48 protein-coding genes (2 of these 48 cut by a window edge) are annotated in these 57,671 nt (G+C 52.5%); 29 read left to right on the top strand and 19 right to left on the bottom strand.

Translation table 11 applies throughout. The features are described 5' to 3' along the window. A protein-coding gene (locus SQ11_RS09050; protein WP_041513833.1) for a sigma 54-interacting transcriptional regulator crosses the window boundary here: on the top strand, nt 1-1,261 show its 3' portion. The gene continues 113 nt to the left of window position 1, outside the view; 1,261 of the gene's 1,374 nt are visible here — the last part of the coding sequence; its start codon lies beyond the left edge, outside the window; its stop codon occupies nt 1,259-1,261. A gap of 1 nt (nt 1,262) precedes the next feature. On the opposite strand, the gene SQ11_RS09045 is transcribed toward SQ11_RS09050, so the two are convergent. Continuing rightward, on the bottom strand, nt 1,263-2,825 hold the full coding sequence (locus tag SQ11_RS09045; protein ID WP_041513832.1) for a LodA/GoxA family CTQ-dependent oxidase: 1,563 nt from the start codon (nt 2,823-2,825) through the stop codon (nt 1,263-1,265). 148 nt (nt 2,826-2,973) lie between these two features. On the opposite strand from SQ11_RS09045, the gene SQ11_RS09040 reads away from it, so the two are divergent. The 4 genes from SQ11_RS09040 (at nt 2,974) to SQ11_RS09025 (ending at nt 6,809) form a co-directional block, all read left to right on the top strand. Further along, a complete protein-coding gene (locus tag SQ11_RS09040) occupies nt 2,974-3,768 on the top strand; it encodes a dienelactone hydrolase family protein (RefSeq protein ID WP_306463971.1) in 795 nt (264 codons plus the stop codon). A gap of 15 nt (nt 3,769-3,783) precedes the next feature. Further along, entirely contained in the window at nt 3,784-4,455 is a 672-nt protein-coding gene (locus SQ11_RS09035) for a phosphoribosyltransferase (protein ID WP_041513831.1), read from the top strand. Between the two features lie 64 nt (nt 4,456-4,519). Then, entirely contained in the window at nt 4,520-5,941 is a 1,422-nt protein-coding gene (locus SQ11_RS09030; protein ID WP_041513830.1) for an erythromycin esterase family protein, read from the top strand. A gap of 427 nt (nt 5,942-6,368) precedes the next feature. Further along, a complete protein-coding gene (locus SQ11_RS09025) occupies nt 6,369-6,809 on the top strand; it encodes a hypothetical protein (RefSeq protein ID WP_041513829.1) in 441 nt (146 codons plus the stop codon). 189 nt (nt 6,810-6,998) lie between these two features. Here the strand turns inward: SQ11_RS09025 and SQ11_RS17550 are convergent, their stop codons facing one another. Continuing rightward, nucleotides 6,999-7,280 (bottom strand): hypothetical protein, encoded by a 282-nt coding sequence (locus tag SQ11_RS17550; RefSeq protein WP_198140830.1) that lies wholly within the window; start codon nt 7,278-7,280, stop codon nt 6,999-7,001. A gap of 246 nt (nt 7,281-7,526) precedes the next feature. Here SQ11_RS17550 and SQ11_RS09020 point away from each other — a divergent pair, with 246 nt between their 5' ends. From SQ11_RS09020 to cls, 7 genes are all read left to right on the top strand, one after another. Further along, nucleotides 7,527-8,306, top strand: coding sequence for a Kazal-type serine protease inhibitor family protein (locus SQ11_RS09020; RefSeq protein WP_041513828.1), 780 nt, complete (start codon nt 7,527-7,529; stop codon nt 8,304-8,306). 229 nt (nt 8,307-8,535) lie between these two features. Beyond that, the gene (locus SQ11_RS09015; protein ID WP_156972454.1) at nt 8,536-8,715 is read left to right on the top strand and encodes a hypothetical protein; all 180 of its coding nucleotides are present in this window, start codon (nt 8,536-8,538) and stop codon (nt 8,713-8,715) included. 71 nt (nt 8,716-8,786) lie between these two features. Next, on the top strand, nt 8,787-9,236 hold the full coding sequence (locus tag SQ11_RS09010; protein ID WP_041513826.1) for an Hsp20/alpha crystallin family protein: 450 nt from the start codon (nt 8,787-8,789) through the stop codon (nt 9,234-9,236). Nucleotides 9,237-9,429: 193 nt separating this feature from the next. Further along, on the top strand, nt 9,430-9,933 hold the full coding sequence (locus SQ11_RS09005) for a BCAM0308 family protein (protein WP_041513825.1): 504 nt from the start codon (nt 9,430-9,432) through the stop codon (nt 9,931-9,933). A 116-nt stretch (nt 9,934-10,049) separates the two neighbouring features. Continuing rightward, nucleotides 10,050-10,499, top strand: coding sequence for a CBS domain-containing protein (locus tag SQ11_RS09000; protein ID WP_041513824.1), 450 nt, complete (start codon nt 10,050-10,052; stop codon nt 10,497-10,499). Nucleotides 10,500-10,727: 228 nt separating this feature from the next. Beyond that, on the top strand, nt 10,728-11,201 hold the full coding sequence (locus SQ11_RS08995; RefSeq protein ID WP_041513907.1) for a YbhB/YbcL family Raf kinase inhibitor-like protein: 474 nt from the start codon (nt 10,728-10,730) through the stop codon (nt 11,199-11,201). 549 nt (nt 11,202-11,750) lie between these two features. Further along, nucleotides 11,751-13,115 (top strand): cardiolipin synthase, encoded by a 1,365-nt coding sequence (gene cls / locus SQ11_RS08990; protein WP_041513823.1) that lies wholly within the window; start codon nt 11,751-11,753, stop codon nt 13,113-13,115. A gap of 18 nt (nt 13,116-13,133) precedes the next feature. Here the strand turns inward: cls and SQ11_RS08985 are convergent, their stop codons facing one another. The 3 genes from SQ11_RS08985 to SQ11_RS08975 all read right to left on the bottom strand — a co-directional run bounded on the left by SQ11_RS08985 (nt 13,134) and on the right by SQ11_RS08975 (nt 18,431). Beyond that, on the bottom strand, nt 13,134-14,156 hold the full coding sequence (locus SQ11_RS08985) for a class I fructose-bisphosphate aldolase (protein WP_041513822.1): 1,023 nt from the start codon (nt 14,154-14,156) through the stop codon (nt 13,134-13,136). 81 nt (nt 14,157-14,237) lie between these two features. After that, a complete protein-coding gene (locus SQ11_RS08980) occupies nt 14,238-16,385 on the bottom strand; it encodes a hypothetical protein (RefSeq protein WP_041513821.1) in 2,148 nt (715 codons plus the stop codon). A gap of 126 nt (nt 16,386-16,511) precedes the next feature. Further along, nucleotides 16,512-18,431, bottom strand: coding sequence for an EAL domain-containing protein (locus tag SQ11_RS08975; RefSeq protein ID WP_041513820.1), 1,920 nt, complete (start codon nt 18,429-18,431; stop codon nt 16,512-16,514). 149 nt (nt 18,432-18,580) lie between these two features. Here SQ11_RS08975 and SQ11_RS08970 point away from each other — a divergent pair, with 149 nt between their 5' ends. From SQ11_RS08970 to SQ11_RS08955, 4 genes are all read left to right on the top strand, one after another. Beyond that, entirely contained in the window at nt 18,581-19,504 is a 924-nt protein-coding gene (locus SQ11_RS08970; RefSeq protein ID WP_041513819.1) for a histone deacetylase family protein, read from the top strand. Nucleotides 19,505-19,649: 145 nt separating this feature from the next. Continuing rightward, the gene (locus SQ11_RS08965) at nt 19,650-20,936 is read left to right on the top strand and encodes an ABC transporter substrate-binding protein (RefSeq protein ID WP_041513818.1); all 1,287 of its coding nucleotides are present in this window, start codon (nt 19,650-19,652) and stop codon (nt 20,934-20,936) included. Then, nucleotides 20,933-25,060 (top strand): PAS domain S-box protein, encoded by a 4,128-nt coding sequence (locus SQ11_RS08960; protein WP_041513817.1) that lies wholly within the window; start codon nt 20,933-20,935, stop codon nt 25,058-25,060. Before SQ11_RS08965 ends, SQ11_RS08960 begins: the two co-directional genes overlap by 4 nt. A 154-nt stretch (nt 25,061-25,214) precedes the next feature. Then, nucleotides 25,215-26,444 (top strand): EAL domain-containing protein, encoded by a 1,230-nt coding sequence (locus SQ11_RS08955; protein ID WP_041513816.1) that lies wholly within the window; start codon nt 25,215-25,217, stop codon nt 26,442-26,444. Between the two features lie 42 nt (nt 26,445-26,486). Here SQ11_RS08955 and SQ11_RS08950 read toward each other — a convergent pair whose 3' ends face one another. After that, nucleotides 26,487-26,861 carry an Mth938-like domain-containing protein gene (locus SQ11_RS08950; protein WP_041513906.1) on the bottom strand — a complete coding sequence of 125 codons (375 nt, stop codon included), beginning with the start codon at nt 26,859-26,861 and terminating at the stop codon, nt 26,487-26,489. Nucleotides 26,862-27,100: 239 nt separating this feature from the next. Between SQ11_RS08950 and SQ11_RS08945 the strand changes: the two genes are divergently transcribed. The 3 genes from SQ11_RS08945 (at nt 27,101) to thrC (ending at nt 31,246) form a co-directional block, all read left to right on the top strand. Then, a complete protein-coding gene (locus tag SQ11_RS08945) occupies nt 27,101-28,330 on the top strand; it encodes a pyridoxal phosphate-dependent aminotransferase (protein ID WP_041513815.1) in 1,230 nt (409 codons plus the stop codon). 84 nt (nt 28,331-28,414) lie between these two features. Continuing rightward, the gene (locus SQ11_RS08940) at nt 28,415-29,731 is read left to right on the top strand and encodes a homoserine dehydrogenase (protein ID WP_041513814.1); all 1,317 of its coding nucleotides are present in this window, start codon (nt 28,415-28,417) and stop codon (nt 29,729-29,731) included. Between the two features lie 96 nt (nt 29,732-29,827). Continuing rightward, complete coding sequence (thrC, locus tag SQ11_RS08935) at nt 29,828-31,246, top strand: threonine synthase (RefSeq protein ID WP_041513813.1); 1,419 nt, start codon at nt 29,828-29,830, stop codon at nt 31,244-31,246. Between the two features lie 181 nt (nt 31,247-31,427). Here the strand turns inward: thrC and SQ11_RS08930 are convergent, their stop codons facing one another. From SQ11_RS08930 to nadC, 4 genes are all read right to left on the bottom strand, one after another. Then, nucleotides 31,428-32,204 (bottom strand): gamma-glutamyl-gamma-aminobutyrate hydrolase family protein, encoded by a 777-nt coding sequence (locus SQ11_RS08930; protein ID WP_041513812.1) that lies wholly within the window; start codon nt 32,202-32,204, stop codon nt 31,428-31,430. 19 nt (nt 32,205-32,223) lie between these two features. Continuing rightward, complete coding sequence (locus tag SQ11_RS08925; protein WP_041513811.1) at nt 32,224-33,339, bottom strand: YbdK family carboxylate-amine ligase; 1,116 nt, start codon at nt 33,337-33,339, stop codon at nt 32,224-32,226. Then, entirely contained in the window at nt 33,336-34,544 is a 1,209-nt protein-coding gene (locus tag SQ11_RS08920; RefSeq protein WP_041513810.1) for a cation:proton antiporter, read from the bottom strand. Before SQ11_RS08920 ends, SQ11_RS08925 begins: the two co-directional genes overlap by 4 nt. A gap of 352 nt (nt 34,545-34,896) precedes the next feature. Then, nucleotides 34,897-35,757: a carboxylating nicotinate-nucleotide diphosphorylase gene (gene nadC, locus SQ11_RS08915; protein WP_041513809.1), complete on the bottom strand. Its 861-nt coding sequence runs from the start codon at nt 35,755-35,757 to the stop codon at nt 34,897-34,899. Nucleotides 35,758-35,830: 73 nt separating this feature from the next. On the opposite strand from nadC, the gene SQ11_RS08910 reads away from it, so the two are divergent. From SQ11_RS08910 to SQ11_RS08875, 8 genes are all read left to right on the top strand, one after another. Beyond that, entirely contained in the window at nt 35,831-37,312 is a 1,482-nt protein-coding gene (locus SQ11_RS08910; protein WP_041513808.1) for an FMN-binding glutamate synthase family protein, read from the top strand. 95 nt (nt 37,313-37,407) lie between these two features. After that, nucleotides 37,408-40,017 (top strand): ATP-dependent chaperone ClpB, encoded by a 2,610-nt coding sequence (gene clpB / locus SQ11_RS08905; RefSeq protein ID WP_041513807.1) that lies wholly within the window; start codon nt 37,408-37,410, stop codon nt 40,015-40,017. Nucleotides 40,018-40,122: 105 nt separating this feature from the next. After that, nucleotides 40,123-41,013: a 4-hydroxy-tetrahydrodipicolinate synthase gene (dapA, locus tag SQ11_RS08900; protein WP_041513806.1), complete on the top strand. Its 891-nt coding sequence runs from the start codon at nt 40,123-40,125 to the stop codon at nt 41,011-41,013. A gap of 101 nt (nt 41,014-41,114) precedes the next feature. After that, nucleotides 41,115-42,176 carry an outer membrane protein assembly factor BamC gene (gene bamC, locus SQ11_RS08895; RefSeq protein WP_084226798.1) on the top strand — a complete coding sequence of 354 codons (1,062 nt, stop codon included), beginning with the start codon at nt 41,115-41,117 and terminating at the stop codon, nt 42,174-42,176. A gap of 162 nt (nt 42,177-42,338) precedes the next feature. After that, nucleotides 42,339-43,658: a hypothetical protein gene (locus SQ11_RS08890; protein WP_041513805.1), complete on the top strand. Its 1,320-nt coding sequence runs from the start codon at nt 42,339-42,341 to the stop codon at nt 43,656-43,658. A gap of 105 nt (nt 43,659-43,763) precedes the next feature. Further along, nucleotides 43,764-44,729 (top strand): glycosyltransferase family 2 protein, encoded by a 966-nt coding sequence (locus tag SQ11_RS08885; RefSeq protein ID WP_232297948.1) that lies wholly within the window; start codon nt 43,764-43,766, stop codon nt 44,727-44,729. A gap of 56 nt (nt 44,730-44,785) precedes the next feature. Further along, nucleotides 44,786-45,691 (top strand): rhamnan synthesis F family protein, encoded by a 906-nt coding sequence (locus tag SQ11_RS08880; RefSeq protein WP_232297947.1) that lies wholly within the window; start codon nt 44,786-44,788, stop codon nt 45,689-45,691. Nucleotides 45,692-46,325: 634 nt separating this feature from the next. Beyond that, on the top strand, nt 46,326-47,081 hold the full coding sequence (locus SQ11_RS08875) for an FkbM family methyltransferase (RefSeq protein ID WP_232297946.1): 756 nt from the start codon (nt 46,326-46,328) through the stop codon (nt 47,079-47,081). Here the strand turns inward: SQ11_RS08875 and SQ11_RS18245 are convergent. Together SQ11_RS18245 and SQ11_RS08870 are read right to left on the bottom strand one after the other, a co-directional pair. Beyond that, the gene (locus tag SQ11_RS18245) at nt 47,078-47,239 is read right to left on the bottom strand and encodes a DUF2165 family protein (RefSeq protein ID WP_084226792.1); all 162 of its coding nucleotides are present in this window, start codon (nt 47,237-47,239) and stop codon (nt 47,078-47,080) included. The genes SQ11_RS08875 and SQ11_RS18245 overlap by 4 nt on opposite strands. A 169-nt stretch (nt 47,240-47,408) precedes the next feature. Beyond that, a complete protein-coding gene (locus SQ11_RS08870) occupies nt 47,409-47,645 on the bottom strand; it encodes a hypothetical protein (RefSeq protein WP_041513803.1) in 237 nt (78 codons plus the stop codon). A 467-nt stretch (nt 47,646-48,112) separates the two neighbouring features. Between SQ11_RS08870 and SQ11_RS08865 the strand changes: the two genes are divergently transcribed. Together SQ11_RS08865 and ligD are read left to right on the top strand one after the other, a co-directional pair. Then, the gene (locus SQ11_RS08865) at nt 48,113-49,030 is read left to right on the top strand and encodes a Ku protein (RefSeq protein ID WP_041513802.1); all 918 of its coding nucleotides are present in this window, start codon (nt 48,113-48,115) and stop codon (nt 49,028-49,030) included. 1 nt (nt 49,031) lies between these two features. Then, nucleotides 49,032-51,575 (top strand): DNA ligase D, encoded by a 2,544-nt coding sequence (ligD, locus tag SQ11_RS08860; RefSeq protein WP_041513801.1) that lies wholly within the window; start codon nt 49,032-49,034, stop codon nt 51,573-51,575. 15 nt (nt 51,576-51,590) lie between these two features. On the opposite strand, the gene smbP is transcribed toward ligD, so the two are convergent. From smbP to SQ11_RS08825, 7 genes are all read right to left on the bottom strand, one after another. Beyond that, nucleotides 51,591-51,989 carry a small metal-binding protein SmbP gene (gene smbP / locus SQ11_RS08855; protein ID WP_084226791.1) on the bottom strand — a complete coding sequence of 133 codons (399 nt, stop codon included), beginning with the start codon at nt 51,987-51,989 and terminating at the stop codon, nt 51,591-51,593. A gap of 142 nt (nt 51,990-52,131) precedes the next feature. Then, entirely contained in the window at nt 52,132-53,166 is a 1,035-nt protein-coding gene (locus SQ11_RS08850; protein ID WP_041513799.1) for a methyltransferase, read from the bottom strand. 86 nt (nt 53,167-53,252) lie between these two features. Next, nucleotides 53,253-53,726, bottom strand: a complete 474-nt coding sequence (locus SQ11_RS08845) for a PAS domain-containing protein (RefSeq protein ID WP_041513798.1) — start codon at nt 53,724-53,726, stop codon at nt 53,253-53,255. Between the two features lie 17 nt (nt 53,727-53,743). Next, complete coding sequence (locus SQ11_RS08840) at nt 53,744-54,247, bottom strand: SRPBCC family protein (RefSeq protein WP_041513797.1); 504 nt, start codon at nt 54,245-54,247, stop codon at nt 53,744-53,746. Nucleotides 54,248-54,516: 269 nt separating this feature from the next. Beyond that, nucleotides 54,517-55,386 carry an SDR family oxidoreductase gene (locus tag SQ11_RS08835; protein ID WP_041513796.1) on the bottom strand — a complete coding sequence of 290 codons (870 nt, stop codon included), beginning with the start codon at nt 55,384-55,386 and terminating at the stop codon, nt 54,517-54,519. Between the two features lie 119 nt (nt 55,387-55,505). Continuing rightward, nucleotides 55,506-55,691, bottom strand: a complete 186-nt coding sequence (locus tag SQ11_RS08830) for a hypothetical protein (protein WP_041513795.1) — start codon at nt 55,689-55,691, stop codon at nt 55,506-55,508. 355 nt (nt 55,692-56,046) lie between these two features. After that, nucleotides 56,047-57,671: the 3' portion of an AsmA family protein gene (locus tag SQ11_RS08825; protein WP_041513794.1), read on the bottom strand. 340 nt of this gene lie beyond the right edge of the window; only the last 1,625 of its 1,965 coding nucleotides appear in the window; the start codon falls outside the window, past its right edge; its stop codon occupies nt 56,047-56,049.

Genomic DNA, 57,671 nt, shown 5'->3' with positions numbered 1-57,671 from the left:
CGTGCCAAGCGCGGAGGCGGCCCTCAATTATCTGGATGTGTCGCGCCCGCAGCTCGTCATCAGCGATATGCAGATGAGCGGGATGGATGGAATGGCACTATTCGAACAAATTCACCGTACGCTACCCACATTGCCAGTGATAATTCTGACAGCACATGGCACTATTCCCGATGCGGTCGCGGCTGTTCAGCGAGGTGTATTCGGTTATCTCGCCAAACCTTTTGACAGTAAGACGCTGCTGGCCAATATCAGCCAGGCTCTCAGGTATGTCCCCGGCGCGGCGGGACAAAACGATATGTCAAAGGCATCCTGGTCCAAAGGTATCATTACGCAAAGCGCGGTGATGGAGGATCTCCTCACCAAGGCGGGACTGGTGGCGGAAGGGGATGCAAGTGTGCTAATTTATGGCGAGAGCGGTGTCGGCAAGGAATTGTTCGCTCACGCCATACATGAAGCCTCCAAACGTCGCCATTACCCATTTGTGGCGATAAATTGCGCGGCAATTCCGGAACAACTATTGGAATCCGAATTGTTCGGACATGTCAAGGGGGCATTCACAGGGGCGGTAAGGGATCACAAAGGCTTGTTGCAATTAGCGGAAAGGGGAACGCTGTTCCTGGATGAAATCGGGGACATGCCACTGTTGCTTCAGGTTAAATTATTGCGTGTTCTCCAGGAAAGGCAAGTGCGCCCGGTTGGATCCATGCAGACCATCCCTGTGGATGTCCGTATCATTTCCGCAACTCACCGTGATCTCAAGGCCGAAATCGCTAACGGCAGTTTTCGAGAAGATCTTTACTACAGATTGGATGTCGTAGCGTTAACCATCCCTGTCTTGTCCCAGCGGCGTGAGGATATTCCTTTGCTGGTGAATCATTTTCTTGGCATATTTTCAGCGAAATACGATAAAAGTATTAATGGGTTTTCTCCCGAGGCAATGGAAATGCTGGTTAGTGCCTCATGGCCTGGTAATGTGAGGCAGCTTATGAATGTTGTGGAGCAGTGCGTGGCCTTGAGTACCGCCCCCTTGATTTCGCCGGTATTGGTATACGATGCCATGCACAAGGAGGAGGAGCAACTCGTATCTTTCGAGGACGCGCGCAAGAGTTTCGAGAGAGATTATCTGGTTCGCGTGCTGAAAATCACGGGCGGCAATGTGACTCAGGCTGCGCGCCTCGCCAAACGCAATCGCACTGAATTCTACAAACTTCTTCAAAGATATCAGCTCGACCCCTCCGTTTTCAAACAGCCGCAGGGTTGATTCAAACTTGACCCTCGATGGGATTACGCTCGTCCTCAACAAACTTCTCGCCCTTCTTTACAATAAAGCCAAGCTCCGTCCACCATCGGACCATATCGCCGTAGTCTTGTATGCCCCGCGAGAATGACTGAATTTCTCCTGATGCGGTAACGACGTCGACAGGGCGCTGGGCGGGCCACCATAGTTCGCCGCAAGCGAGAAAGTCGGCCTGCCACGGCAACGCCATGCGCTCGGTCAGGAAACCGGGTGGGAGGGTGTGCTTGATTCGAAATGATCCTTCGTAAGTTGCAGCTTGAGCGATAACGTATGTCACTTCAATACCTGGAAAGAACGGTGCGCCAATGCAGCCTTCCAGCGACGCTCGCGTCAGGGCATCGGGTCTTTGTTCCAGCGGCAACTCATCAAGCGGAACGGGTACCGGTTCAGCCGTCCAGTCGGGATCAAAATTGCCCTGCGACCATTTTTCCATCATGGCGTATTGATATTCCGTCAGTGCGGTGTACTCGCCTTGCTCGGGGTTGTCAGGATCGAGGCCGCTATTCACTTTTGGCATGGCCGGCGGCAGTTGTGGCGGAGGCGTATTGGGATCGACGTGCGTATTAGGTTTCATCAGCCATCGGAAGACTGTTTCACGTGCGGATTTTCCGTTTTCGGTCTTGTCCGCCAATTTGCTTAGTCTTGCCACATTCAGAAAATTGCCGGTTGTGCCATGGTGACGATTTTTCTGCTCCACCACCCAATGCAGCATTACCGTTCGCTTCAGGATGGGATAGATATCGCGTGTGAATGACGGTACGTTTACTATGAGACGCGGCGAGAAATTCCTCGCCGCGACATTGAGTGCCTGGTCGTACCAGGTCGTGACATTTTCAATGCCCGGTGCATATGATGGCGGAGCTACGACAGCCCACGCACCCCCTTCCGCCGTGACGGGCGCTTCATTATTGACTTCCACCACGGCGCTTACCGGGCCATCGGAAACGCCGTCATACCAGCCATCATTGTTCGCGAAACTGTCCAGGCCCCGGCCGATGGGCGAGCCTGATTTACCGGGTCCGCCAACAACGATGAGGCGTCCTTTTTCGTCGGTCAGTAGCCGTCCCAGCGTAACTTTTTCGCTCCCCTCGATGTTGCCATTTCTTATGAAGTTAATTTCTCCACTGAGCGGCAAGGCAGTTTTGTTTTTTCCGGATATTGACTTTAATGAAGCATCCACGACTAGTCCGGCACGATCGTAATCAGCGTTCCGCAAGGAAGAAGACGGACCTCCCGGGGGGAAATTCCCTCCCGCCGCTTTGCGATTGACGAGATGAACGCTCCAAGTAATTTTTGTCTTGTTATCCGGTATAACCTCGTTGTCCAGCGTTTCCTTACCAAACTCATCCCGGGTGAATTTATAGACTCTGAAGCGGACACCTTGTGGTTTTATTTTTCCCGATGAACTATCACGATAGGGTCCGTCTGGAACGATACCCGGAGATTCCGGACCCAGGAAATAGCCGGTCTCGCTGTTTCCTATCCGGGCGACTCCTATTGCCGGGTAAATCCGGTAAATTGTTTTCATTTTTTACCTGCTCCCTATAAAAGTTGAGAAAGAAATCGGTATCGTTTTTACATAATAGTACGAGGGAATGACAATTTCCGTAATTTTTCCATACTGGGCAATCAATCGGGCGACGTAGCGCCGATCCCGCAATAGGAAACATGCAGCTATGTTCGGAATCGCACGGAAATCGCCCGAAGCTTCCATCAAAGTTATTTCGTTTGGTAAAACGCAGCCCGCTGGTGCCCGTTTCGATACTCTGTCCGGCCTGTTGCATAAAATTGGAAGTCCTATGCCCGTCCGACCGCTACACCGTCTTCCCGAGCCTACGGCTTTACGCATACCGGCGGGTGGCGTGGTGTTGAGTGCGGATTTGGCCGTGCCTGCGGGCGCGCAAGGCATTATTGCATTCGCCCATGGGAGCGGCAGCAGTCGGCATAGCACCCGGAACCGTTATGTCGCGGAAACGCTGAACGGATATGGGTTTGCAACACTCCTTGCCGATCTCCTGACGGAGGAGGAAGAGACCATCGATTTGCGGACACGGCATCTGCGCTTCGATATTCCAATGCTGGCGGACAGGTTGGTTGATGTTGCGGCATGGCTGCAAAGCCAAGCTCAGACGAACCGTTTCAAGATCGGCTGGTTTGGTGCCAGTACCGGTGCCGGCGCCGCTTTGATTGCGGCGGCGCGACGTCCACAAAATATCATGGCTGTCGTTTCACGTGGTGGCAGGCCGGATCTTGCCGCGGATTATCTGGCGAAAGTCACAGTGCCTGTGCTGCTTATCGTGGGGGGAAACGATTTCCAGGTTCTGGACCTCAATAAATGGGCGTTAGCACGGCTCAATGCCCAGTCAAGACTGGAAATTGTGCCAAACGCCACGCATCTGTTCGAAGAGCCCGGTACGCTTGAAGCAGCCGCACTCCTAGCGGCCCAGTGGTTTCGCGATCATTTGAATTAGCAGGGGACCTATCCAATGGCGGCCACTTTTCACCGTTTCGCAAACAGAACGGAAGCGGGGAAGTTCCTAGCGGATGCATTATCCGGTTATGCCGGCAGAAACGATATTTTCATTCTCGCACTGCCGCGGGGCGGCGTCCCGGTGGCTTATGAAGTGGCAAAAGCCCTGTCTGCACCACTCGATCTGTGGCTAGTCCGCAAGCTTGGTGTGCCGGGACAAGAAGAACTGGCGCTGGGTGCGCTGGCGGGAGAAAATATCCGTGTTCTCAATCAGGATATTATCGATCTTCTGAATATTGATCAGACCGTTATTGATGGCATCATCGCCAGGGAGCGGGCAGAGCTGGAAAGACGAAACGCGCTCTACCGCCAGGGGAAGCCGCCGCCCGATTTAGAGGGAAAAACCATCATTATCGTCGACGATGGCCTTGCCACAGGCGCGACCATGCGGGTTGCGATTGCGTCCCTTCGCCATTCGGGCGCTGCACGTATCATTGTGGCTGTTCCGGTTGGCGCGGTCTCCACCTGCGGCAAAATCGAGAAAGAAGCGGATGAGCTTATATGCCTGCACATGCCAGAGCCTTTTTATGGTGTCGGACAATGGTACGGCGATTTTTCCCAGACCTCGGATAATGAAGTGCTGGCTCTTTTGAACCATGCCGCCAAAAACCCCGGCAGAACCCTATAGTCCCCAGAGCCATAAGTTATCCGCTGGCACCGGTTTTTTCCCGGAATAAGTGGAGGAGGATGGTATGTCTGATTTCAATCCGGATCATAAGTTGATGGTTGCGCTGGAAAGGCAAGCTCAGTCCCTGCTAGGTATCGATAGTGATTACGACGCGATAATACAGGCCGTCCAGGGGGATGCTTCAGGAAGCACCGAGGGAAAAATATTCGTCCTCATCGGTGAAGCCACTCATGGCACGGCGGAGTTTTACCGGATTCGCGCTGAAATTACCCGGCGTCTCATCATGGAGGAAGGTTTTGACGCCATTGCCGTTGAAGCCGATTGGCCGGATGCTTACCGGGTTAACCGCTATGTGTTGGGCCAGTCGGATGATATGGACGCAGACGCGGCTTTGTCGGACTTTGAACGGTTTCCCACCTGGATGTGGCGTAACATCGAAATTCAGGCGTTTGTCGAGTGGCTGCATCATTTCAACGAAGAGAACAGAGGTCTTAAGGGCGGAGAAGGCCGGAAAGCGCAAGTGGGACAGCCGCGGCCCACGGAATACCCCGGTTTCTACGGTCTTGACTTGTATAGCATGACAACCTCCATGGAGGCAGTGCTGGGGTACCTGGACAAGATCGACCCAAAAGAAGCGGAAGCCGCACGGGGACGCTATGCGTGCTTTGGCCAGTTTATCAATGATCCTCAGGCATATGGCTATGCCATTGCCTCTGGTAGATGGGATTCATGCGAGCAGGAAGTCATCACCCAACTTATACGACTCCAACAAAAAGCGCGTGTCTATATGGAAAGGGACGGTATTTTTGCCGGAAATGAATATTTTTCGGCGCAGCAAAATGCCGAATTGGTAAAGAATGCCGAGGAATATTATCGCGCTCTGTTCAGAGGCCGGCCCAACACCTGGAATCTGAGAGACCGGCATATGTTCGAAACGCTGGAGAAGCTTGCTGCGCACCTCGGCGCCCGACTGGGACGGAAGGCGAGAATCGTTGTTTGGGCCCATAATTCTCATTTGGGTAATGCAGCGGCAACCCAGATGGGACGTCGCGGCGAGATTAACATCGGCCAACTGGTCAATGATAAATACGCGAACAAAGCGCTTCGTATCGGTTTTTCGACCAGCCGCGGTACGGTGACGGCAGCGTCGGACTGGGATGGACCAGCGGAAACCAAGGCGATCCGTGAGCCGTTGCCCGGCAGCTATGAAGAAGTTTTCTCACGGCTCGAAAAGAAGCGTTTCTACATTGACCTGAGAGGCAAAAACGAAGCAATTGGCATGCTGGCGGACGAAAGACTACAGCGGGCTATCGGCGTCATTTATCGACCCGAAACCGAGCGCATGAGTCATTATTTCCATACATCCCTGCCACGGCAATTTGATTTCATGATCCATATCGACGAAACGCAAGCACTGGAACCATTGCCCTCATTCGTTCATCCAAGGCCAGGGGAAATGGATGAAACTTATCCTTCGGGGTTCTAGCCCGGGATAGGTCCTCCGGAAGTCATCATATGCGGCATGAATGATGCCATTGGGTGGATAACGTTAAATCCCTGCATGCCTACTGGAGTGCTGGCGGTCAGTTTGCGACTATTTCGCCGCATGCGCGGCGACTTTCCCCAATCGCCAAAACAGTCGGCTCATCATCTGCGATCCGGTGAAATATCCGGGCTCGGCGGTTCCGGGCACTACTTGGGACGGCATGGCGATCCGAGGTGGTGTGCAAACAACGAGTTGTGGCGAGATTGGCATGCATCAGCCATTCCCAGACAAGGTGGCGGTTGTGCCCAGATCCCTTCAGAAATTTCTAAGGGTTTCCCTTAGCATAAAACCAGGGTTTCCCCAATATACTCATGCTGTTGACTCGGTTAGGATACAGTCACTTTCATTTTATTTGGGTACAATTATCATGAAAACGGAATTCGGAAAATTTCTTGCCGCGTTATCAATGGTGGGACTCATGGCCGCGGTAAGCCCATCCGCAATGGCAACCGAAAACCCTGCTATCCTTGCGGCGGCGCAGAAGGCTGTAACCAGCCATGATCACATCGCGGTAGCGAAATCCCTTGAGGCCGAAGCCAAGCAGATGCAGGCAAAAGTACAGGAACAAAAAGAGTTGCTTGAACAGTATGAGAACAAGAGCTATCTCTACGGAAGACAAGCACAGGACCTGCAATCTCATACCGGTGCTTTAGTACGCCAGTATGAGCAAATCATGAATGACGACATAAAAGAAGCCGCTGCCCATCGGCAAATAGCATCAAAGCTCGACGAAAACCATGCTGCATCCGATACTCAAACGCTTAGCGCAGCGAGTGGATTGCATCAAAGCAGCACCATGCTGCAATAGTATTATTCCTCTATCCGGTAAAAACGGGGCAAAGCCGGGTTAGCTACGCTAATCCGGCTTTGCTCTTTCATGCTGAATTTTTCCCATCTCCTCGAAATGCCTGCTGGCAGGTTAATTCCGTCGCAGCTCGTCGTTTTTATTGTCTGGGGGGCAACTTTTCCGCGTAACTGGCGGAGTTCAAACGATCTTTCATAGGGTCAATCCCTTGTTCCCTCGCTTCTGTTTATCGTCATCGAATCCATGCAAATCGAACGGCAACACCTGTTCAATGGGTCGCCCTGATTCACCACTGTGCTCCAGGTGGCGCGGCACTCCGTCCATCCGGTGAAGATATCGAATAAGAGTTAGATTCGAGACGAAATCACGGCCGAAATCGACGCACCGTGCCGCCGTATCGGTCCCACGAAGCCGGGATACTGGACAGCGTTCGATATCCCACCTTATTGCCCGAATCGGGATCAGTACTGCCATAGTGCTCGCATATTACCTCAAAGTCGTCCTTCCCCATGTTTGCTCATGTCGATACTCCTTTGGTTGGTTATCGACAATTTGAGATATCGTATGCTCATGATGCATTCCTCCCGATCATTGTTATTCGAATAAATCTTATTCGAATAAATCATCCAAGCTTTACTTTTCCATTTTTTTTGCTACAAAAAGAGTGCGATATATCCATAGGATAGGACAGAAGTATGGACGCCGTGATGGGAGGAAAAAATGAAAAGACTGGCCTATGCTCTCCTGATTGGAGCGTTCGTGCTCAACAACACGTCCGTCTTCGCCGAAGACCTTGCGGATCCTGCCGAACGTGCCGTGAATATCACTCTCACCAATGATGGACGAGGTCTCGATAACGCCGCCTTGCGATCAGTTCGCAAGTTGGTGGGGCAGGCAATTGCTGCCGGCGCCATCGATACATTCGCTGTTTATAGCCCAAGGGCGGATGGACCCATTCCGATCGAAGGCGGTTTATTCGCATGCGCGGAGGCCGGTTTCAACGCAACACCAAAAAAGTTTAATGCCTTTGTCAAGCAGCTGCGTTCAGTTCATCCCAAGGCAGGTACATTCCTTGATGTGGAGTTTACTGCGCAATGCAAGCCCGTCGGTTCGGGTGGTTCCGGCGGGCAATCGCTGACTTGTGGCGGAATAGCTGGAGAAATCTGTCCTGACGCGCAACAATACTGCGATTTCGGTATCGGTCGATGCAAGATGCCGGACGCGCAAGGCACATGCAAGACCAAGCCTACGATTTGCACAAGGGAATTCAGACCCGTATGCGGTTGTGATGGCAAGACGTACGGGAACGCATGCACAGCGGCTGGCGCCGGCATATCCGTTGAGTACGAGGGTGAATGCAAGAAGACCGGGCCGCAAGCCTGTGGTGGCATTGCGGGAATCCAATGTACCGGCGGTGGAACTTGCGTGGACGACCCCGCTGATGATTGCGACCCCAAGCAGGGTGGGGCGGATTGCCCGGGAATTTGCAAAGCCAAGTAGATCATTCCTAATGTTAGGAAGCGCACAGAAAACCACCAGGGATCATTGATAATTAGTAAGCTCTGCCATTAAATTAAACTAAGCAGTCAAACGACGATAAGCTATCTGGATAAACCTTCAACTCATTAAAGGTCATATTTTGTCAAGCAAACCATTAAGTCCTCCCGGTACGAAAAGCAAGAAAAGAAAGAAACATGGAAGCGAATTTGTTGAACAACCAGCAAAATTCATGTCAATCGAGTCAACGGCAGCGAAAGCCCGTGGAGCAGTCAAACGCAAGGCAGGAGAACGGAGAAATAACTATCAGACGATTTCCACTGCCCTTTATTATCGAACTGAGCGGCGTGGCGGCCAGGAAGTGGATGTCATGCCTGGCGTAGATGAGGCATCGTATGACGGTGGGGACTAGTCTTCTTGGTAATCAAAATTGGTCAGAAGGCGACGTTGAAGAAATTTTACTAATTGCAAAGGAGAATTATCATGGCGAATATCATGCGGCATTCCCCTCTTTTCGGCGAAATGACGCGTCCCGATCCATTTTACAATGTTGAAGACTGGTTCAAAAATTTTGGGATGCGTCCATTTTCCGCGGAAATGGAAAATGCTCCCACAATCAAGATGGATCTGACCGAAAACGATACGGCTTATACCGTACGCGCGGAAATGCCGGGAGTAAAGAAAGAGAATGTCAAAGTGCAAATAGATGGCAAACAGGTTTCCATCAGCGCCGAGACCAAGGAGGAAAAAGAGGAAAAGGAAGGGGAAAGAGTCATTTGCCGCGAATGCCGTCAGGGGTCGGTTTACCGGAGTTTTACTCTAGGCAGCGAGGTGGATGAAACCAAAGCTGAGGCCAAGTATGAGAATGGTACTTTGGAACTAGTACTCCCGAAGAAGGGTGGAAAAACCGCCAAGAGGATTGAGGTTAAATAAAGCGGATTTCATTGCGGGATGACAAACGGCGGCTATGCATTGATGGAGTGAATCGAGTCTCGCGGTTTGATTCGGGCATTCACTTTCTTGCCTTGAAAATGAAGCCGCGCCTCCCGGTGACTTCGGCTATGGCGGCAGGATAATCGGCGGTCGGTTGGAATATATACTTTTTCTTCATCATAGGAGTCGCACCATGAGCACAGAAGGCAAATTACCCGGCTTCCAGCGAGTTTCCCGGGATGATGGCCTCTTTCAGGAGCATGTGCACGATACCTATAAAGCAAGGCGCAAGCTGCCGGAGCCTACCGTTTGCCCCCAGTGTGGGGCAGTATTTCATGAAGGACGCTGGCAATGGGGCAAAGCCACCACCGATGCCCATCAGGAAACCTGTCCCGCCTGCCATCGCATGCACGATCATTTTCCCGCCGGATTTCTAACCTTGCAAGGGGCGTTCTTTCTCGCTCATCGCGAGGAAGTCATGCATCTTGTGCACAATGTGGAAAAACGTGAGCGGGCCGATCATCCGCTCAAGCGGATCATGGCAATTGAAGAAGAAGAGGATGCAACCCTATTGACGACGACGGATATTCATCTTGCCCGTGGCATTGGCGAAGCGCTACATCACGCTTATCAGGGTGATCTGGAGTTTCACTACAATCCGCAAGAGTATCTGTTGCGCGTAAGCTGGGCACGCTAAACAGGAGTTACAGCCTGACGAGATCGAAGTCCGCGATATTTTCCGTCGGACCTATCGGAACAGGGCGTCATGCATTTGCCATATAGTATGAAATATTTAATGAATTGGAGGGCATCATGCCTGCCGGTGAAATATGTAACCGTGATGTTGTTATCCTGAAACGTGACGATACCATTCTGGAAGCTGCCAAGCTCATGCGGCAGCATCATGTCGGCGATGTGCTGGTTGTCGAAGAGCGCGGTGACGTCCGGGTTCCGGTCGGGATTGTTACCGACCGCGATCTCGTGGTGGAAATCATGGCGCCGGATCTCGATCAGAAAGTTATCACCGTGGGCGATATCATGATGCGGGAATTGGTCACGGTGAAAGAAAACGTAGGGGTTTTCGAGGCAATTCAATACATGCGCAGCAAGACGGTAAGGCGATTGCCGGTCGTGGATGAAAACGGTGGACTGGTAGGTATTCTGACGCTCGATGACTTGTTGGAGCTATTGTCGGAAGAATTGCTCGCCATTGCCAAGCTGGTGAAATATCAACGCCAGAAAGAAACGAGACATCGTCAATAATAGCCCCTTGAAAAGGAGTATATCATGCTGCTGACTGGCAGATTGCCGAAACTGGGTGGCGAGAAGGGAAGGACTGTTCCCATATCGTAGCAAATGGAAACCGGATCTCATTTCATCGGGTGGAGGTACATTGGTGTTGTTGCCGCCTCGCTCGGAATCGCCTTGGTCTGTATCGTGGCGGGAGCGGCTGAAACGGAACCGTCCGTAAGCAAGAAGGAGAAAACTATTATGTCCATGACCATTACTTCATCATCTTTTCCCCACCAGGGAGTCATTCCCGTTCGCCATACTTGCGAGGGCCATGATACTTCCCCCGAACTTTTCTGGAATGACGTACCCGAGGGTACGAAGAGCCTGGTTTTAATCATGGATGATCCGGATGCGCCTGATCCGGCTGCGCCTAAAAGAACCTGGGTGCATTGGGTGTTATATAACATCCCGGTCAATTCCGGTGGTTTGCCCGAGGCCGTTGCGGCAAGAGATCTCCCACCAGGAACCCTGGAGGGGCTTAATGACTGGCAGCGTACCGGCTACGGCGGACCTTGCCCTCCGATAGGCAGCCATCGCTATTTTCATAAACTCTACGCTTTGGATACCGTACTGCCGGACTTGAATCAGCCCACCAAAGTAAAGCTGGAGCAAGCAATGCAAGGGCATATTCTTGCCCATTCCGAACTGATCGGGTTATACCAGAAGCATTAACTGCTCATTTGGCATCTCAAGCACGTCCAAAAGTGGCGGTAACATCACGGTACGGTCGTAAGTCCGGTTGTAATCCCGACTATGCCAATAACATGCTTCATGGACAACCTGTGGAGCGCTCGGACGTGATGCGCAGAAATTTCCCCTCTTTCCCACATTCCCCACCCGGCTAAATACTTCAGGTAGTTGCAGGCCGCCCCGCGGCCCATGGGAGACATCCATAGTCCGTCCCCTGTCAGCCGCACTTTTTTGCGGCATGTTTCGATACGATGACAGCAAATAAAGTGGTATCCAAGACTAATATTGATCAGTCATGTTTCAGGCAGGAGGGTTGAGATGCAAAAGTATGTCGAGAAATTTCACACTTGACGGTGGTTCAGTCGATAACTATTTGACTGATCTGTTTGGAATGATTCTTGCTTTCAATATTTTGTAACTTTAGATTTAATTCCGTGTAGTAAACATGGGTATTAATTCTCAAGCAGGGATGTGCAAGTGAAACGCGCCAAATGTAACCGGTAATATCAAAAACCTGAGGAAATGGAATTCATGATGATTCAGAAGTGTGCGGGGGTATTGTGCCTGATATTGCTGGCTGGCTGTGGTTCCCTACCACTGCCGGATAGAATGGCGCATACAACCCATGCGGTACGTGTAAACGGCGCGCAGGGTCCGCTTCCTCCCCAGAAAAGTGAGGCAATCCTGGCAGGACTGAAGAACGGGAGCCCAAAAACGAACATCTTTGACAGGCATCTTGCGCAAGTCGAGGAACTGATGGGAAGCCCGTTGGTGACGGGCAATAAGGTAACGTTGCTGCTTGATGGCCCTGCTACCTACAAATCGATGTTTTCCGCGATACAGGGAGCGAAGAATCACATCAACATGGAAACCTACAGTATCGAGGATGATGAGATTGGTCGTCGTTTCGTGGATGCATTGATTGAAAGGCAAAAGAAGGGTGTACAGGTGAATTTTATATACGATAGCGTTGGATCGGGTAATACGCCTAAAGAATTCTTCAAGTCAATGATGGACAGCGGCATCAACGTACTGGAATTCAACCCCATTAATCCATTGGCGCCTCGCAAGAAATGGGAGGTGGGACGCGATCATCGCAAGCTGCTCGTGGTTGACGGCCAGATTGCCTTTGTGGGCGGCGTCAATATTAGCAGCGTGTATTCCAGCGGATCCTTCACTCGATCAAAACCGCGTACACCGGATACCCCACCGTGGCGTGATACCCATCTACGTATTGAAGGGCCGGTTGTCAGCGATTTTCAGAAATTATTTCTCTCAACGTGGGAAAAGCAAAAGGGTGAATCACCGGTGTCGAAATCCTTTTTTCCGAAGATGGGCAGTAGAGGCAATGAAGTGGTGCGTGCCATTGGCAGTTCGCCCGATGAATCTTACAACACCATTTATGTCACGCTGCTATCAGCGATTAACAGCGCCGAGACCCATGCATATATTACAACCGCATATTTTGTGCCTAACCCGCAATTGCTTGCTGCATTGAAGGGCGCTGCCCAGCGCAATGTCGACGTGCGCTTGATGCTACCCGACAAAACGGATTCGAATCTGGTTTATTATGCTTCGCATTCCTACTACGATGAACTGCTGAGTGCTGGCGTGAAGATCTATGAGCGGGAGGATGCGCTGCTCCATGCGAAGACCGCGCTTATAGACGGCATTTGGTCTACCATAGGCTCGACCAACCTTGATTGGCTCAGTTTTCAACACAATCAGGAAATCAATGCTGTGATTCTCGGACAAGATTTTGGTGAGCAAATGAAAGCGATGTTCGAGAAAGATATTGAATCTTCCACGCTTGTCACCCTTGAAAAGTGGCGCGAGCGTTCCATTGGTATGCGCCTCAAAGAGCTTGGCGCACGCCTGTGGGCCCGATGGATCTGATATCGGACAAGCTATGCGTTATTTGTCCATTTCCATTGCCCGGTTATATTTTCCTTCTCGGGCCAAACCGTTTAACTGGCAACGCCTGAAAAATATCTCTTGTGCCGCGGCGACATTGCTTTCCTTTCCCTTCCAGGTGGCGAGAACCGGTGCCTGAAGTGCGCGCCCATAGGAAAAACTGAGCTGCCAGGGATACGATCCCATGGCATTCATGGCGTTCAGGTGATCGGTGGCATCCTCCGCGCTTTGGCCGCCGGATAGGAACACGATCCCGGGAACCGCGGCCGAAACGTAGCGCTTGAGGCAATGAACCGTAGCTTCGGCGACATGCCGCACGCTGGCCGGATGTGTGCACTTCATCCCGTCAATCACCATATTCGGCTTGAGCAGAATACCTTCAAGTATCACACGGTGGGCACTAAGCTCCGCGAACAAGTTCTCTAGCATTTGCGACGTGACCACTTCGCAGCGATCAATATCCTGAATGCCATCCATGAGTACTTCGGGTTCGACGATGGGCACGATATCCGCCTCCTGACAGAGGGCGGCATAGCGCGCCAGCGCGTGGGCATTTGCATGCATGGCGTATGCCGAAGGAATATCGTGCCCGTCAATCTGGATAACGCCTCGCCATTTCGCAAATTTCGCACCCAATTGTTTATACTCCGCGAGCCGTTCACGCAAGCCGTCCAGACCCTCGGTGATTGTGTCACCAGGGTACAGTGCCAGCGCTTTTGCGCCTTTGTCCACCTTGATGCCGGGAATGATCCCCCGGCTTGACAGCAGTTCGGCGAAAGGAACGCCATCGCGGGAACGTTGGCGCAGTGTTTCGTCAAAGAGAATAACGCCACTGATATAGCGCTCGATACCATCGGTGGTAAAAAGCAGTTCACGGTATCGCCGGCGGTTTTCCTCGGTCGCTTCAAGCTTGATCGAGTCAAAACGTTTCTTGATCGTGGGGTTGCTTTCATCCGCTGCAAGAATACCCTTTTGTTGCGCGACGATGGCACCTGCTACTGACTTGAGTTTATCAACGTCCATTTAGCGATTCTCCGAAAAAGGTGAATTCATTTCTTTGAGAAAATGAGAAGGTGCGCTGGGGTGCATGTCCGTCTATCTCCATTATTGAATGGAGGGGGCTCCGAAAATGCCCATATACCAGAAGCCGATCAAAGCACCGATGATACCCGCAATCACAATGTAATAAGGCCACATCGGTTTCTTATCCTCAAATGGGTCGGTCAGGGAGCGACGGGCGCCTTGGGGCAAATACGCGAGCTTGGTCAATGATGTGCCGAATGGAATATTGATGCGCGCGCGGGCGTTGATGGCCCAACCGTTCGCATCCAGCACCGGGCCGAGGTTGCGTTTCTTCAACTTGAACCAGGCTACAATCATTGCCGGTCCCGAAATCAGCAACATCAGCCCGAATATGGCCAAAGGTATTTGCCAGAATTTCAGTCCCAGTATCCCGCTGACCAGTGAAGCAAGAATGCCGCCGATCGCGCCGATTGCCAACCCTATCGCGGCAAAAATCCCCGCGAACTTGCCTACATCGAAGGGAGGCTTGGGCGGTGGAGGGGGCGTGCCAGCTACTACGGGTGTACCGGTTTCCATCGCCGCTTTGATCAGTTTCTCATCCGCCGCCGCAGCCCTCGATGAGGCCAATTTTTGCAATTGCGCGCTAATGAACTTGCTCAGTTTTTTATAGGGGGACCAGAATGCCTGCCGAATGCTGATCGGATGGTCGAGGATGCGCACGATGGTCGCATCCCAATCCTGGCCTTTCCGGTCATAGAAAATGCCATTCCGTCCAACCATGAGAAAATCAGAATCGCCGGCGGTAAATGCGGCGGCAATACTCATTTTTTCCGCGCCACCATTGCGTACACAATCGCAATATGCCAGATACAGCCCGCTCATATTGGCGAACTCCGCGTGCTTGCTTATATCCTCAACCCTAACGCATAGATCGCAACTGCGCCCGTCCAGGTACAGTGTACCCAGTTGAAATATCGCTTTGTCCCTTCCGGTATAGAAGCTGCGAAATGATACGAAATTATTTACCAGATTGAATAAATCGCGGTTATAACGCAATAATTTTTCCACCGAGCGAATTGCTTTTACTTCGGTTTCCACCGCCTTGTCCCGGCTGATCAGATTATCGATTGCTTGCTTATGCCCACTGCCGAAAATCTCACGCAAACGCTCTCCTCCCAACTCCTCCGCACAACAGGCAGGTTTGGATGTTTGCCATGCGTCAAATGCTGAAAACTTGGTGCAAAGTGCTACCCACTCCGCGGCGAAAAGGCTATCTTTATTGCCAAACAATGGCACGATGGCTTGCTCACGTAGTGCATCCACCTGTGTCTGCCAGGCGGGATTTATACCGGAGATTAATGGCAGGGGTTTATCGGGTTCCACCGTTGCCAGTGGAAAATTCGCTATATCAGTATTTTGCGCCGATAACGTTTGTGCAGCGATATTCTGATAATCCTCTGCGGAACGGCTCAATGGCACTGCTGCGCGCGCATCATAAGCGGCCAGCTGGCAACGCGTGAAGTAGTCGCTGACCTTGTTTCTGATGGCATGAAAAGCGTCGGCAGCCGCTTGCGTCTTCTCCCCTAGAAACCGGATATCTGCATCGCTGTCTCCACTGGCTTGCCAATCCGAATAAGCAGCAACTTCGGTAAAAAAAGTATCAGTTATTTCCTGGTTGATACCCGCATTCCCGCTTAAATCGGGAACAGAGCCGCGATACTTGATGATGTCTTCGACGGTCTTACGCAATTCCGCATCCGCAATCTGGCCGGAATGAATCACGCCATCGCCATTGAATTCAAGGCCCGCCACAAACTTCTCGATGTCAGCCATGTCAGCAAGCGAAATCTCTGTCGCATCGGCTTTATTCAGACATTTGAGAATGTACTGAGCTGAGATGAGCACCTGCTGTCCTTCTTCACTGCCATCATCGATATCGGCCAGGGCCACGGAATCCGAACCTTTGACCAGCAGGTCTGGATTCTTCAGTAAACCACCTGCCCATGCGATAGCCGAAAGCACTTCATTTGCATGCACATGCGCATCCGTATCATGGTCAATCAAGTCGAGTGTTCTATTGTCGAACTCTATGCCGCGTGTAGGACAACTCAGTGCCACCCATAGCTTCTGATCCAGCTCTTTCAAAGCTAGTAGATCCGCGCCGCTGTCAATTTGTACCTGATCGAAACCACCTGCCCGGAAAAAATGCCATGTGTGCGAGGAAGCCATGATCTGTCCTTATAATGGATGATTGATGGGGGGATATGAAACTGTAGAGTATGAGAAAGTTATAAGTCTAGTATGTCAGTTTATCAAGGTAAAATTCAGACCGATGATACTTGAAGCAAGGAGGCATCACTTTACACCGGGTCCGGTAAGGCCATCAAAGCCCAGTTTTATCAATGCCTTTTGCTCCGCCTCACTTTGCACGGCAACGGCGATGACAATGATGCCAATGCTGTGGGCCAAGCTGCATAAGCCTTTCAAGAACTTCTGATTATTCTTTTTCTGATTGATGCCGCGCACGAAGCTGGCGTCGATCTTGAGATAGTCAAGACCGAGATCCGTGAGTTTCTGGAATTCGCCGAAATGGTGACCGAAGTGTTCTATGCCGATACGGCAGCCGAGTTCCTTGAAAGTATGGCAGAAATCACGAAAAGCTTCGAACTCCCGGAATGCGCCGTATTCCGGCACTTCGAGCCAAAGCCGGCGACATAATTGGGGGTACTGGCGCAGTAAATGCGCGAGCTGGTTGCGGAAACCCCAATCGGTAATCGTTTCAATGGAGAGGCCAACCGCGATTTCGCCGGCTTGGGACCGCAAGGCATGACGGATGGCATTCAGATCAACCGGGCCGGTGAGATTGAGGCGAGCGGCGATGGCGATGAAATCGCTCGCGGCCAGCCAGTCTCCATCACGCTGGGCCTGGAGACGGATAACGGCTTCTTGATGCAGTTGTGCTCCGGCTGGATCAACCACAGGCTGAAGCATCAGCTTGAAGCGATCCTCATTCAGTGCATCGCTGAAGATATGTCGCCAGTCGCTGATATTGGCGGAAGACAAAAGAGAATTGCTTGCTTGCCCGGCGATGACATGCCAGGCATTGATTCCTTTCCTCTCTGCGGTGGCTAGCGCATTGTCGGCACTGGCGAGAATTTCATCCGGCTTATCGCCATGCTGATAATGGATAGCGCCGATATGGCAGAAGTCGGCGGTTTCACTATCGGCTTGTGGCAGCAGTGCAGTCAGTTCCATGGTCAACTGATTTGCGAATTTGCCCGCATCATCGATATTCGGAATGACGAGTACAAAATCCGATCCGTTCAGACGGGCGGCCAGGCGATCCGGCGCTTCGCTGGCCACGTTTGCCATGAGCGTGCCTATCTGACAAAGCAGATTGTTGGTCCCGGTATGACCAAGTTTTCGGTTGATCTCCGCTAGATCATTGAGACGTATGATGAGAAGAATACCGCTTTGTATATCTCCTGAAGCGGTCTCCCCGGTATTCAATGCATCAGGGAGATGGTTCATGAAGTAGTCTCGATTGGCGAGGCCGGTAACGGGATCATGATGGATCTGCTTATGCAAGGCTTCCAGCTGCGAAGTCTCCTCGATAAACCTGTTATGCAGGCGTCTTACCAGATCATTGATGGCTCGGGCGATGCTACGCAGTTCCGGAATGCGGGGTTCGGATATGGTGAGGAAGCGCCGCTCCGTAATAGCCTCGGCCTGGCCGACCATCGCGGCCAATGGCCGCTTGATGCTATGCAGTATCAGCATACCGATGAGTCCGCTGAGGGCACCTGCTATCAGAAACCAGACTATCAGTGTTTCAGTCTGCTCCCAAAGCGCCTGCTGGGCGAGGTGAGGGTGACTGACCACCTTGACGACGCCAAACTGCATCCAGTTATCCGAGATTTGGGCACGGCCTGCTTCGGCATGAATGGGGAAGAGATCGATAAACCATTCGGGAGCGGCATCGCTTACCCGATTCTGCACCCGTTCGGCGACAACCTTGCCATCGGGAGAGATAATCGAGATAGTCTCATACTGGCCGCTATCGAAAAGTGCCGTAATCTGCAGCCCGATCGTAATCGGATCCTTGCTCAGCTGAGATATGGAAAGAGCGAGGGAATTGGCACTATCGATGTTTTTCCGATGAAGCTGCTGCTCAAGATAGCTTCGCGTGCTTTGCATGCTTACCGCAAAGCTGCCTATGAAACTTGTCAAGGTGACCAGTATAACGGCCAGCCAGAGTTGTCGAAAAAGAGACATTGGACGCCTGATTTTTTTATTTCTTTAAGTTAAAGCGGGTACTGTCTCAATAAGCTGAGTAACATGAGGCAAAGGTTATCACGGAGTGGGCAGCGGTTTCAATTTCGAGCCGCAGCTACTTTCCTGGAACGGGAGGCTTTTAATTACATATGCGTACCGCTTTCATTTCCCATCCCGATTGCCTGCTGCATGATATGGGGCCCCATCACCCCGAACGCCCGGCGCGGCTCAAGGCTATCGAGGAAGAGTTGACCGCTTCCGGTCTGATGGATCGGCTGGAGCGTCACGTTGCGCCATTGGCGACTCTCGAACAGCTGAGGCGCGTGCACACGCCGGAATATATTGCTTCACTGGTTGCCAAAACGCCTTCCACCGGGATCGCATATCTCGATCCGGATACGACGATGAATCCGCACAGTCTGGCGGCGGCTTATCGTGCCGCGGGGGCGGTGATTCTGGCGGCTGATCTGGTGATCGGCGGGCATGCCGCAAACGCTTTTTGCAGTATTCGTCCACCGGGTCACCATGCGGAACGTGACAGGGCGATGGGTTTCTGCCTCATTAACAATATTGCGGTGGGTGTCGCTCATGCGATTCAGGCGCATGCTTTGGACCGCGTCGCGATAGTGGATTTCGATGTGCACCATGGTAACGGTACCGAGGACATTTTCCGAGATGATCCGCGCGTCATGATGGTATCCACTTTCCAGCATCCTTTTTACCCTTATAGCGGTATTGCGGGACGCTCCGCGCGCATGGTCAATATTCCGCTGACCGCCGGTGGCAACGGCAATACATTCCGCGCGGCGGTAAGTGAATTCTGGCTGCCGGCGCTCAAAAAATTCAAACCGCAGATGTTGTTTATTTCCGCCGGCTTCGATGCGCATCAGGACGACGATCTCGCTTCGTTGAATCTGCTGGAGGCTGATTACGCGTGGGTAACGGAACGAATCAAGGAGATTGCGCGGGCTTATGCCAACAATTGGATCGTATCAGCGCTAGAGGGGGGATATGCGTTACCCGCCTTGGGACGAAGCGTGGTCGCTCATTTGAAGGTTTTGAGCGAGCCCTGACCAGGGATCGCTACCCTGAAGAGCCTCGGCAAAGATATTTCCTTTAGGATTGTTTCTTACAGTGACCATTGGTCTATGATAAGAGTAGCATTGAGATTATCCGGCTATCTGGATGACGGTTGTTTTCATAAGGGGAAGATCAAGTTTGGCGACCCGCTATAAAACGCACGTTTTTCTTATTCTCTTGCCTATCCTGCTGGGCGCCGGCGTTTGGATGTGGAGGCAGCACTCGGCTGCGGAGCTGAGCATCAGGGTCGGGGTGCTGCATTCTCTCTCGGGTATCATGGCACCGAGTGAGAAACCCTTGGTGGATGCCCTCCAGCTGGCCATTGAAGAGGCCAATGCGGCGGGGGGTGTCAATGGCCGAAAGATCGAGGCCGTAGTCGTCGATTGCCGCTCCGATCCAGTTTATTGCGCCGAGCAGGCGGAGCGCCTGATTACCAAGGAGCAGGTGCAGGCGTTGTTTGGTTGCTGGACATCGGACTGTCGCAAAGCGGTGAAAACGGTCGTGGAAAAGCACCATCACCTGCTCTTTTACGCGCTGCAGTATGAGGGAATGGAGCAGTCGCACGAAGACATGAGACAGTCGCCCAATATCCTCTACGGCGGCGCCGTGCCCAATCAGGTGGTCATGCCGGCGGTGCATTGGGCGCTGAGTAATCTCGGCAAGGCGGGTAAACGCGATAAACGCGGCAAGCGAATCTATCTTGCGGGATCGGATTATGTCTTTTCCCGTGTGGTGCACCTCCTCATCAAGGACTTGCTGGCCGCGCATGGCGCGGAAGTGGTTGGAGAGCGATATCTCTCCTTGAACCAGCCCGATATGGAAGATCTAGCGGCGGATATCCTCGGTCAGCGGCCAGATATGGTATTGACCACCATCAGTGACATCCACAATGCCGCGTTCTTCCGGGCGATCGCCAAGAGCGGAATCAGTCCGGATGAAATCCCCGTATTATCGTTCAGTGTCACCGAGGTGGGACTGACGGCTCAGGATTTTAAGACGATGACCGGTCATTACGCCGCGCGAGGTTATTTTCAAAGTATTTCATCTCCGAAGAATCAAGCGTTCGTGAACCGATTCCGTGACCGCTTCGGTCGGCATGCGGTAATAGACGGGCCGATGGAGGCCTCTTATGTCAATATGCAAATATGGATCAACTCCGCACGGGAGGCGGGTTCGGGCGATGTGGTGCAGGTACAACGCACAATTTTGCGCCAGAGCTTGCCTGTTCCCGCAGGAGTGGTGGCAGTCGATCCCATCACCCATCATATCTGGAGGATGGCGCGCGTCGGTAGAGCTCGCGACGATGGCCAGTTCGAGATTGTCTGGGAGTCGGGGCGGCCGCTCGAGCCGGCGCCATTTCCCACCTATCGGTCGCGCGAAGAGTGGGATCGATTGCTTGAAGCCGTTCCCGGGTGGAAACCATGAGGTTCACTTCACTTACGCAGCGCTTCGCGGTGTGGTTCGTGGGTGTCTCGTTGCTGCCTATCCTGATAATCGGTTACAGCCTGTTGCGCACTTTCGAAATAGAGATGCAGAAAACGGCCATCCAGCAAGTTTCCGCCATCGCCGATATGAAGGCGGAGCAGATCGACAGCTATTTGCGTGAACGTCTTCTCGATGCCAGGGTTATTCAGACAGATAGCGCTATACGCACAGCCATGCGCGAATTTGCCCGGGTATATAGCCAGAGCGGGGTGAAATCCTGGGCCTATCGTCAGCTGGATGCCCAATATCGCGAGCAATTCAAACGTTTTGTCGAGGAAGCTGATTACTATGATTTGTTTCTGATTTCACCCTCGGGTGAAATAGTCTATACCGATGCTCATGAATCGGATTTCGCTACCAGCCTGATTACCGGTCCCTATCGGAACAGCGGCCTGGGTGTCGTGACTCGCGAAGCGCTGGATACCCTTCAAAACGGCGTCTCGGACTTCGAACATTATGCGCCTTCGCGCAACAGGATCGCGGCTTTCATGGCATTTCCCATCGTGGTTGAGGGGAAGCTTGAAGGTGTGCTGGCATTGCAGATCTACAGTGAACGCGTGTTCCAGGTGGTGCAGGACAATGTGGGGCTGGGGGCGAGCGGCGAAACCGTGCTGACCCGGTTTCTGAACGAGCGCACCGCGCTGGTGATGGCTCCATTGAAACATGAGCCTGATGCGGCACTGGAGCTCAAGATACCCCTCCGTAACGCGCCGTTTGCGGTGGTTACCCAAAGTGGCTTGCATGGCGAGCGTGGAGGCGGCCTGAAAATGGATTACCGCAGCAAGGAGGTAGTCGCGGCGTGGCGGTATTTGCCTCGCATGAACTGGGGCATCGAGGTCAAGATGGATGCGGACGAGGTATTCGCTTTCCTGGAACGCGTGCGCACGCTTAGTTTGCTGATTCTCGGTCTGACACTCGTTGCCGCCATCCTGGGTGCAATTTTATTTAGCCGGCGTGTCGTCACGACCTTGAAGAACCTCAGCCACAGCGCTCAGCACATCGCCGCAGGCAATCTGCAGCAGCGCGTACCGGTGGTGGGGTGGGACGAGATCGGGCAACTGGCCAGCACCTTCAATACCATGACGGAACGTCTGAATGCCAGCAACCGGGAGAGGGAAGGCGCTGAAAATAACCTGCGGCAGCTCAATCAGGAGCTGGAAAATAGAGTTGCGGTGCGCACCGCCGATCTGGAGCGCGCCAACGCAGCCCTGATCAGCAAGGAGGAAGAAACGCGCTCCATCGTCGAGCACATGGTGGATTGCATCATCACCATCGATGATAAAAGCATCATCCGCTCAGTCAATCCCGTCATCGAAAAACTCTTTGGTTACACCCGCGATGAAGTGATCGGCCAGAATATTTCCCTGCTCATGCCCGAACCCCATCGTAGTGGCCACGATGGCTATATCGAGAGGTATTTCCGGACCGGGCGGGGCCGCTGCGAATTCGACCATATTCTTACACTTGAAGTCGAGGGATTGCATAACATCGGCATGGGCCGTGAAGTCGTGGGACGGCACAAGAATGGAGAGCCTGTTGATGTATATGTTGCGGTCAGCGAATATTTCGTGGGAGGGAAGCGTTATTTCACCGGTGTTCTGCGAGACATCCACGAGCGCAAGCAGGTGGAGCAGGCTTTGCGCGGCAGCGAGCAGCGTCTTCGAGCCATCGTGGACAACCTGGGTGCCCTCGTCGGTGAAACGACACCAGCCGGAGTTTTCGTGGAGATCAACCGCACCGCTCTGGAGCTGGGCGGCCTGCGGAGCCAGGACGTCGTTGGCAAGCGGCTGGATGAGACATGGTGGTTCTCTTATAACCCGGAAGTGCAGAGACAACTCCGCGAGGATATTGAACGCGCTCAGGGGGGCGAGATAGTGCGTCGCGATGTCGAGGTGCGTATTGCCAATGGTAGTCTTATGACGATCGATTTCATGCTTGCGCCGGTCCGCGACGCCGAAGGTCGGGTGGTCAAGCTGATACCTTCAGGCGTTGATATCAGTGAAAGAGTCCTTATCATGAAGGACCTGGAGCAGGCCCGGCTGGATGCCGAACAAGCCAACCAGGCAAAATCGATTTTTCTTGCAGCCATGAGCCATGAAATACGCACGCCCATGAACGGCGTGATTGGCATGGCGGATGTGTTGCAGCAAACCAGCCTCAGCGGCTACCAGATGGAGATGGTCGATCTGATCCGTGAATCGGCCTTTGCCTTGCTGGAAATCATTGATGATATTCTTGATTTTTCCAAGATCGAGGCGGGCAGGCTGGAAATCGAAGAAGCACCGATGTCGGTGGTGAATGTGGTGGAGAAGGCTTGCAACATGCTCGAAAGCCTGGCCGCAAGAAAAGGAGTGGAGCTCACTTTATTTCTTGATCCCGCGATTCCTGACGAAGTTCTTGGAGATGCCCTGCGGTTGCGTCAGGTGCTGGTCAACCTCGCCAATAACGCCATCAAATTTTCCAGCGGGCAGCAGGAGCCAGGGCGGGTGTCGGTACGTGCGCTGCTGGCCGGGCACAGCCTGGATCAGGTAAAAGTAGAGTTCCAGATCTGCGATAATGGCATTGGCATGAGCGAAGAGACTCAGGGGCGGCTCTTTACCTCGTTCACTCAGGGGGATGCCTCCACTACGCGCCGGTTTGGCGGTACCGGCTTGGGGCTGGCGATCTCCCATCATCTGGTGCAGTTGATGGGTGGCGATATCTCGGTACAAAGTGCGTTGGGCAAGGGTTCCACGTTCACCGTGCGTTTATCCTTCGTGCCACTGCCAGCCAAACCCATCACCGCCAAAGTTGTGGATCTGACCGGCATTTCCTGCCTGGTGCTGGGCGACGAGAAGGGACTGAGCGACGATCTGGCTGTATATCTGAGACACAGCGGTGCAGCCGTTGAACGCGTGCTGGATCTGGCGGCAGCCCGGGAACGAATCGGTACACTGCCCCCCGGTTTATGGTTGCTTATCATCGATGCGGGGCACGATACGCCACCGGTCGAAGAATTGCGCACTGCCTGCCATTCCCGGCCCGATCTCGATCCGCATTTCGTCGTCCTGGAACATGGGCATCATCAGCCTGATATTGAGCCCCGCTTTGTCGTAATCAGGCGCGGCCGGCGCCGTCATGAGCGCTCCGAGGCGGTGGATACCGTCACGCTGGATGGGGACGTCATGCATCGCGACGCTTTCCTTCGTGCGGTGGCTATCGCGGCAGGGCGGGTCCAGGAGGAAGCGGAAGCACAGCCGGCGGACAAGGTAGAGGCAGTGGTTGCACCATCGCGCGAGAAGGCCATGCGTGAAGGGACGCTGATTCTGGTGGCTGAGGACAACGAGATCAACCAGAAAGTGATCCGCCAGCAGCTCTCGCTGCTCGGCTATGCGGCGGACATTGCCGGCGATGGCCGGGAAGCGCTGAAACGCTGGGAGAGCGGCAACTACGCGGTGCTGCTTACCGATCTGCATATGCCGGAAATGGACGGCTATCAGTTGACCGCGACCATTCGCCGCACTGAACGGGACAAAACTCGAATTCCCATCATCGCATTCACTGCCAATGCTCTCAAGGGAGAAGCCGAGCATTGCCGCTCTGTTGGCATGGATGATTACCTGAGCAAGCCGGTGCAGCTTGCCCACTTGAAAGCGGTATTGCATAAATGGCTGCCGCTTCCAAAATCAGTTACCCCGGCGCCTGCGGTGGCCGCCGTCCCTGTCACGCCAGCGATCGCGGAAAGATCAATGGATGTGAGTGTTCTCGAAGCGCTTGTGGGGAACGATCCGTCGATAATCGACGAATTCCTGCGGGACTTTCGTGCCAGTTCAGCCCGAATAGCGGCGGATTTGCGTGCGGCTTTACAGGCGGGAGAAGCGACCACGGCCGGCGCGGTGGCCCATAAACTCAAGTCATCGGCTCGTTCGGTCGGCGCACTGATACTAGGCGATCTCTGTGCCGAGATGGAAAAGGCGGGGAAGGCGGGAGACATTGAGACTGTGAAAGCGCTAATGCCCCGCTTCGAGTCGGAATTGGCTGTCGTGAATAGGTATATTGATTCGTCACACCCAACCTCTGAATGAACCTTCGGGATACTCCCATTCGGGTTGCTGGTAAAATCGGATGTTCACCGTGTTGCGCTCCTTGGCATCTCAGTCGAGCCAAGGCCGGTGCTGTGCCATGTGGAGAAAGTACGCGGTTGTTTTTCCGTATAACGATCGGAAGGGAAAGAATACCATGGTCGAAAGATCCGCAGTCAAGATTCTAGTGCTTGACGATGAATCCTTTATGCTCAAGCTGTTGAACCGTATTCTGTCAAATCTGGGATTTACTTCGGTCACACTTTGCGATAGCGGACGAGTTGCCCTGGATCGGATAGGCGATTTGGATTCGCAGCCAAACCTGATTTTGCTGGATCTCAACATGCCGGAAATGGATGGCATAGAGTTCGTGCGGCATCTGGTCGGCCGGCACTATACCGGCAGTCTCATTCTGGTGAGCGGCGACGACGAACGCATATTGCAGACCGCGGAAAAACTGGTGCAGGCGCATAAAATCCAGATACTTGGGCACCTGCATAAGCCCGTCAAGCCGGAGACGTTATCCGCACTGCTGGAGAAGTGGACACCTCCGTCCACCGGTGGACCCGGAATAACGAAGAAAGCCTATGGCGCGGACGAGTTGCGGACCGCTATCGACAATGGAGAGCTTGTCAATTACTACCAGCCCAAAGTGGCGGTAGCGAATGGAGAAGTGGTAGGCGTGGAAACACTGGTTCGGTGGCGTCATCCCGTCGACGGCATCGTATTCCCCGATCAATTCATCGGAGTGGCCGAAGCCTTTGGGCTGATTGACGATCTGACGCAAATGGTATTCGCCAGCGCGGTGACACAGGCCAAAGCCTGGCAACAAGCGGGACTGACATTGCGGGTGGCGGTCAACGTATCGATGGACAATCTGGCATCGCTGAGTTTTTTGAATTTCGTTACCGAGCTTACGGCCAAAACCGGTGTGGCGCCGCAGGATATGGTCCTGGAAGTGACGGAGAGCCGGTTGATGCTGGATACGCGAGCTCCACTTGAGATACTGACTCGATTGCGTTTAAAGCGTTTCCGGCTCTCAATCGATGATTTCGGCACTGGACACTCATCTTTGGCCCAGTTGCGCGATATTCCGTTCGATGAACTCAAGATCGATCAGGGTTTTGTGCACCGCGCCTGGGCCGACGAGACGTTGCGGGCAATGTATGATGCCAGCCTATCTCTGGCGAGACAGCTCGGCATGGAGGTCGTGGCCGAAGGTGTCGAGGACCGGAATGATTGGGACCTTCTATACCGCACGGGATGCGATCTCGCTCAAGGGACTTTTATGTCACGGCCCATGCTGGCTGCGGATCTGCCCGCCTGGATCGAGAGCTGGCGGGCGCGGGTACGCGACGAACTGTCCGTCCCCGCAGTCCAGGAATAAACCGGCACACCGAGAGCCGGCGGACACCAAGGAAGGATGAGCTTATTCAGAGATGAGCAGCGCTGCCGCCACACGCCTTCCTTCCGCTGTCAGTATGTTGTAAGTACGGCAGACCGCATTGGTATCCATGACTTCCACGCCGACTTTTGATGCAATCAGCTTTTTTGTGAGGGAGGTGTGAGGAAAGCGCAGGGTTGCCCCCGTCCCGAATAACACCATTTCAGGCTGCAATGGGAGCAGAAGCTCGAAGTGCTCTGCTGTAAGCTGCTCAAAGGTTGCAGCCCCCCAGTTTTCAATGATGCGGTCGGGTAAAAGAATCAGATTGCGCTCGTAGCGTGTCTGATTGACCAAGACATATCCGGCCCCATAACCGGTGAACATGTTTTGTTCGGAAAATCCCGAAAGATGCAGTTTCAAGCAAGGCTCCATTTGCGACAGATTCGCGTGTCGGGTAACATTACATGTTTTTCGCGTTGCAATAAAGCGGAAAAAACCGGCGATGCTGCGGGTTTTTTCAAGTTCCACCGAATTGGCTGCGTAACATACTGGATAAAATGCAGAAACCCCGACGCTGAAACCTTGTCATAGCGACGATTTTTCCCGGCGCATGATCGGATCATTTCGCAGACCGTTTTGCGGATCAACCCTCTCAATTCATGCAACCTATACTGAAATCCAGCAAACTGGCGAATGTATGTTATGACATACGCGGGCCGGTGCTTGACCACGCCAAGCAAATGGAGGAGGAAGGGCATCACATAATCAAGCTCAATATCGGCAATCCGGCATTATTTGGTTTTGATGCGCCCGCGGAAATTCTGCAGGATGTCATCTACAATTTGTCCGCCGCTTCCGGCTATTGCGACTCCAAAGGTTTGTTCGCTGCGCGCAAGGCGATTATGCACTATACGCAGGAGAAGCAAATTCGTGACGTGCGGATGGAGGACATCTACATCGGCAATGGTGTTTCCGAATTGATCGTGATGGCCATGCAGGCATTGCTGAATAGCGGCGATGAAGTGCTGATTCCGTCGCCAGATTATCCGCTATGGACCGCTGCGGTCGTGCTTGCAGGAGGCACAGCGCGGCACTATGTGTGCGATGAGCAATCCGGCTGGTTGCCTAACCTGGACGATATTCGCGCCAAGATTACCTCGAATACCCGCGCCATTGTCATCATTAATCCCAACAATCCTACCGGCGCGCTTTATCCGGACGATTTATTGCATGAAATCATCGAGATTGCCCGCCAGCATCACCTTATCATCTATGCGGACGAAATTTACGATAAAGTGCTGTACGATGATGCGACGCATACTTCGATTGCTTCCTTGGCGGATGATGTGCTGTTCATCACCTTGAATGGGTTATCCAAGAACTATCGGGCAGCTGGATTTCGTTCCGGTTGGGCAGTGGTTTCAGGAAAAAAACAGTTTGCCCGTGATTATATTGCGGGACTGACCATGCTGGCCTCGATGCGGCTGTGCGCAAATGTACCCTCGCAGTTCGGAATTCAGACCGCGCTCGGCGGCTATCAGAGCATTAATGATCTGGTCATGCCCACCGGGCGGCTTATGCGCCAGCGCGATCTCGCCTGGAAATTGCTGACGGATATTCCCGGCGTTACCTGTTTCAAGCCGAAGGCCGCGATGTATTTATTTCCGCGTCTGGATCCAGAAATGTACCCAATTGAAAACGATCAGCAGTTTGTGCTGGATCTGTTGATTGAAGAGAAGGTCCTGCTGGTCCAGGGTAGTGGTTTCAATTGGCCATATCCGGATCACTTTCGCGTGGTATTTTTACCGAATAGTGACGATCTTAGCGAGGCGATAGGCCGCATCGCGAATTTTCTTGGGCGATATCGCAAGCGTGCCGGACGTGAGTGAATCTAAAAATAAACCGCAGGAAAGTGCAAGATTTCCCGCCGCATATCCGCTTATCAACTCATCCGTTAATTTAATTCATCCATTATGAAACCCATCAATGTAGGCCTGTTAGGTATCGGCACCGTCGGCGGTGGCACCTTTACGGTACTCAAACGTAATCAGGAAGAAATTACCCGCCGTGCCGGGCGAGGCATCGTCATCAGGATGATTGCCGATCGCGATGTGGAAAAAGCACGCAGGATGGTGAGTGACGATGTCATAATCACAGCCGATGCGAACGAAGTCGTGACAAACCCCGACATTGACATCGTGGTTGAGCTGATTGGTGGTTATACCGTTGCGAAGGAGTTGACGCTGAAGGCTATCGAGAATGGCAAGCATGTCATTACCGCCAATAAGGCATTGCTCGCTTCGCATGGTACGGAAATTTTTGCTGCCGCGCAGAAAAAGGGCGTGATGGTTGCGTTCGAGGCGGCGGTGGCGGGCGGCATCCCCATCATCAAGGCATTGCGTGAGGGATTGACCGCTAACCGCATTGAATGGATTGCCGGAATCATTAATGGCACAAGTAATTTCATCCTGTCCGAAATGCGCGATAAAGGGCTGACGTTCGATACCGTGCTGAAACAGGCGCAAAAACTGGGGTATGCCGAAGCCGATCCAACTTTTGACGTCGAAGGGATCGATGCCGCACACAAGCTAACCATCATGGCCGCCATCTCCTTTGGAATTCCCATGCAGTTCAACAAAGTTTATACCGAAGGCATCACAAAATTAACCCGTGAGGATATCCGGTATGCTGAAGAACTGGGCTACCGTATCAAGCTGCTGGGTATTACGCGGCGTACGGCCAAGGGTATAGAGTTGCGTGTCCATCCCACGCTGATACCCGCGCGGCGGTTGATTGCCAATGTGGAAGGGGTGATGAACGCCATTGTGGTAAAAGGCGATGCGGTGGGCGCTACTTTATATTATGGCGCGGGGGCGGGTGCCGAACCTACCGCCAGTTCGGTAGTGGCGGATCTTGTGGATGTAACCCGCATGCATACCTCCGATCCGAAGCACCGTGTTCCCCACCTCGCTTTTCAGCCCGACCTGCTGTCGGACACACCCATCCTGGCAATGGAGGACGTGGAAACTTCATATTATCTGCGGTTGCGAGTAATGGATAAACCGGGGGCGCTGGCCGATATCACCCGCGTCCTTGCCGATCTGGGCATTTCCATTGACGCAATGGTGCAGAAGGAGCCCAGCGAGGGAGAAGATCAGGTGGATATCATCATGCTTACCCATTTGGCAGTTGAAAAAAATATAAATGCTGCGATTGCCAAAATCCAGAAACTTCCGTTGATGACCGGTAAAGTCACACGCATCCGGCTTGAAGAACTGAATAGTAAATAATATACGGCGCTTTCGGCATTCGCTTCCAGGCGGGCGCGAACAAGGAATGTCAGCGCGGAAAAACATTCTCTGTTCTTTTCTTTTGTGGTGAAAAAAATGCATTACATTTCGACCCGCGGCGGCATGCCGCCAAAAAAGTTTTCCAAAATTCTCCTGGCCGGCCTGGCTCCCGACGGAGGGTTGGCGATGCCCGAAACATATCCGGCAATCAGCCCGGGCGGATTGGACAAGTTGCGCGGCCTGAGTTATCAGGAGCTTGCGTTTGAAATCATTTCCCGTTTTGCGGATGATATCCCCGCTGCCGATTTGCGCAGCATAATCGCGGATACTTACACTGCCGGATTATTCCAGAGCAAGGAAATTGCCCCACTTAAAACGCTGGAGCCAGGGTTGCACATTCTGGGATTGTCCAATGGGCCTACGCTGGCATTCAAGGATATCGCCATGCAATTGCTGGGTAATCTGTTCGAATATGCGCTGGCTAAAACAGGCGACGATCTCAATATCCTCGGGGCCACCTCCGGCGATACCGGGCCCAGCGCAGAATATGCCATGCGCGGCAAGCGCGGCATTCGTGTGTTCATGCTGTCGCCCCAAGGGAAAATGAGTCATTTCCAGACCGCGCAAATGTTTTCCCTGCAAGATCCGAATATTTTCAATATCGCCATTCGCGGCGTATTCGACGACTGTCAGGATATTGTCAAGGCGGTCAGCAATGATTATGCGTTCAAGCAGAAATACCATATCGGTACGGTCAACTCGATAAACTGGGCGCGCATCCTGGCGCAGACCGTCTATTATTTCAAGGGCTATTTTGCCGCCACCCGTTCCAACACCGAGCAGGTGTCGTTTGCAGTGCCGTCCGGTAATTTTGGCAATATTTGTGCGGGCCACGTGGCGCGTATGATGGGATTGCCGATCAAAAAATTGATACTTGCCACGAATGAAAATGAAGTGCTGGATGAATTTTTCCAGACCGGTTGCTACCGTCCACGGGCCACGGCGGAAACGGTGCATACCAGCAGCCCGTCGATGGATATTTCCAAGGCATCCAACTTCGAGCGTTTCATTTTTGACCTGACCGGGCGAGACACGGCCAAGGTGAAAGAACTGTGGCGGTTGGTGGATAAGGGGGGCGCCTTCGATATCGCCGGTACGCCGTTATGGGAAAAGGTAAAGGACTTTGGCTTCGTGTCAGGAACCAGCAACCATGCGGCGCGTATCGCCACGATACGCAATATCCGGGACCGATACGGCGTACTGGTGGATCCGCATACCGCGGACGGTTTGAAAGTGGGGTTGGAGCATCGCGAAGACGGGGTACCTCTAATTTGCCTGGAAACCGCGTTGCCGGTTAAATTTTCCGAGAGCATTGTCGAGGCCATTGGGCATGAACCGGGGCGTCCGGCCGGATATGAGAATCTCGAAAGCCTGCCGCAGCGGTATGTGGTGATGAATGCCGATGCGGATGCAGTCAAGGCATTTATGGTTGAGCAGACTTCAGGAATCTCCTAATAAATCCGTTGTCGGCATAAACCAGCTCTAAATTCGGCAGTTGGAGGGGGGCGTGCGATTGTGATGTGCAGGCAGGCACAATGTCGTGGAACACTCTACGCAACATTTTGAATCTTCCCCTTGCTGGTTCTTGTGGGCTTAGCCAGGAAGGGGGCTTAGTCAGAAAGTTTTTTAGGTTTCTTTATACGCGCTGTTTTTTGGCGGCAGCAAGGAAATCATCCAATATGGGTCCAGAGTCAAGGAGTTCGCTGGCGCCGGCGTGAAACTCGGGATGCCACTGAAATGCGACGACATAGGATTCCCCGCGCATGCGTATGGCTTCGATAATACCATCGCTGTCCGATACCGCCTCAACCAGCGAGTCCCGTCCCAGCCGCTTGATTGCCTGATGGTGAATGCTGTTGACAAGGTGGATATCCGTGCCCTCATACAGTTTCGCCAGTGTGGAATTCTCTTCAATATGAATAGCATGCCGGTGCTGGTCGTAGAGCACAGGGTCCACATGCAAAATGGCATTGGGGCGTTCAGTGGCGATATCCTGATAGAGATTTCCACCCAGCGCGACATTGATAAGCTGCAGCCCGCGGCATATACCCAGCACGGGTTTACGCTGTACGACACATTCCCAAAATAACTCTATTTCGTAGAGATCGCGCACCCGATCACCTGACCATTCTGGCCGCGATGGGGTTTCTCCATAAGAAATGGGGCTGACATCCGCACCGCCTTGCATCACCAGGCCATCTATTTCCTTTACATAATCGCTCACACGCACACTGGAACGTTCCACGCCCCCCGACTCGATGGCAGGCAGCATGAAAACCAGCGCTCCACGACGCATGATCCAGTGGGCGACAGTCTGTTCAAGGTACTGTAGAGTTTTATTGCGAAAACCTAGTTCCGCGGGCGGATGATGCAGGATACGTGGCGACAGGCCGATACGTAGCGGGCGTGTCATGTGAGGTGGCTATGGATCCTCAGTTGCTCATCCACAAATCGGCTTGCAGCTGCATGACGTCGCCGAGATTGTGTTCACGCGCGTAAGTCTGGCGCAACCAGCTTGTGCCGTTGCCCGCGATAAGTATTTCGCGAATGCGTTCCATGGCTTCCACCGCTCGTAATTCCGAAGCGTGGCCGGCGATGCGTGTCAGCATGTCGGCTATATCATCGCGAATGCTGCGTTGCTCATGGGTGCGCGGATCGATAAAAATTCCTTCAAGCCCAAAACGGCAGGCCTGAAAACGGTTGAACGTGTAAACCAGATAATCGTCCTCTTCCGGGGCGATGCGCTGCTCCACCATGATATAGCGCGCCATTGCCTGAATATAACAGGCAATGGCAGCGGCGATTTCAACGGTGAGCGGGGTATCGCATACTCTTACTTCAATAGTGCCGAACTCCGGTTTCGGACGAATATCCCAGTAAAAATCTTTCATTGATTCGACCACGCCGGTCGTGGTCATTTTACCGAAGAACTGCTCGAAATCATCCCAGCGCAGCACGAAGGGCGCGCGGCCGCTCAATGGAAAGGAAAACACCGAATTGAGACGTGCGGAGGCAAAGCCCGTGTCATGGCCCTGCACGAACGGAGAACTGGCCGATAGCGCAATAAAGTGGGGAATATAGCGCGAGAGCATGTGCATGAGATGGAGCGCCTCATCCGGGCCGGTGCACCCGATATGGACATGCTGGCCGAATATGGTGAATTGCTTGGCCAGATAACCGTAGAGTTCGGACAGATGATGAAAGCGAGGTGCATCAAAAATCTTCTGTTCGCTCCAGTGCTGGAATGGGTGGGTGCCGCCGCCGGCCACCGCTACATTGAGAAAGCGTCCCGCATCGGATACCACGTTACGCAATGAACGCAACTCTTCGACCAGCGCACCATATTCCTGCTGCACTGAAGTATTGATTTCGATCATGCTGCGGGTCATTTCCGGTTTGACGTCTCCGGGATGCGGATATCTTTCAATCCGCCGCAGCATATCGGGGGCCGAGGAAACCAGATTGTAGTCATTACAACTGAGCAACTGAAGTTCCAACTCAACGCCGATGCTTAAGGGCCGGGAAGGTGCAAAGGACATCAGGCTCATGTTTGCTTCTCCGGTGTTTCACCCGCTGACCTGAGCGCCTTTTGCACCAGAATGGGCCCCGACAACTCGAGTATGACGATGCAACTCATTAGCACCAGCCCCATTCCTGAGCCAAAGGCGGGAAACATGGCACTGGTATCCAGCGTCAGCAGAAGTGCAACACTGGACATGGGTGCAAGTGCAATACCCAAAGCCATGGTTTGACGCAGGCCAATACCACTGTAATGTCCCAGTATGAGCACGGACAACAACTTTGCGGCTGAGCGTACGATAATGAGCAGCAAGACGAGCAGCAGACCCGAGCGCAGGCCCCCGAGGTCAGCCGCCAGGCCATTGGCAATGAACATCAGTACCACCAGGACGGCGCCAGCGGAGCCAAAATGGGGCGGAAAAGTTCGTGGACGCTGGCGTTGGTAGCGTGTGATCAGACCGGCTGCGAGCAACACAAGGATAGGGCTGAGCTTGAGTGTCGACGCCATGATAGTCGCGAATGCGATCATGCCAAACAAGATAAAGGAAAAAGTTTCCTCATGTTGGCCCACATAATGATGGATTCGTTCAAACGTGACACCGAATAGCCAGGCCAGCAGGGCCGATCCACTGATGAGATAAAGTGGGGGCAGCACGGAGTGAACAAAGCCCGTGCCGGTTTCGCCATGCATGAAAGCAACGGCCAGCTTATGAAAGATAACGGCATAGATACAATTGAGCGCCGTCATGAGCAGAAGCCGGTCAGTCACCTGACCTTGAGCGCGCGATTCGGTCACGGTTCGCACCACGATGGCGGGTGAAGTGGCAATCGCAATGGTGGCGGCCACCGCGGCAGTGATGCCAGGAATATCGAACCACGACAGCAGTAAGAATACAGCAAAAAAAGTGGCGACCGCTTCCAGCAGACTGGTGGCGGCAATCCACGGGTTGGCTTTAAGCCAGCGCAAATTTACCTTGCTTCCCAGCTCGAACAGCAGAATGCCGAGCGCAAGATCAACTACCAGACGCCATTCGACCTCCGGTAGCTGCGGGATCAGACCCAGTCCGCCGGGGCCCAGCAATAGGCCAATTCCTATATAGCCTACAATACGCGGCAATTTCGCGTAGCGTACCAGTGCTTCGCCCACAAGTACTGCGACCACCAGCGAAAGCGCAAGCCAGAGCGCTGGACTGACAGATAACGGCCAGAGTGGAAGATAACTGGACCAGGTCATGGGAGAGTACGGAAGAACAGCAGCAAGGTGCCTGTTCCAATAATGTCGAACGTTATTTTCAGATGCATCCGGCCTCCTTTGGGATAATGCGGATGTTCGGTCTGTACCCTGAGAACTTTACGGAATCTCCAGATTAGACCCCAGCTTTTATTAATCCGGTGAGGCTGATTGGTGAGGTATTGACTCGATATCGAATGAGATGCTGGGATTATAAACCATGAACGGGAAGAGGGATAACCCTGCGGCGATTTGGAGTAAGCAGCAGGGCGATGGTGGAGTTTCCCTCTCATCGGTATCGCAGTGTACCAGACTGCAGCCCTGCTTAAACAGTCGATAGAAGAAACAGTCTATTTTATTGTCCTGCAAGACCAGTGGAAAATCGCATCGATAAATCCACTGCATTGATATCCTTTGTAAGGCTGCCGATCGAAATTCGATCCATCCCCGTTTCTGCTACAGCCCGAACGTTTTCCAGCGTGATCCCTCCCGACGCTTCCAGTATCGCTTTTCTACTAGCCAATTGTGCGTTCAATGCGACCGCCTTGCGCAATTCGTCGAGATCAAAATTATCCAGGAGAATCATTCTTGCCCCGGCAGCGAGAGCGTTGCGCAAGTCATCCAGCGTTTCCACTTCAATCTGAATAAATAGTCCTGGGGGGGCTATTCTTTCCGCTTCACGCAGGGCTCGCTCGATGCTGCCTGCCGCGATAATATGATTTTCCTTGATGAGTATGCCGTCATATAAACCCAAACGGTGATTCGTGCCGCCGCCGCATCTGACCGCATATTTTTGTGCCAGCCGCAATCCGGGCAAGGTCTTGCGAGTGTCCACGATTTTTGCTCCGGTTCCGGACACCGCTTCCATGTAATATCGCGTTTGTGTTGCGACCGCGGACAGCAATTGCAGAAAATTCAGCGCAGGACGCTCGGCCGTGAGTAGTATGCGAGCATTCCCAGTTATCTGACACAGTTCTTGTCCGGCGTTAATTGCTACGCCGTCTTGTGCCGACCAGCACAATTCGATTTCCGGAGCCAGGTGCCGGAAACATGCTTCGAACCATTTTGTCCCGCACAATATCGCGTTTTCACGGCTGATAACGCTGGCAGTGGCAATTTCCCCGGCAGGAATCAGAAGCGCCGTGAGATCGCCCGTGCCGATGTCTTCGATCAGCGCCTGGTTGACGTTGTTTTTGATTTCTGTTTCCAGATCCATGAAATTATCCTGAAACCTTCTTATTATGGTTGCGGGAATGGAGTATTTTAGCGGAAGCAATGGGGGAGAGTTCATGTCTGAGATACTAAAGATAGTTTCCTACAGTTTTGGCACGATTCTTGGCTTGATCCTGATCGGGATTATCGTATTCTGGTTTATTTGGGATGTAACCCAGAAGAAGCATTCCATCCTGCGTAACTATCCGGTCATCGGGCATCTGCGATTCCTCTTCGAGAAACAAGGAGAATATTTCCGCCAGTACTTCTTTTCCGGAGACCGGGATGAAATGCCTTTTAATCGCGCTACCCGGACGTGGGTATACAAGAATGCAAAGAACGAGGGCGGTATCGTCGGTTTCGGTTCCACCAACGATCTGCGCGAGCCTGGCTCGATCATTTTCGTCAACGTCGCTTTTCCGGTACTGGAGCGTGAACGGCTGCCGACCCCATCACTCACAATCGGGGATGCCTATTGCGAGCATCCTTTCCATGCGAAATCCATAATCAATATCAGCGGTATGAGCTATGGCGCGATCTCGGCACCCGCGGTGCGCGCGCTGTCGCTCGGTGCGGCGGAGGCCGGATGCTGGCTGAATACAGGGGAGGGCGGACTCGCGCCTTATCATCTGGAAGGGGGGTGCGACATCGTTATGCAAATCGGTACTGCCAAGTATGGAATTCGTAATCACGACGGCAGTTTCTCGCCGGCACGGGCGAAGGAACTCGCGAGGGTAGTCAAGGCATTTGAAATAAAACTTTCCCAGGGCGCAAAACCCGGCAAGGGCGGGATGCTGCTGGGCGTCAAGGTAACCGATGAAATCGCTACTATCCGGGGTATTCCCGCCCACCATGATTCAATTAGCCCCAATCGTCATATCGATATCAGTAACGTGGATGAGCTACTCGACAAGATTGCCTACATTCGCGAACTCACTGGGCGTCCCGTAGGCGTAAAGGCCGCCATTGGCGGTTGGCACTTTATCAATGAATTATGTGATGCGGTAAATCGCCGGGGTCTCGAGTATGCTCCGGATTTTCTTTCCATCGATGGTGGCGAAGGCGGCAGTGGCGCCGCGCCCCAGACCCTGTTCGATCACATGAGCCTGCCCATTGCCGAAGCATTACCGCGAGTGGTGGATGCGTTGCTGCAATCGGGCTTGAGAAACCGCGTACGTGTGATCGCGGCCGGCAAGCTGGTGACTGCGGCGCGGGCGGCGTGGGCGTTATGCGCAGGTGCGGATTTCATCAATAACGCCCGCGGCTTCATGTTCTCATTGGGCTGCATCCAGGCGATGCGCTGCCATACCAATACCTGCCCTACCGGTGTTACCACCCATAACAGGCGTTTGCAGCGCGGCCTCGTCGTGGCGGAGAAATACCTGCGTGTCGCCAATTACGCCAGAAACATGAATAAGGAAATCGATATGATCGCCTACTCCTGTGGCTTGCATCATGCCCGCCAATTGAAGCGGGAGCATGTACGTATCGTGGAAACCGCAGGTAAAAGTGTGGCACTCAACATTTTGTATCCTTATCCGGAAGAACCTCAGCATTGAACCGGGAAAAAGCAGGGATTGCTCCACTGTACTATCTTGAAATTGTGGTCAGATCCCACATATAGCTGTCATCCATAATTCACCGGGGAAATCTCATGCGTTTCGACAAGTTGACCACCAAATTCCAGCAGGCGCTGGCTGATGCGCAGAGCATCGCTGTAGGCCAGGATAATCCTTATATTGAACCCCAACATCTGTTGCTTGCGCTCTTGCAGCAGGAGGATGGCGCTACGACTTCGCTCTTGCAACGGGCCGGCACAAATGTTCCACCCCTGCGTGAGGCATTGAAGAAGACCATAGAACGCTTACCCAAGGTGGAGGGAACTGGCGGAGAAATCAATGCTTCACGCGAGCTTGGCAATCTGCTCAATGTTGCCGACAAGGAGGCGCAAAAACGGAGTGATCAGTTCGTCGCATCAGAAATGTTTTTGCTGGCTGTGTGTCAGGACAAAGGTGAAACGGGCAATCTATTGAGACAGCACGGCGCCAATCGGGCGGCGCTGGAACAAGCTATCAGCGCAGTGAGGGGAGGCGAGAACGTAGGCAGCGCGGAAGCCGAGGGCAGCCGTGAGGCCTTGAAAAAATACACCCTTGATCTTACCGAGCGCGCACGCATGGGTAAGCTCGATCCAGTGATCGGGCGTGATGATGAAATCCGCCGCACCATTCAGGTATTGCAGCGGCGCACCAAGAATAATCCGGTTCTGATTGGGGAGCCGGGCGTGGGCAAGACTGCCATTGTTGAGGGCCTGGCGCAGCGCATTATCAATGGTGAAGTGCCGGAAACTTTGAAGGACAAGCGGGTGCTTTCGCTCGATATGGCTGCATTATTGGCTGGAGCTAAGTACCGTGGCGAATTTGAGGAACGCTTGAAATCTGTTTTGAAGGAGATTGCGCAGGCTGGAGGCAGCGTTATTGTGTTTATTGATGAGCTTCATACCATGGTGGGCGCAGGCAAGGCGGAAGGCGCCATCGATGCGGGAAATATGCTCAAGCCCGCGCTGGCCCGTGGCGAGTTGCATTGCGTAGGCGCCACCACCCTGGACGAATATCGTAAATACGTCGAAAAGGATGCCGCACTGGAACGGCGCTTCCAGAAAGTGCTGGTGGATGAACCTACAGTGGAAGCAACTATCGCCATCTTGCGCGGATTGCAGGAAAAATATGAGGTGCATCATGGGGTCGATATCACTGATCCGGCCATCGTTGCCGCTGCTGAATTGTCTCATCGTTATATCACCGACCGTTTCCTGCCGGATAAGGCCATTGATTTAATCGATGAGGCGGCGGCGCGTATTCGCATGGAAATCGATTCCAAGCCGGAGGCGATGGACAGACTCGATCGCCGGCTTATCCAGCTCAAGATCGAACGCGAGGCGATCCGGAAGGAAAAAGACGAGGCCTCACAGAGGCGTTTGAGTTTACTGGAAGACGAGATAACGAAACTGGAGCGTGAGGTTGCCGATCTGGAAGAAGTCTGGAAGGCTGAGAAATCGCAAGTGCAAGGTTCTCAGCACATTAAAGAGGAGATGGAGAAGGTCAAGCTGGAAATAGAGGCGGCCACCCGTAAAGGCGACTGGCAGAAAGTTTCGGAACTCCAATACGGGCGTATTCCGCAGCTGGAGGCTCAATTGCAGTCGCAACTCAACAACCAGGAGCGCCAGGGCGAAACGCCTGGGCAAAGCGGCGCGGAAAACAAGCCGAAGTTGCTTCGCACTCAGGTGGGTGCGGAAGAAATCGCCGAAGTGGTTTCGCGCGCGACGGGTATTCCTGTTTCCAAAATGATGCAGGGTGAGCGTGAAAAACTTCTGCACATGGAGCAGAAATTGCACGACAGAGTGGTCGGACAGGATGAAGCGGTCCGCCTGGTGTCCGATGCCATCCGCCGCTCACGCGCTGGACTTTCCGATCCCGACCGGCCTTATGGTTCATTTTTGTTTCTTGGACCCACCGGTGTGGGTAAAACGGAGTTGTGCAAGGCGCTGGCTGGTTTTCTATTTGATGCCGAGGATCATCTCATCCGCATCGACATGTCGGAATTCATGGAAAAGCATTCGGTTGCCCGATTGATCGGAGCGCCCCCCGGGTATGTGGGTTATGAGGAAGGAGGCTATCTCACCGAAGCGGTGCGCAGAAAACCTTATTCCGTGATTCTACTGGATGAGGTCGAAAAGGCGCATCCCGATGTATTCAACGTTTTGCTGCAGGTGCTCGATGATGGACGCATGACCGACGGTCAAGGCCGCACGGTGGATTTCAAGAATACGGTTGTCGTCATGACTTCCAATCTCGGTTCGCAAATGATCCAGCAAATGGCGGGCGATGATTACCAAGTCATCAAGCTTGCGGTGATGGGTGAGGTGAAGGCTTATTTTCGTCCCGAGTTCATCAATCGCATCGATGAGGTGGTGGTATTTCACGCGCTGGACGAGAAGCATATTCAATCCATTGCGCGAATACAGTTGCAATATCTGGAGGCGCGATTGACAAAACTCCAGATGACTTTGAATGTGACCGATGCTGCTCTGGGAGAGCTCGCTCAAGCGGGTTTCGACCCGATTTTTGGGGCGCGGCCGTTGAAGCGCGCAATTCAGGCGCAAATCGAAAATCCATTGGCGAAAGAGATACTTGAAGGCCGCTTTGGTGCCAAGGACACTATCACTGTGGATTGCAGAAACGGTTCAATGGTTTTTTCGAAGACATGATTCGCTGAGAATCCCGGCATTACCCGATGCGCAGCGCGATATCGCGAATATTCTTGGGAGTTGCAAGATTCAGGTAAAATACCGTTTTTTTGCCGGATAGATGTCATGCGTAGTGTGGTAATGAAAGGCAGTCTGGTCGCTATTGTGACACCCATGCACGAAGATGGCGGGCTGGATCTGGAGCATTTTCGCACCCTGATTGATTATCACGTAGGGGAGGGAACCGACGGCATCGTGGTGGTGGGTACGACGGGCGAGTCTCCAACAGTCGATTTTGACGAACATCGACTGCTCATTAGCACCGCGGTAGAGCGCGCTGCCGGGCGCGTGCCGGTGATTGCCGGCACGGGTGCGAATTCCACGCGGGAAGCTATTGATCTGTCAGTCTACGCAAAAGATGCCGGCGCGGATGCGAGCTTATCTGTAGTTCCTTATTATAATAAACCGACCCAGGAAGGTTTATATCAGCACTTCCGGGCAGTGGCGGAAGCGGTGGATATTCCGCAGATTCTGTACAATGTGCCTGGCAGGACGGTGGCGGATCTGGCCAATGATACGGTGCTGCGGCTTGCCGAGATTCCCAATATTATCGGCATCAAGGATGCAACCGGTGATATGGGGCGTGGCTTCGATCTATTATGCAGGGCTCCGCGGGATTTTTTTGTTTATAGCGGAGACGATGCAAGTGCCTTGGCACTGCTGTTATTGGGCAGCCACGGCGTGATTTCAGTCACCGCCAATGTCGCGCCAAGACTGATGCATGAAATATGTATTGCGGCGTTCGCGGGGGATCTTGCCGCGGCTCGTGCCGCCAACGCCAAGCTGTTGAGGCTGCACCAGGATTTGTTCATTGAGGCCAACCCGATCCCGGTAAAGTGGGCAGTCGCCCAAATGGGGTTGATAGGCTCTGGTCTGCGTCTGCCTTTGACGCCATTGTCGGATCAATATCATCCAATTGTCCGGGAAGCGATGGATCAGGCTGGGGTAGCCATATAGATGGGTGGGCGGAATTTGCGATCCAGAGGAGTTGAGTGCTACACATAAGATGGAGGATAGCGGCTGCGCTATGCCTGGTGGCAATGATGGCAGGCTGCCATATGCTGCCGGAAGCAAAAAAAATCAATTACAAGTCGGCAGGTAAACTTCCACCATTGGAAGTGCCGCCTGATTTGACTGCGCCCGGTACGGATGAACGTTATGTTGTGCCCGATATCAATCCGTCGGGAAGCGCAACCTTTTCCGCGTATAACAAAGAGCGTAAAAACAAGCATCCTGCCAGTGGCGGGGAAACTTCTGTTTTACCCACCGCTCCGGATGAGGGCGTTGTGCGCATGGAACGTTCGGGGACCCAGCGCTGGCTGGTGGTGAAGGGTGAACCGGAGGCGATATGGCCGGTCGTAAAGGAGTTTTGGCATGAATTGGGTTTTATCATCAAGGTGGAAATGCCCCAAGCTGGCGTGATGGAAACTGACTGGGCGGAAAATCGCGCCAAGATCCCAGAAGATCTTATTCGTAATGCCCTTTCCAAAATCCTGGATACCTTATATTCGACCGCCGAGCGTGATAAATTCCGGACTCGCCTAGAGCGGGGGGAAGGGGGTACCACCGAAATTTACATTAGCCATCGTGGCATGGACGAAGTGATGGAGGGCAATGTCCGCACGGTATGGCAGCCTCGTCCCCCCGATCCGGAGCTGGAAGCCGAGATGCTCGCCCGCTTGATGATGCGCTTTGGCGTTGAGGAAGAGCGTGCCAGAACAGTATTGGCCAATTCCGGCACCGCCCAGGAGCGTGCACGTATTGACCGTGAAAAGGGAGGAATACTTACCCTGAACGAGCCGTTCGACCGCTCCTGGCGCCGCGTTGGATTAGCGCTGGACCGCATCGGCTTTACCGTCGAAGATCGTGATCGTTCCCAAGGTATTTATTTCGTGCGCTATATCAATCCTGATGTGGATAATCGTGCTGCTGGCGGCGGTTTGCTTTCGAAACTTTTCTTCTGGCGCGACGATGCAACCGACAAGCCGGATCAATACCGCATCCAACTTAGCGCGGCGGAAGCAGGCAGCGAAGTCAAGGTGCTTAACAAGGATGGCGAACCGGAGAAATCCGATATTGCGGGCCGGATACTGAATCTGCTGTATGAGCAGTTGAAGTGACCGAGAGCAAATTTCATTGCGTGCCGCATGGTCTGCCAACAGGCATGGATATTTTTCGCGAAAGCGTTTACTCCCAAAATCCGACATGAGTCTACACGGCAACATGGTCCGCATCCCAAGAACCACGCGTCGCAGCCTCATGTCCAACCCACCCGATATAGGATGAAAGCCCTTTTTTTTCTTCGTCATTATAATGACATTGATCATGTTACCCCGGTGATCTACAAGTGGGTCAACTCGGGTCACACCTGCGATATCGTGCTAATAGGCAACTCGCGGTTCCGTAATGACTACCGCATTGAATTTCTGCGCAAGCTCAACGGCGTGCGTATGGCCTATATCAGTGACCTGTTGCCGCCAATTGAATTTGCCCGCTGGTTTTTGCAAACGCTGATACTGATCCGAAGTTTGCGTCGCCCTTTCATAGGCCCGATCATGGCGGCCATAGCGAAGTCATACGATGCCAGACGGCGGGCACCGGTGTGGCACAGCACCGCCCAACGGCTGCTGGCCCGCAGCTTCGGGGACGCGCATGAGGGCGTGGTGGTATTTGACTGGATCGAAAGAAACTCCTCCATCTGCGTGGAATGGGTAGGGGTCATGCTATCGACGGCCCGCGCCATGGGGCTTGGCACCGTATCGCTGCCGCATGGAGACAGCCCGCATGCAAGCCAGTTGATCCGGCGGCGTGAGTTGCGCCTGGAGCCCGACACCACCTTTGCCAATGCAGGGATATTCGATAAAGTGGTGGTTCCGAATGAACTCTGCTCCGTGCGTTTTCGGCCCTTCATGGACAACCAGAAGCTTGCCGTGCTGGGGTCGCCGCGCTACTGTGACGAATGGCTCGCCAAGCTGGCCACGCTGATGCCGCCTTCGCCGCTGACGCGCTCCGGCAGCCGGCTCAAAGTCGTCCTCTTTCTGAGGAAGAGCAACTTTTCCACCTTCTGGGAAGAAGTGGGTGAAGTGGTGCGCGTTGTTGCCGGCTTTCCGGGGGTGGAGCTGATCATCAAGCCGCATACCCGTGGTGGCTGGCAGCAATCCCTGACCAGGGATGCCTCGCTGCGGCGCCTGCCGAACGTGAGCGTGGCTGGAGACATTCATTCCATCCATCTCATGAACTGGGCGGACGTGATCATTGACCTGGCCACCTCGGTGGTATTTGAAGCGGTCAAGGCGAAGAAGCCGGTACTGGCGGGCGATTATCTGCATGCGGGCCGCTCCGCCCTGGCGGAATATCTGCCCGAGACGGAACTGCGCTGCCGGGATGACGTTTATCGGCAGATTGAAGGATTCCTGACTCACGGCTGTGATAATTTTTATATTGAAGCGCACCACCAGCGTTTCGTGAAGGAAATGATCAATGTGGGGGATGCGGACGTACTTTCCCGCTACGTAGCGTTGCTGGAGGAGCAAGGACGGGCTCGGACCAGCCAAGGCCAGCCTTATCCGGACGAACGCGCTGTGAATCTCGCTTTTGGATGATTTTGCTGATGCGGCCGGAGGCCCGTTGCTCCGCAATGAGCAGGGGTGTAATGGCTCTTGGAGCAAGATTCAAGAGAGGAAATCTGCTAATAAACTGCCGAAGAGATGATGAATACACAGCTATCGCTGTCTATTGCCTTAGCTACTTACAACGGTGAACGTTACATCGCAGAGCAACTCGACAGTATCGTGCGCCAGACCCGGTTGCCAGAGGAGCTGGTGATATCCGATGATGCCTCGGTTGATTCGACAAAAGCTATCGTACTGGATTTTACCAGGCGTGCGCCCTTTCCCGTAAGGTTGCTGACGAACAGGGAGCGTCTTGGCTCGACGCGTAATTTCGAAGTTGCCATGCGTGCCTGCAGCGGCGACATCATTTTTCTTTGTGATCAGGACGACGTCTGGTATCCGAATAAAATGGCTCTTATTGAAGAGCGCTTCACGACTGATTCTGGGGTGAGCGTGGTATTTACCGATGCCGATGTGGTCGACCAAGATTTGCATCCATTGGGACTGCATCTATGGGAAGCAGTGCGGTTCCGCCGGCCAGAGCAGGCTCAGGTCGATGCCGGTGACGCATTCTCGGTACTGCTCAAACGTTACATGGTAACCGGCGCGACGATGGCTTTTCGCTCCCGTTATCGGGATCTCCTGCTGCCTATCCCTGACATATGGGTGCATGATGCCTGGATCGCAATGCTGATGGGTGCCACATCGCAGCTGTCCGCACTACCAACGCCGCTGATCGCCTATCGTCAACACGGCGCAAATCAGATTGGCATACCGCGCCGTGGCAGGAGACGCGGCATGACCTGTGCCGCCATTCATGGCCTGCAGGCTCTCCGCTTTGAAGAAGCGCTGAAGCGCTTGCGGGAATTTGGCGACCGCTTTCCCGATAGTGGACATAATATTCGCCGTCTTGAAGAAACACTCAATTTTTTGCGTGCGGTCGCCGCGCTGCCTGACGCGCGCTGGCGCCGGCTACCTGGTGCGCTGCGCGAGCTGGTCGCACTGCGCTATCATCGCTATGCCAAAGGATTCAGGAGTTTTCGCCAGGATTTGCTGCGTTAATGCGTCTCGTCTTGTAGAAGCTTATGAGGATATCCACCTATTGGCGTCTTAAAACGATGATCAGAGATTTAAAATATCTGTCCGTTTTATCGTTTGATTTTCTCATAAAAAATGAAACGCCCAGGCAGCCCCGGCTTGAGTACTCCGGGAAGGGAAGCCTGAAGCCGGATTATGCTAAACCTGTATGTTTCTTTTGCAGCTACGATAAGGAAAGCACGGTCAGGAGAAATGTGTTTCACTACCTGAATGAGCTTGTTCAGGCGGGATTCAATGTCGTATTCATTAGCTCAAGCGATACTATTTCGGATGCGGATCTGAAGAAGCTGTCGAAATTTTGTGTAAGGATAATAATCCGGGAGAATAAGGGGCACGATTTTTATGGATGGAAAACAGGGCTCCGGGAATACCCCCAATATCGTGCGCACAGTGCCCTTCTTTTAGCCAATGACAGCGTTCTGGGACCGCTTTTCAGCATTAGAGATATAATCGCGAAATTGGAAGATAAAGATGCCGATATCGTTGGAATGACGGATTGCCTTCGCTTCCATCCGCATCTGCAATCGTATTTTCTTTATTGTAAAAAATCTGTGGTTGCCTCTGAGGAATTCGCCGGTTTTTTCGAGCGGGTTGAGGTCTTAGAATTTAAGATGGCAATAATAAGGAGATATGAAGTCGGCTTTTCCCGATTGCTCAGTCACCGATTCAAACTCTCGGCTCTCTATAATCTGGAAGACATCCTGGATCGAGTGCAGTATCTTGAAAGGCCGAAGAACCAGGTAGATACGACTTTTCATTTATGGAAGCCCCTTATTACCGAGTTTCAATTTCCGTTTCTCAAAAAAAGTATCTTGACGAGGAGAGGCATAAGCATTGAAGAAGTTGCGGCTGCGCTTGCGGATAGCAACTCTAGTTATACTGCCGATATTCTATCGGACTGTATTGTCTCGCCTATATCGCATTAACAGGGTGGGATTCGGCGCTTGCCGGCCCTGCTGACAGGGCAATCACAAAGCGGTATCCGGTTCTTTGGAGAAATGACTCCTCGTGCAAATGAATCATCAGCATAATCAGCCGTGTATAAAAGAATCGCTTTAGCTGCTATCGACTGAAAAGATTTGGGTTACACCTAAACCCCGCAGTCGACCGCCTATTCTTCAATTTAGTGTTATGATCCAAAAAGATTTTGTGCCTCACTTTACCTTCATCTTTATGTTGAGTTTGCTACGGAGCGGATTGCACGGTTTTTACAGCACATGGCTGCGTTGTTCGCAACGCCCTGGAATGGGGCCACTCCGGAGCGTGGCACAGAGGCCCCGCGAAACGGGAATCGGGCAGCGTAGGGAATGCCGCGACCACGCTTTCCTACCACGGGAGGCCCGCACCCTGCTTCGGGGTCACCCTTTCCTGCGAAAGGCGCTGCTCCCCCTTGCACGGTCGCACTATTCCGCGTCGTTGCGGCTTGCCTTGCACCGAAAAACCGCTTATTCCATCCCGTCCAACTGCCGGATTTAGGTTAGAAGGAATAAACCAATTCTCCGGGCATTCATTCGCCTTTCCACTAGCAAATCTACGGTTGCCAACATGAGCTCATTCTTCATGAACATTTTATCAGGATTTTTCGCGGCACTTTATGGTGTGAAAGGCGGCTACACACAAGTAAACGTCAGAGGTCAATCCATACGTATCGCGGTGGATAACATGCGGACACTTCAACGAGCAAAAACATATTCCATCAAGGAGCCGGATACGCTGGATTGGCTGGACAGCTTCGAACCCAATTCGGTTTTTTTTGATTTGGGCGCGAATATCGGTCAATACTCATTATACCCCGCCAAGAAGTTTGGGGATGCTATCCAGGTATATGCCTTTGAGCCCCAGTGCATCAATTATTATCTGCTCAACAAGAACGTATATTTAAATAAACTTGAGAAGAATATTACCGCATATGGCGTCGCCATATCAGGGGTTAGCGGGTTTTCCAAATTGTATATTCCGAGATTTATTGCCGGCGGAAACCGTTCGCAGTTTGGGAAAGAAGATCTGAAGACCATGAAACGACCGGCTAGCCATATCCAGGGCATGCTCGGTGTAACGCTGGATGATTTATGCGGTAAATGGGGATTGCCCTGTCCCAACTACATCAAGATAGATGTCGACGGCATCGAGATTCCTATTATAAAAGGCGCGGAAAATACTCTCAAGAATCCGGATGTCAGGTCGGTGATCATTGAACTGGGGACCAGTGAAGAGCAGGAGGAGGCGGTAAAGCTGTTGGAACAGGCGGGCTTCAAAGTGAAGTTCAAAACTACCAAAAATTGGGGTGAAACCTGCTTTATATTCGAAAGAGCTTAACTCGAATGTTCCATAAATTGAGCTGACATCACGTGCTGTACGAACAATAAGTTCGACTGATAGTCCAGAGCGTTATTAGCAGCGACCATCAGCGACGGACATCCTATTCCGGCTATCATAAGAATCCTGCTTATCCGGATCAGCAGGGATTTTTCCATTATTCAGGTTGGGTTCTCATGAATACTCGGCCATGGAAAATCCGGCCTTTCTTCTCTCTATTCAGCCAACATTCCACGTTAGAAAAGACCAGCCTCTATATGACTTTCCGAGTGTGTCAGTAGCGCTTCACGGAGATTTATTAACGCCTACCTAGTTGATGGAACGCGCTTACGCATTACTTTCGGTTTTACGCACGCCGCGGAAATTAAGGGCGGCCAGTGCAACTTGAAGACCAAGAACGGCGAAGGCTTGCGCGTGCCATCCCCAGATTACCCATAAGACGTTGCTAAGGAGGGAAAGCAAGAATCCGGCATGGCGCTTACCCTTGGACTGAGATGTCAGCAGCCAGACCGACAGTATGTTAACCACCATGGCGGGCCATTGTAAGAGGGAAAAATAATCCATATCAATTTACCTTTCTCATGGAAATCTGTTTGTTATTCAAGATGACGTGCAAAACTTCGCGGTCGGCTAATTTTTTTTATAAATGACACAATGACTTGCTGAGTAGTCGGAATAATCTCCCGCCGACAGTTGATCGCCGGATTGATGCCCATAATAAAGGGTCCGTGTGCAATCGCACATACAATAAACAGAATGTGGGGAAAAATATGTCCGGGTCCACATCGATGGGCGGGTAGATTTTGCACGTTTCACTATCCAGTCCCATTCCAGAATGGGGGACAGTGTAGCTTTGCATTATTCTGAATCCGGCGGTTGACTGCTCGTTTGTCAGTTCAGAGACTATGATTCGTACTCATTCGACATGGAATTACATTTACGTGGCGTGTGCCTGGCCCCGCGCCCATAAAATCTCTCCCTTCATCCCGTCCAACTACTTGAATCAGGATTATTTTTTAATGGCGTAACTCATGGCTGCCTCAAGTAATCGAATCTTATGGAAAGGCGCTATCAGCTTCGGGCTGGTGCATATACCCGTGGCGCTTCATTCCGCAACGTCGGAAGAAGGGCTTGATTTTGATTGGCTGGACAAGCGCAGCATGGATCCGGTGGGTTATAAGCGCATTAATAAAAAAACCGGCAAAGAGGTGGGCAGGGAAAACATCGTCAAGGGAATTGAGTATGAAGAGGGTCAATATGTCATTCTGAGTCAGGAAGAGATATCGGCCGCTTACCCAAAGGCCACACAAACAATTGAGATCGAAACATTTGTCTCTCATACGGATGTCCCATTTCTGTACCTGGAGCGGCCCTATTTTGTCGTACCGATCAATAAGGGCGCAAAAGTCTATGCGCTTTTACGTGAAGCGCTTCGCAAGACTCAACGTATTGGCATTGCCCGGGTGGTCATCCAAACCAAACAGCATCTGGCTGCGCTCATACCATCAGGTCCGGTGCTGGTGTTGAATTTGCTGCGCTGGGGTAATGAAATTCGCGGGTGGGAAAATTTGGATCTTCCCGCTGAAGGGATGAAAGCATCCGCTATTACAGAAAAAGAATTGAAAATGGCCGAACAATTGGTAAACGATATGAGCTCGACATGGAATCCCGAAGAATATCGGGATTCCTTCAAGGATGAGATCATGAAGCTTGTGCACCAAAAGGCGGAAACGGGTGACATCCAGTCCGTGATTCAGCCTGAACAGGTGGAAACCTCCAGTGGCGGGGCGCAGATTCTCGACCTTACCGAACTGCTCCAACGCAGTTTGAAGAAAGGCGGAGGCAAAGACGATAATCACGCCGCAACGTCGGTCAGAAAGCCTGCGAAGGCAGATACGCGCAACGTATCAAGCCGAACCGGCGGGGCACCCAAGCGCCGCGCGATGTGATATGGCACCGCGGGATTCGCTCAAAATCTATCGGGAAAAACGTAATTTTTCCGTAACGCCCGAACCGGACGAAATGGCTAAAAATGCCGAGGAGGACGAAGCGGCGTTGTCGTTTGTCGTGCAGAAACATTGGGCAAGCCGGCTGCATTATGATTTTAGACTGGAGCTCGATGGAACAATGAAAAGTTGGGCCATTCCCAAGGGACCCAGCTTCGATTCGAACGATAAACGAATGGCAATCCACGTTGAGGATCATCCCATTTCATACAATCGCTTCGAGGGCCAGATTCCGGCCGGACAGTATGGCGCGGGCAAGGTTATTATTTGGGACAAGGGAACCTGGGTTCCTCTTCAGGACCCCCGCAAGGGTTATCGCGACGGCAAGCTAAAGTTTGAATTGCGCGGGCAAAAACTGAGGGGCCAATGGGCGCTGGTTCGCATGAAAAATACGGAAGAGAGAAAACAGGAACCGTGGCTGCTTATCAAAGAGAAGGATGAATATGTTCGTCCATCAAACGAGTATAGTGTTGTGGATGAGTTGCCCGATAGTGTAGCGGGACTTGAATCCCATCATCCGAAAAGAAAAACCCCCAAGCCCGCGGCCAGTGCAAGGAGAAAACAAAAAAAAACCCCAGAATTTCCCGAGAAAGCCCTTGAAGCCGCTCTCCCTCCTATCCTGGACCCGCAGCTTGCCACGCTTGTGGATAGCCTTCCCGCTCATCCGGCCGATTGGGTATATGAAATCAAGTTTGACGGTTACCGGCTACTCTGCAGGATTGAAGGTGGGAACATCCAGTTATTCACGCGCAACGGTAACGATTGGTCTCATAAGCTGCCTGACCTGGTAGAAGCATTAGGCAAAATGGGTCTGAAATCGGGGTGGCTGGATGGGGAGATCGTGGTGCACGGCGAAAACGGTATTCCTGACTTTCAGGCGTTGCAGAACGCTTTCGATAGTTCCCGCACGCAGGGTATCGTCTACTATCTGTTCGATATCCTTTTTTATGATGGATACGATTTGAGAAATGCCCCCGTCACGGAGCGCCGTGCATTTCTGAAAACATTCTTTGAAAAATCGCCGCCGGACCCGGTGCGCTTCAGTGAAACCTTTGATGCTCCAGCCGGAGATATCGTTGCATCGGCATGCCGCATGGGATTGGAAGGTGTCATCGGTAAACGCAAAACCTCGACATATATCTCCCGACGTTCCTCCGACTGGATAAAACTTAAGTGTAGTCAACGGCAGGAATTTGTGATCGGAGGCTATACCCATCCACAAGGCTCCCGCATTGGATTAGGTTCGCTTTTGCTCGGCGTTTACGATGACAAGAAACTCCGATATGCCGGCAATGTGGGTACAGGCTTCAGCGATAAGACGCTTCACGAACTTAAGGCGAAGTTAAAAAAAATCGAGTCAACACGCAGTCCTTTCAATGAAGCAACCGATATCGATCGGAAGGCGCATTGGGTTATGCCGACGCTGGTAGCGGAGGTCTCGTTCGGCGAATGGACGCGGGATGGCCGTATACGTCACTCGGTTTTTCATGGTTTGCGTACCGATAAGAAAGCGATGGCCATTATGCGCGAAAAGCCGGTTCATCCAACTACCGAAAAACCCACGATTATGACTTCAATTCCAGCCTCCCTGCGAGTCACTCATCCCGAACGCATAATCGATCCATCCACTGGATTCACCAAGATGGAACTCATCCGCTACTATTCGCTAGTCGCCCCTTTAATGCTGGAGCATCTTAAAGGAAGACCGGTATCACTGGTGCGTGCGCCGGACGGTATTACGGGTCAGTTATTCTTTCAGAAACATTGGGAGAAAGAGCATCTGTCGGGGGTCAATCAGCTCGATGCAGCGCTGGATCCGGGGCATGAGCCATTGCTTGAAATTTCAACGGCTGAAGGCCTGCTGTCAGCCGCTCAAATGAACGTAATCGAATTTCATACCTGGAATGCCACAAAGAATGTCATCGGCAAACCCGATCGGATAACATTCGATCTCGATCCCGGTGAAGGGGTGACGTGGAAGCTTATCCAGGAATCAGTTCAGCTTGTCCGCATATTTCTCAACGAGCTGGGATTGAAGTCGTTCCTCAAAACCAGCGGGGGAAAGGGCTTACATGTTGTCGTTCCAATCAAGAGGCTGCGCGATTGGGATACGGTGAAAGATTTCTCTCAGGCGATCGTTCAGCATCTTGCCAAGACAATCCCGCAGCGTTTCGTCTCAAAAAGCGGATCGCGTAACCGGGTTGGAAAGATCTTTATCGATTATTTACGCAACGGTTTTGGTGCAACCACCGTATCCGCCTGGTCAGTTCGTGCACGCGAGGGTTTAGGCGTATCCGTGCCCGTGACATGGGAAGAACTGGAGCGGCTTACGAGCCCCACTCCCTGGTCGGCTTCCAATATTCATGAGCGCCTCGACAAAGGCAACGAGCCTTGGGCAGACTATGGCGCCACCCAGCAGTCCATACTGCCAGCGATGAAAGCATTAGGATTCAAACCTGGCAAGGGCACATCCAGCCGAGACGAGTGACATCCCATGCCAGTTTTATTTGGATTGCTCTTTCTCACGTAAATGAGCGGACGCTCTTTCCACAGCTTCAACAGCTTGCTGGGTATGTCCTTCTTTAGCTTCCTCAATAGCTTCTTCGATTTCCTCGAAGGCCTCCTTATCGTGTTCCGACTTCTGATGCTCGCCATATATGGGCTTCTGAAGATGGGTGTAAGGATGATCTTTATTCTGCTCGATCAACTCCTTTCTGGCTTCTTCGCTGTGACTAAGGACACCTTTCGTGCTACCCTCTTTTCCACTTTTAATAGCTTCTTCCAAATGTTCCTTGGCTTTCTTGCCATGGTCTTCTTCCGCATGAACCAGCGCGACACCTGCAGTAAGGAGCAGTAGACCCATTGTCATGCCATACGCCGAAGCTTTTGCTGAGTTAGTCATGATGAATTGATTGGATACAGATAAATATTAGACCTTCGATTCCCTGGGCTGTTTCAATTTCATGAGGCGCATGCCGCCCAAGTGATCGGCAGACAATATTTAAATCGGTGCGTCAACGTAAATTCACAGAGTATAAGGCAGTTCAAGGCTTGATCCCGGTAACGATAGAGTAATGCCCGAAAGCGGGGTAGGCCTGTATGTCGTCAAATCCCGCAGCCTTCAACATATCCGATAACTCGAGGCCCGAGTATGACGTCCCTTCCGTCCATCCCATCATGAGCATGCTATACGCCGCAGGAGCGAAAGGGCCGGTCTTCTCGTCATTATAGAGTACGTCATGGATGATTATACGTCCGCCGGTTTGCAGACTCTTGAAACTTTTCTCGGTGAGGAACTGATCCCTCTCCGCCGGCCAGTCATGGTAGATGTTGGAATAAAAATGGAGATCGGCTTCAGGAAACGGATCATTCCACATGTCGGCAACGTGGGTTCTAATGCGGTCTTGCAAGTCATGCCGGGCAATGAATTCCTGAGCTACCTCGCATATCGGGCCCAAATCCAGAACCAGCGCTTGTAAATCCGGTAATCTCAATGCGGCGCCGATCGAGTGCGCGCCCGATCCCCCGCCGATGTCGAGCATCATATGATGATTGTCAAGTTTCAGGGTGCTGGGCCATGCAGCCGCCAATGTCATGCTGATACTATGCATTCCACGGGTGAATCTCCGCGCGAGCTCGGCCTGCTCTTCATGAGACTTGTAAATATCACCGCCTCCATAGACCTGAGGCGAGTTTGTGAGTACTGCCTGTTCCAGGCTCGCATAGGAAAATACCTGTGCATTATCGATCATCATATCCCAGAAGAAACCGAAATAGCTGGGACTCTTTTCGAGGAGGTAATCTTCCGAGCGTGCGGTAAGGGAATAACGGCCATTTTGCAGGGAAAGAAAACCCAATGCTGTGGCCGCTGTCAGAATTGCTTCGGCCGGGCGTCGCTGCAGGCTCAGCATCTCGCAAATATCTGTAAGTGTCCGCGCGCCATCCGCGAGTAACGGAAAGACTTTCAACCGGTGGGCTATCAATAATGCCGGGTAACCATAAACCGCGAACGCTACGTCCCATAAGGCACGGTCATCGGATCGAGGTCCTTGAATGTTCACAGGCGATTGTGGAGTCATAGAAGTCCTCTTTTACCATGATTGATTAATTTTGTAGGCAAATGGCTGTTTAATATCACCGATTCTGTCCTTGTTCAGGACTGAAATCAAGGTCTTGGCAGCAACGAGGACAGAAATCGGCGGGTATCGGCCTCTTGCTGCAACTTGAACTTCGAGATCATTTCTCTATTCCGGTTTACGTCATACTGAATGCCAAGATAATAAATAAGCCTTCCCTCGCCATCGAAAAGCGGAGTGAGCGACAGATGATTGAAAAAAAGCTCTCCATTCTTTCGATAGTTGCGAATCGTGACTTCGACAGGCAGGTGATTTTTGATGGCCTGCTGCATGGTGAGACGTGCTTCCTGTTCCCGATCCTTTCCCTGGAGAAAGCGGCAGTTGCGCCCGAGAATCTCCTCCTGGGAATATCCAGTCATAACCGCGAATTGTCTGTTCGCATAGACGATGGGCATATCTTCCTGATCAGGGTCCACCAGCGTGATGCCATTTATGGAGCTGTCCAAGATCTGCGACAAGATTTGCGGGATCAATCCGGGGTCTTTTTCAACTACAAAGGCCATTTTTTTCTCCTGGATATTTAGTGAGAGGAAGGATTGGGTGAAGCCGTTACATGTTTGCCGGTTTCCGTTAACTGTTTCAGATTTCTCACCGTGCGTTCGGCGCCTTCCTGAACCACTACGCGGATCAACTTCTCGAAGGGACGCATGAACATCTGGATCTCGCTCAATTCAAAAGTGAATATCAACTCAGCCGATTTGCCGGAATTAATCTCCCGCAACTCGTAGGTACAACGAAAAGGATCTGAAACGCCGACAAAGCCCAAACGTTTATTCCGCTCATAAACGTTTATGGTAAATTTCGTTTCTGTGCGGCGTCCCTGATCAATACGCACCTGTCTTGCTATCGTACCCAGTTTCAAGGGACCATCGGTGATTCGTTCAAGTTCGATGACCTCGGGAGACCATTTTGGATAATTTTCAAAGAATTCGTCGCCCAGATACCTGAATATCTCGTCGGGAGGACGTTCGATTAAAGTCCTCGCCTTGGCTATCACAGGTTCCTTGGCGCCTAAATTGAACATGCTTCATGCTCCTGCTTGCTAGCCTGCGGGCTGAGGATCGGACTTCAATTTAGATAAAATATGAGTGTTGCCGGTTATGCCTGATTTATCGCCGCGAGCGAAACAGCAGCGAGTCATCAATATCTTTTGGATAAAGCATAGCTTATCTTAGCCTGCCGGGCTTGGCTATTTGTCCGAACTTGTGGCACAACGAGCAACGCGGGCGGCATCCATGATGCCGGCCATTAACGCAAGACTTGCGGCTTTGCCATAATTCCTTATCGTTTTCCTTAACCATTCACGACATTTCCGCCATTCGGATGCAATACCTGTCCCGACATGTATGAGCTATCCCGAGAAGCCAGGAAAACATAGCAGGGAGCCACTTCGTCCGGCTGTCCAGGTCTTTTCATGGGGACATTTTTGCCGAAATCGGCAACTTTCCCGGGAGAAAAAGTGGAGGGTATCAGTGGTGTCCATATCGGGCCGGGGGCGACAGCATTTACATTTATTTTCCGGTCGCTTAGCTGGAGCGACAATGATCGGGTAAAGGCGACGATGGCCCCCTTCGTCGCCGAGTAGTCCAGCAGATGCGGGCTTCCCTTATATGCGGTTACCGAGGTTGTATTGATGATACGTGCACCCTTCTTTAAATGGGGAAGTGCCGCCTTTACCATGTAAAACATTGAAAATATATTTGTACGGAAGGTTTTCTCGAGTTGCGCGCTATCGATCTCCGCAATACTTTCGCGAACGTGTTGCTCAGCGGCATTGTTAACAACAATTTCGATATGCCCAAAAATTGCAACCGCCTTCGCCACAATTTCAAAGCAAAAGTTTTCCTGTCCGACATCACCACTCATTAAAATACATTGTCTGCCGCATTGTTCAATTTCTTTTTTTGTCTTATTTGCATCTCCATGCTCATTCAGGTAGGTAACGACGATATCCGCACCTTCTTTCGCAAAAGCGATCGCCACGGCGCGGCCGATGCCGCTATCACCCCCGGTAACGATTGCAACCTTGGAGGTCAGTTTGTCGCTGCCCTTGTAATCTTCAACGGTAGAATCCGGTGGGGGCGTCATTTCGGTTTCCAATCCTGGCTGCCGGGCCTGATGTTGTTTAGGGACCTCCTTTTCTTTTTTCTTTCGTTCCGCCATGGCTACCTCGCTAATGAAGATTCATACACTGCTATTCCCGCCACAGGTGTACTTCGGCCGGGCATGTAGACGTTATCTTGTTCCGTGTTCAGGCGTGAACATCGTTTTAATGAGAGAGATCACGACTTCTTTGAATCCCTGCCGGAGCCGGATTTCTTCCCGCCGCCGGATATTTTGTTCTCCGTTGCCCAAGCTCGCCGCTCCGCTTCTTTTTGGGGAACGCCACGTTTCTCATATCCTTCTTCAATATGTTCCGCCTGCCGTTTTTGTTTGTCCGTATAGGATGATTTGTCGCCTCTTGGCATGATTCAGCCTCCTGTATATGAAATTCCCGATCAGTCCGATCAATCCGGATAATCCATCAGGCGGCGCTTCGAGCCTGCCCAGGTGCTGCCGATCAGCTTACGGCCATCACCTCCCGTCCTGAGGGATTATCCGGGCTCAAGTATTCGCGCGCCGCTTCCATGATGGTGGCAAAGCCGCTTATCATCAATCTCCATCAATTGCCGTTATTATTCCGTGCGCTGGCACACATATCAGTGAACTGCGGTCATTCGCCGCTTGCCGAGACGTCCATGGACCCAGCAAGATTTATCCTCATGGCAAAATCGTCTCGCAACCTGTCTTCCCCTCACCCTGCGTCATGACGGATTGCTGGTTTTATTTCTTCTTTTCGGTTTGAGGATTTTCCTTCTGAGCAGGAAGCGGCTTTTTCACCGAGGCGATCAATGACCTGCAATTGTGATCCTCACCCGGGCCGGTTTCGATCAATGGAATCAATGACGCAAGGGGCGTGGCGAAAATACCCAGCAGTACTGCCGCGCCGACGCGTATAGCCAGCATTTTGTCCGGATAAATGACGGGTTCCTTGAAGGTGCCGGAAATATGGACAGGCGTACGCAGACTCACGATACTGAAGTCCTTAGGCTCGGGGGATATCTTCATTTTTATCGTTTCGTCGGCGAGACTTATCTGGCCTTCCCCCAGGATATTGGTATCTGTGGTGTCGATGACGAAGGCCTCACTCTTCATCATGCCCTTTTTTATATCGAAATCGGCAACGGCACATCGCACTTTCACATTTTTATCACCGGTAACCAGGAATCTGAGGATTTCAGCTCCGTCCAGTCCTATGATTTCCAGCATCATATTGCTGATCTGGCCTCCGGACATGATCAATCCGAAGCGCCCATCCGCCGACCCCAGAAGCGCGCCCACGGATTTTCCCTGGCTTTTTATGCGTGCCCTGCCACCGATCAGGCCCGAGCTGTCATGCGTGAGTTCGCTCTTGGGAAACAATTTCGGCAACTCCAGTTTTTTGAAATCGACCTGAGCTTCCCCTGCAGGGAGATCGCCGCGGGCATTTATCGTGACATCGGCATTGATGCTGCCTCCCGCCACAACGAAATCCGTATCAAGCGCCATCAGACCATTTTCGATGCGGGTGTGGCTGACCAGTTGTTTTACTGGCAGGTCCTTGTTACGAATGGATTGGCCGGTGAACTTAATGTCAGCATCCATTGCGCGCAGTCGATCCACCCTGAATTCCTGGTCGGGTAGGAGGCGGTCGCGCTGGGCCGCTATCGAAGCTTTCTTCTTCTCTTTTTTCGCAGGACTGTCTTGCGGTTGAGGACCTTTTCTCGCTCCGATAAATCCTCTCAGATCTTCCAGGTCGAGGCTCTGAGATACGACATCCCCGCGCAGCATCGGACGTTCGCCTCCGGTATCAAAAAGAATGTCTCCGCCCAGATCGCTCGTGCCGACATCTCCAGTGAATCCTTTTAGAGACCACTCGGTTTTTTGATGCTGAAGTCTGCCTGAAACTCGGTATGGGGGTGAGGGGAAAACCACAATTCCTGTTATCGGATAAAGTGCTGATAGATCGTCGCCGCGCACTTCCAATTTCAAATCCATTGCTGACAATGTTTGAAGTCCGGTAATCGTGCCGTCAAACGCGGCATGCGTGGTTCCGATCTGGACGTTCCCCTTGATGGGATAGGCGCGGTTCTTGTCCATGAGTGACATCACTTCTCCCCCATGGATTTGGGAGCTAAATTTCAAACTTGTGAATTTGCCCTCGGCCAGTATATTGATGGGTGTTTCCCGCGCATCTGCTGAGGTCGAATCAGTCGCTATCCTTGCGGTTACGTCGGTCTCGGTCTTCGGATCGCGAAAGATGAGCGTACCTTGATCAATGGTGAGCCTGCCGATTTTTGGTAATTCCGCTTCTTTCTCCTCTTTCTGCAGAACCCAGTTGCGCTTTCCCTCCAAACTTTTTTCCAGGA

It is taken from the genome of Nitrosospira sp. NpAV (genome assembly GCF_000832065.1).
In the GTDB taxonomy this organism is placed as follows: Bacteria; Pseudomonadota; Gammaproteobacteria; order Burkholderiales; family Nitrosomonadaceae; genus Nitrosospira.
Note: the sequence above shows the minus strand (reverse complement) of the source record. Positions and strands in the feature narration are given on the sequence as shown.

Coding starts and splice junctions, on each gene's coding strand:
- SQ11_RS09045 (WP_041513832.1), bottom strand. CDS start 2,825: ATGAAAACAATTTACCGGATTTACCCGGCAATAGGAGTCGCCCGGATA.
- SQ11_RS09040 (WP_306463971.1), top strand. CDS start 2,974: ATGTTCGGAATCGCACGGAAATCGCCCGAAGCTTCCATCAAAGTTATT.
- SQ11_RS09035 (WP_041513831.1), top strand. CDS start 3,784: ATGGCGGCCACTTTTCACCGTTTCGCAAACAGAACGGAAGCGGGGAAG.
- SQ11_RS09030 (WP_041513830.1), top strand. CDS start 4,520: ATGTCTGATTTCAATCCGGATCATAAGTTGATGGTTGCGCTGGAAAGG.
- SQ11_RS09025 (WP_041513829.1), top strand. CDS start 6,369: ATGAAAACGGAATTCGGAAAATTTCTTGCCGCGTTATCAATGGTGGGA.
- SQ11_RS17550 (WP_198140830.1), bottom strand. CDS start 7,280: ATGGCAGTACTGATCCCGATTCGGGCAATAAGGTGGGATATCGAACGC.
- SQ11_RS09020 (WP_041513828.1), top strand. CDS start 7,527: ATGAAAAGACTGGCCTATGCTCTCCTGATTGGAGCGTTCGTGCTCAAC.
- SQ11_RS09015 (WP_156972454.1), top strand. CDS start 8,536: ATGTCAATCGAGTCAACGGCAGCGAAAGCCCGTGGAGCAGTCAAACGC.
- SQ11_RS09010 (WP_041513826.1), top strand. CDS start 8,787: ATGGCGAATATCATGCGGCATTCCCCTCTTTTCGGCGAAATGACGCGT.
- SQ11_RS09005 (WP_041513825.1), top strand. CDS start 9,430: ATGAGCACAGAAGGCAAATTACCCGGCTTCCAGCGAGTTTCCCGGGAT.
- SQ11_RS09000 (WP_041513824.1), top strand. CDS start 10,050: ATGCCTGCCGGTGAAATATGTAACCGTGATGTTGTTATCCTGAAACGT.
- SQ11_RS08995 (WP_041513907.1), top strand. CDS start 10,728: ATGTCCATGACCATTACTTCATCATCTTTTCCCCACCAGGGAGTCATT.
- cls (WP_041513823.1), top strand. CDS start 11,751: ATGATGATTCAGAAGTGTGCGGGGGTATTGTGCCTGATATTGCTGGCT.
- SQ11_RS08985 (WP_041513822.1), bottom strand. CDS start 14,156: ATGGACGTTGATAAACTCAAGTCAGTAGCAGGTGCCATCGTCGCGCAA.
- SQ11_RS08980 (WP_041513821.1), bottom strand. CDS start 16,385: ATGGCTTCCTCGCACACATGGCATTTTTTCCGGGCAGGTGGTTTCGAT.
- SQ11_RS08975 (WP_041513820.1), bottom strand. CDS start 18,431: ATGTCTCTTTTTCGACAACTCTGGCTGGCCGTTATACTGGTCACCTTG.
- SQ11_RS08970 (WP_041513819.1), top strand. CDS start 18,581: ATGCGTACCGCTTTCATTTCCCATCCCGATTGCCTGCTGCATGATATG.
- SQ11_RS08960 (WP_041513817.1), top strand. CDS start 20,933: ATGAGGTTCACTTCACTTACGCAGCGCTTCGCGGTGTGGTTCGTGGGT.
- SQ11_RS08955 (WP_041513816.1), top strand. CDS start 25,215: ATGGTCGAAAGATCCGCAGTCAAGATTCTAGTGCTTGACGATGAATCC.
- SQ11_RS08945 (WP_041513815.1), top strand. CDS start 27,101: ATGCAACCTATACTGAAATCCAGCAAACTGGCGAATGTATGTTATGAC.
- SQ11_RS08940 (WP_041513814.1), top strand. CDS start 28,415: ATGAAACCCATCAATGTAGGCCTGTTAGGTATCGGCACCGTCGGCGGT.
- thrC (WP_041513813.1), top strand. CDS start 29,828: ATGCATTACATTTCGACCCGCGGCGGCATGCCGCCAAAAAAGTTTTCC.
- SQ11_RS08930 (WP_041513812.1), bottom strand. CDS start 32,204: ATGACACGCCCGCTACGTATCGGCCTGTCGCCACGTATCCTGCATCAT.
- SQ11_RS08925 (WP_041513811.1), bottom strand. CDS start 33,339: ATGAGCCTGATGTCCTTTGCACCTTCCCGGCCCTTAAGCATCGGCGTT.
- SQ11_RS08920 (WP_041513810.1), bottom strand. CDS start 34,544: ATGACCTGGTCCAGTTATCTTCCACTCTGGCCGTTATCTGTCAGTCCA.
- nadC (WP_041513809.1), bottom strand. CDS start 35,757: ATGGATCTGGAAACAGAAATCAAAAACAACGTCAACCAGGCGCTGATC.
- SQ11_RS08910 (WP_041513808.1), top strand. CDS start 35,831: ATGTCTGAGATACTAAAGATAGTTTCCTACAGTTTTGGCACGATTCTT.
- clpB (WP_041513807.1), top strand. CDS start 37,408: ATGCGTTTCGACAAGTTGACCACCAAATTCCAGCAGGCGCTGGCTGAT.
- dapA (WP_041513806.1), top strand. CDS start 40,123: ATGCGTAGTGTGGTAATGAAAGGCAGTCTGGTCGCTATTGTGACACCC.
- bamC (WP_084226798.1), top strand. CDS start 41,115: ATGCTGCCGGAAGCAAAAAAAATCAATTACAAGTCGGCAGGTAAACTT.
- SQ11_RS08890 (WP_041513805.1), top strand. CDS start 42,339: ATGAAAGCCCTTTTTTTTCTTCGTCATTATAATGACATTGATCATGTT.
- SQ11_RS08885 (WP_232297948.1), top strand. CDS start 43,764: ATGATGAATACACAGCTATCGCTGTCTATTGCCTTAGCTACTTACAAC.
- SQ11_RS08880 (WP_232297947.1), top strand. CDS start 44,786: ATGATCAGAGATTTAAAATATCTGTCCGTTTTATCGTTTGATTTTCTC.
- SQ11_RS08875 (WP_232297946.1), top strand. CDS start 46,326: ATGAACATTTTATCAGGATTTTTCGCGGCACTTTATGGTGTGAAAGGC.
- SQ11_RS18245 (WP_084226792.1), bottom strand. CDS start 47,239: ATGGAAAAATCCCTGCTGATCCGGATAAGCAGGATTCTTATGATAGCC.
- SQ11_RS08870 (WP_041513803.1), bottom strand. CDS start 47,645: ATGGATTATTTTTCCCTCTTACAATGGCCCGCCATGGTGGTTAACATA.
- SQ11_RS08865 (WP_041513802.1), top strand. CDS start 48,113: ATGGCTGCCTCAAGTAATCGAATCTTATGGAAAGGCGCTATCAGCTTC.
- ligD (WP_041513801.1), top strand. CDS start 49,032: ATGGCACCGCGGGATTCGCTCAAAATCTATCGGGAAAAACGTAATTTT.
- smbP (WP_084226791.1), bottom strand. CDS start 51,989: ATGACTAACTCAGCAAAAGCTTCGGCGTATGGCATGACAATGGGTCTA.
- SQ11_RS08850 (WP_041513799.1), bottom strand. CDS start 53,166: ATGACTCCACAATCGCCTGTGAACATTCAAGGACCTCGATCCGATGAC.
- SQ11_RS08845 (WP_041513798.1), bottom strand. CDS start 53,726: ATGGCCTTTGTAGTTGAAAAAGACCCCGGATTGATCCCGCAAATCTTG.
- SQ11_RS08840 (WP_041513797.1), bottom strand. CDS start 54,247: ATGTTCAATTTAGGCGCCAAGGAACCTGTGATAGCCAAGGCGAGGACT.
- SQ11_RS08835 (WP_041513796.1), bottom strand. CDS start 55,386: ATGGCGGAACGAAAGAAAAAAGAAAAGGAGGTCCCTAAACAACATCAG.
- SQ11_RS08830 (WP_041513795.1), bottom strand. CDS start 55,691: ATGCCAAGAGGCGACAAATCATCCTATACGGACAAACAAAAACGGCAG.